General features: G+C 32.8%; 50 protein-coding genes and 1 pseudogene (2 of these 51 cut by a window edge). 13 read left to right on the top strand and 38 right to left on the bottom strand.

Going from position 1 to position 57,671, the window contains the following annotated elements:
• A protein-coding gene (locus RT250_RS11885) for a M42 family metallopeptidase (protein ID WP_313114982.1) crosses the window boundary here: on the top strand, positions 1-994 show its 3' portion. It extends 92 nt beyond the left edge of the window; 994 of the gene's 1,086 nt are visible here — the last part of the coding sequence; its start codon lies off the left edge, out of view; it ends in the stop codon at positions 992-994.
• 109 nt (positions 995-1,103) lie between these two features.
• Here RT250_RS11885 and RT250_RS11880 read toward each other — a convergent pair whose 3' ends face one another.
• On the bottom strand, positions 1,104-2,477 hold the full coding sequence (locus tag RT250_RS11880; RefSeq protein WP_313114980.1) for an alanine/glycine:cation symporter family protein: 1,374 nt from the start codon (positions 2,475-2,477) through the stop codon (positions 1,104-1,106).
• Between the two features lie 78 nt (positions 2,478-2,555).
• Between RT250_RS11880 and RT250_RS11875 the strand changes: the two genes are divergently transcribed.
• The gene (locus tag RT250_RS11875) at positions 2,556-3,824 is read left to right on the top strand and encodes an acyloxyacyl hydrolase (protein ID WP_313114978.1); all 1,269 of its coding nucleotides are present in this window, start codon (positions 2,556-2,558) and stop codon (positions 3,822-3,824) included.
• Between the two features lie 52 nt (positions 3,825-3,876).
• Here the strand turns inward: RT250_RS11875 and RT250_RS11870 are convergent, their stop codons facing one another.
• Positions 3,877-4,827: a phosphoribosylaminoimidazolesuccinocarboxamide synthase gene (locus RT250_RS11870; RefSeq protein WP_313114976.1), complete on the bottom strand. Its 951-nt coding sequence runs from the start codon at positions 4,825-4,827 to the stop codon at positions 3,877-3,879.
• Between the two features lie 72 nt (positions 4,828-4,899).
• Positions 4,900-5,853, bottom strand: a complete 954-nt coding sequence (locus RT250_RS11865) for a PhoH family protein (RefSeq protein ID WP_313114975.1) — start codon at positions 5,851-5,853, stop codon at positions 4,900-4,902.
• Positions 5,854-6,052: 199 nt separating this feature from the next.
• On the opposite strand from RT250_RS11865, the gene RT250_RS11860 reads away from it, so the two are divergent.
• From RT250_RS11860 to RT250_RS11820, 9 genes are all read left to right on the top strand, one after another.
• Positions 6,053-6,892 (top strand): SAM hydrolase/SAM-dependent halogenase family protein, encoded by an 840-nt coding sequence (locus tag RT250_RS11860; protein ID WP_313114973.1) that lies wholly within the window; start codon positions 6,053-6,055, stop codon positions 6,890-6,892.
• 9 nt (positions 6,893-6,901) lie between these two features.
• Positions 6,902-7,195, top strand: a complete 294-nt coding sequence (locus RT250_RS11855; protein WP_313114972.1) for a putative quinol monooxygenase — start codon at positions 6,902-6,904, stop codon at positions 7,193-7,195.
• Between the two features lie 42 nt (positions 7,196-7,237).
• Positions 7,238-7,945 carry a gliding motility-associated ABC transporter permease subunit GldF gene (gene gldF, locus RT250_RS11850; protein WP_313114970.1) on the top strand — a complete coding sequence of 236 codons (708 nt, stop codon included), beginning with the start codon at positions 7,238-7,240 and terminating at the stop codon, positions 7,943-7,945.
• Positions 7,945-9,636: a gliding motility-associated ABC transporter substrate-binding protein GldG gene (gldG, locus tag RT250_RS11845; RefSeq protein ID WP_313114968.1), complete on the top strand. Its 1,692-nt coding sequence runs from the start codon at positions 7,945-7,947 to the stop codon at positions 9,634-9,636. Before gldF ends, gldG begins: the two co-directional genes overlap by 1 nt.
• A gap of 250 nt (positions 9,637-9,886) precedes the next feature.
• Positions 9,887-11,005 carry a DNA polymerase III subunit beta gene (dnaN, locus tag RT250_RS11840; RefSeq protein ID WP_313114967.1) on the top strand — a complete coding sequence of 373 codons (1,119 nt, stop codon included), beginning with the start codon at positions 9,887-9,889 and terminating at the stop codon, positions 11,003-11,005.
• Positions 11,006-11,181: 176 nt separating this feature from the next.
• Positions 11,182-12,000, top strand: a complete 819-nt coding sequence (locus RT250_RS11835; protein ID WP_313114965.1) for an alpha/beta fold hydrolase — start codon at positions 11,182-11,184, stop codon at positions 11,998-12,000.
• Entirely contained in the window at positions 12,000-14,009 is a 2,010-nt protein-coding gene (locus RT250_RS11830; RefSeq protein ID WP_313114963.1) for an ATP-binding protein, read from the top strand. The genes RT250_RS11835 and RT250_RS11830 overlap by 1 nt, the downstream gene beginning before the upstream one ends.
• 140 nt (positions 14,010-14,149) lie before the next feature.
• Positions 14,150-15,565, top strand: a complete 1,416-nt coding sequence (gene mnmE / locus RT250_RS11825; protein ID WP_313114961.1) for a tRNA uridine-5-carboxymethylaminomethyl(34) synthesis GTPase MnmE — start codon at positions 14,150-14,152, stop codon at positions 15,563-15,565.
• Between the two features lie 65 nt (positions 15,566-15,630).
• Positions 15,631-16,848, top strand: a complete 1,218-nt coding sequence (locus RT250_RS11820; RefSeq protein ID WP_313114959.1) for a serine hydrolase domain-containing protein — start codon at positions 15,631-15,633, stop codon at positions 16,846-16,848.
• Positions 16,849-16,873: 25 nt separating this feature from the next.
• Here the strand turns inward: RT250_RS11820 and nagB are convergent, their stop codons facing one another.
• From nagB to RT250_RS11805, 3 genes are all read right to left on the bottom strand, one after another.
• Positions 16,874-17,656, bottom strand: coding sequence for a glucosamine-6-phosphate deaminase (gene nagB, locus RT250_RS11815; protein ID WP_313114957.1), 783 nt, complete (start codon positions 17,654-17,656; stop codon positions 16,874-16,876).
• Positions 17,657-17,815: 159 nt separating this feature from the next.
• Positions 17,816-19,024: a M24 family metallopeptidase gene (locus RT250_RS11810; protein WP_313114955.1), complete on the bottom strand. Its 1,209-nt coding sequence runs from the start codon at positions 19,022-19,024 to the stop codon at positions 17,816-17,818.
• A 637-nt stretch (positions 19,025-19,661) separates the two neighbouring features.
• The gene (locus RT250_RS11805; RefSeq protein ID WP_313114953.1) at positions 19,662-20,159 is read right to left on the bottom strand and encodes a DUF4494 domain-containing protein; all 498 of its coding nucleotides are present in this window, start codon (positions 20,157-20,159) and stop codon (positions 19,662-19,664) included.
• Positions 20,160-20,854: 695 nt separating this feature from the next.
• Here RT250_RS11805 and RT250_RS11800 point away from each other — a divergent pair.
• Entirely contained in the window at positions 20,855-21,283 is a 429-nt protein-coding gene (locus tag RT250_RS11800; RefSeq protein ID WP_139856295.1) for an FKBP-type peptidyl-prolyl cis-trans isomerase, read from the top strand.
• A 250-nt stretch (positions 21,284-21,533) separates the two neighbouring features.
• Here RT250_RS11800 and RT250_RS11795 read toward each other — a convergent pair whose 3' ends face one another.
• From RT250_RS11795 to RT250_RS11690, 22 genes and pseudogenes are all read right to left on the bottom strand, one after another.
• A complete protein-coding gene (locus RT250_RS11795; RefSeq protein WP_313114951.1) occupies positions 21,534-22,562 on the bottom strand; it encodes an acyltransferase family protein in 1,029 nt (342 codons plus the stop codon).
• A 12-nt stretch (positions 22,563-22,574) separates the two neighbouring features.
• Positions 22,575-23,777, bottom strand: coding sequence for a glycosyltransferase (locus RT250_RS11790; RefSeq protein ID WP_313114950.1), 1,203 nt, complete (start codon positions 23,775-23,777; stop codon positions 22,575-22,577).
• A 2-nt stretch (positions 23,778-23,779) separates the two neighbouring features.
• Complete coding sequence (locus RT250_RS11785) at positions 23,780-24,835, bottom strand: polysaccharide pyruvyl transferase family protein (protein ID WP_313114949.1); 1,056 nt, start codon at positions 24,833-24,835, stop codon at positions 23,780-23,782.
• Positions 24,828-25,829 carry a glycosyltransferase family 2 protein gene (locus RT250_RS11780; RefSeq protein WP_313114947.1) on the bottom strand — a complete coding sequence of 334 codons (1,002 nt, stop codon included), beginning with the start codon at positions 25,827-25,829 and terminating at the stop codon, positions 24,828-24,830. The genes RT250_RS11785 and RT250_RS11780 overlap by 8 nt, the downstream gene beginning before the upstream one ends.
• Positions 25,830-25,899: 70 nt before the next feature.
• Complete coding sequence (locus tag RT250_RS11775; protein WP_313114945.1) at positions 25,900-26,823, bottom strand: glycosyltransferase family 2 protein; 924 nt, start codon at positions 26,821-26,823, stop codon at positions 25,900-25,902.
• Positions 26,824-26,935: 112 nt separating this feature from the next.
• Complete coding sequence (locus RT250_RS11770) at positions 26,936-28,066, bottom strand: polysaccharide pyruvyl transferase family protein (protein ID WP_313114943.1); 1,131 nt, start codon at positions 28,064-28,066, stop codon at positions 26,936-26,938.
• A gap of 16 nt (positions 28,067-28,082) precedes the next feature.
• Positions 28,083-28,658 (bottom strand): CatB-related O-acetyltransferase, encoded by a 576-nt coding sequence (locus RT250_RS11765; protein WP_313114941.1) that lies wholly within the window; start codon positions 28,656-28,658, stop codon positions 28,083-28,085.
• 429 nt (positions 28,659-29,087) lie between these two features.
• On the bottom strand, positions 29,088-30,545 hold the full coding sequence (locus tag RT250_RS11760) for a lipopolysaccharide biosynthesis protein (RefSeq protein WP_313114939.1): 1,458 nt from the start codon (positions 30,543-30,545) through the stop codon (positions 29,088-29,090).
• Between the two features lie 287 nt (positions 30,546-30,832).
• Positions 30,833-31,117 (bottom strand): annotated as a pseudogene (locus tag RT250_RS11755) (GDP-mannose 4,6-dehydratase); the annotation flags it as partial.
• A gap of 208 nt (positions 31,118-31,325) precedes the next feature.
• The gene (locus tag RT250_RS11750) at positions 31,326-32,132 is read right to left on the bottom strand and encodes a LicD family protein (protein WP_313114936.1); all 807 of its coding nucleotides are present in this window, start codon (positions 32,130-32,132) and stop codon (positions 31,326-31,328) included.
• A 36-nt stretch (positions 32,133-32,168) separates the two neighbouring features.
• Positions 32,169-33,248 (bottom strand): DegT/DnrJ/EryC1/StrS family aminotransferase, encoded by a 1,080-nt coding sequence (locus RT250_RS11745; protein ID WP_313114935.1) that lies wholly within the window; start codon positions 33,246-33,248, stop codon positions 32,169-32,171.
• Between the two features lie 107 nt (positions 33,249-33,355).
• Positions 33,356-34,252, bottom strand: a complete 897-nt coding sequence (locus RT250_RS11740) for a glycosyltransferase family 2 protein (RefSeq protein ID WP_313114934.1) — start codon at positions 34,250-34,252, stop codon at positions 33,356-33,358.
• Positions 34,253-34,269: 17 nt separating this feature from the next.
• Positions 34,270-35,244: a glycosyltransferase family 2 protein gene (locus tag RT250_RS11735; RefSeq protein ID WP_313114933.1), complete on the bottom strand. Its 975-nt coding sequence runs from the start codon at positions 35,242-35,244 to the stop codon at positions 34,270-34,272.
• On the bottom strand, positions 35,234-36,598 hold the full coding sequence (gene tagD / locus RT250_RS11730) for a glycerol-3-phosphate cytidylyltransferase (RefSeq protein ID WP_313114932.1): 1,365 nt from the start codon (positions 36,596-36,598) through the stop codon (positions 35,234-35,236). Before tagD ends, RT250_RS11735 begins: the two co-directional genes overlap by 11 nt.
• A gap of 68 nt (positions 36,599-36,666) precedes the next feature.
• Positions 36,667-37,497, bottom strand: a complete 831-nt coding sequence (locus RT250_RS11725; RefSeq protein ID WP_313114931.1) for a glycosyltransferase family 2 protein — start codon at positions 37,495-37,497, stop codon at positions 36,667-36,669.
• Between the two features lie 4 nt (positions 37,498-37,501).
• The gene (locus RT250_RS11720; RefSeq protein WP_313114930.1) at positions 37,502-38,395 is read right to left on the bottom strand and encodes a glycosyltransferase family 2 protein; all 894 of its coding nucleotides are present in this window, start codon (positions 38,393-38,395) and stop codon (positions 37,502-37,504) included.
• A gap of 47 nt (positions 38,396-38,442) precedes the next feature.
• Complete coding sequence (locus tag RT250_RS11715; RefSeq protein WP_313114928.1) at positions 38,443-40,239, bottom strand: ABC transporter ATP-binding protein; 1,797 nt, start codon at positions 40,237-40,239, stop codon at positions 38,443-38,445.
• Between the two features lie 57 nt (positions 40,240-40,296).
• Positions 40,297-41,298: a glycosyltransferase family 2 protein gene (locus RT250_RS11710; protein ID WP_313114927.1), complete on the bottom strand. Its 1,002-nt coding sequence runs from the start codon at positions 41,296-41,298 to the stop codon at positions 40,297-40,299.
• Positions 41,295-41,813 carry a GNAT family protein gene (locus RT250_RS11705; RefSeq protein ID WP_313114926.1) on the bottom strand — a complete coding sequence of 173 codons (519 nt, stop codon included), beginning with the start codon at positions 41,811-41,813 and terminating at the stop codon, positions 41,295-41,297. Before RT250_RS11705 ends, RT250_RS11710 begins: the two co-directional genes overlap by 4 nt.
• A complete protein-coding gene (locus tag RT250_RS11700) occupies positions 41,810-42,523 on the bottom strand; it encodes a WbqC family protein (RefSeq protein WP_313114925.1) in 714 nt (237 codons plus the stop codon). Before RT250_RS11700 ends, RT250_RS11705 begins: the two co-directional genes overlap by 4 nt.
• Before the next feature lie 106 nt (positions 42,524-42,629).
• The gene (locus RT250_RS11695) at positions 42,630-43,634 is read right to left on the bottom strand and encodes a hypothetical protein (RefSeq protein ID WP_313114924.1); all 1,005 of its coding nucleotides are present in this window, start codon (positions 43,632-43,634) and stop codon (positions 42,630-42,632) included.
• A gap of 91 nt (positions 43,635-43,725) precedes the next feature.
• Entirely contained in the window at positions 43,726-44,382 is a 657-nt protein-coding gene (locus tag RT250_RS11690; RefSeq protein ID WP_313114923.1) for a PglD-related sugar-binding protein, read from the bottom strand.
• Positions 44,383-44,703: 321 nt separating this feature from the next.
• Here RT250_RS11690 and lplA point away from each other — a divergent pair, with 321 nt between their 5' ends.
• Positions 44,704-45,705 carry a lipoate--protein ligase gene (gene lplA / locus RT250_RS11685; RefSeq protein WP_313114922.1) on the top strand — a complete coding sequence of 334 codons (1,002 nt, stop codon included), beginning with the start codon at positions 44,704-44,706 and terminating at the stop codon, positions 45,703-45,705.
• Between the two features lie 510 nt (positions 45,706-46,215).
• On the opposite strand, the gene azu is transcribed toward lplA, so the two are convergent.
• The 10 genes from azu to RT250_RS11635 form a co-directional block, all read right to left on the bottom strand.
• Positions 46,216-46,734 (bottom strand): azurin, encoded by a 519-nt coding sequence (gene azu / locus RT250_RS11680; protein WP_185099016.1) that lies wholly within the window; start codon positions 46,732-46,734, stop codon positions 46,216-46,218.
• 514 nt (positions 46,735-47,248) lie between these two features.
• Positions 47,249-49,615 carry a GumC family protein gene (locus RT250_RS11675; protein WP_313114920.1) on the bottom strand — a complete coding sequence of 789 codons (2,367 nt, stop codon included), beginning with the start codon at positions 49,613-49,615 and terminating at the stop codon, positions 47,249-47,251.
• A 4-nt stretch (positions 49,616-49,619) separates the two neighbouring features.
• Positions 49,620-50,378 (bottom strand): polysaccharide biosynthesis/export family protein, encoded by a 759-nt coding sequence (locus tag RT250_RS11670; protein WP_313114919.1) that lies wholly within the window; start codon positions 50,376-50,378, stop codon positions 49,620-49,622.
• 64 nt (positions 50,379-50,442) lie between these two features.
• The gene (locus RT250_RS11665; RefSeq protein WP_313114918.1) at positions 50,443-52,410 is read right to left on the bottom strand and encodes a polysaccharide biosynthesis protein; all 1,968 of its coding nucleotides are present in this window, start codon (positions 52,408-52,410) and stop codon (positions 50,443-50,445) included.
• Positions 52,410-53,552, bottom strand: coding sequence for a DegT/DnrJ/EryC1/StrS family aminotransferase (locus RT250_RS11660; RefSeq protein WP_313114917.1), 1,143 nt, complete (start codon positions 53,550-53,552; stop codon positions 52,410-52,412). The genes RT250_RS11665 and RT250_RS11660 overlap by 1 nt, the downstream gene beginning before the upstream one ends.
• Before the next feature lie 383 nt (positions 53,553-53,935).
• Positions 53,936-54,505, bottom strand: a complete 570-nt coding sequence (locus tag RT250_RS11655) for a sugar transferase (protein ID WP_313114915.1) — start codon at positions 54,503-54,505, stop codon at positions 53,936-53,938.
• Positions 54,505-55,146, bottom strand: a complete 642-nt coding sequence (locus tag RT250_RS11650; protein WP_313114914.1) for an acetyltransferase — start codon at positions 55,144-55,146, stop codon at positions 54,505-54,507. The genes RT250_RS11655 and RT250_RS11650 overlap by 1 nt, the downstream gene beginning before the upstream one ends.
• A gap of 2 nt (positions 55,147-55,148) precedes the next feature.
• The gene (locus RT250_RS11645; RefSeq protein WP_313114913.1) at positions 55,149-55,751 is read right to left on the bottom strand and encodes a sugar transferase; all 603 of its coding nucleotides are present in this window, start codon (positions 55,749-55,751) and stop codon (positions 55,149-55,151) included.
• A gap of 107 nt (positions 55,752-55,858) precedes the next feature.
• Positions 55,859-57,016: a glycosyltransferase family 4 protein gene (locus RT250_RS11640; protein WP_313114986.1), complete on the bottom strand. Its 1,158-nt coding sequence runs from the start codon at positions 57,014-57,016 to the stop codon at positions 55,859-55,861.
• Between the two features lie 165 nt (positions 57,017-57,181).
• Positions 57,182-57,671: the 3' portion of a glycosyltransferase family 2 protein gene (locus tag RT250_RS11635; protein WP_313114912.1), read on the bottom strand. The gene runs 500 nt beyond the window's last position; the window shows 490 of its 990 coding nt (coding positions 501-990); its start codon lies beyond the right edge, outside the window — the gene reads right to left on this strand; it ends in the stop codon at positions 57,182-57,184.

Raw genomic sequence — 57,671 nt, 5'->3', positions numbered from 1 at the left:
AAAGTTATGGATGGATTATTTAAAACCTTATGTAGATGAGTTTTTTACTGATACCTACGGTACAGCAGTGGCTGTAATCAATCCAAAAGCAAAGTTTAAGGTGGTTATTGAAGGACACGCCGATGAGATTTCATGGTATGTAAACTTCATTGACGATAACGGACTACTTTATGTGATTAGAAATGGTGGTAGTGATCACCAAATTGCACCTTCTAAAATGGTGAATATTCACACTAAAAATGGAATTGTAAAAGGAGTATTTGGTTGGCCTGCTATTCACACGCGAAATAAAAGCAAGGAAGAAGCTCCAAAACCAGATAATATTTTCATTGATGTAGGAGCTAAAGACAAAGATGAAGTTGAAAAAATGGGAATTCACGTTGGTTGTGTCATTACATATCCCGATGAATTTCACATTTTAAATGAAGACAAATTTGTTTGTCGTGCATTAGATAATAGAATGGGTGGTTTTATGATTGCAGAAGTTGCAAGGTTAATACACGAAAACAAAAAAGAATTGCCATTCGGACTTTATATTACAAACTCTGTACAAGAAGAAATAGGTTTACGCGGGGCACAAATGATTGCTGAACGTATTAAACCCAATGTTGCGATTGTTACAGACGTAACTCACGACACCACTACTCCAATGATTGATAAAAAGAAACAAGGTTTTGCCGAAATTGGATCTGGTCCTGTTATTGCTTACGCTCCAGCGGTTCAACAAAAACTACGTGACTTAATTGTTGAAACAGCAGAAGAAAACAAAATTCCATTCCAACGCGCTGCACTTTCTAGAGCAACAGGAACTGACACTGATGCGTTTGCTTACAGTAACGAAGGAGTAGCAAGTGCATTAATATCGCTACCGCTTCGATATATGCATACCACTGTGGAAATGGTTCATAAAGATGATGTAGAGAATGTAATAAAGCTTATTTACGAATCACTTTTAAAAATTAAAGATGGAGAAACGTTTAGTTATTTTGACTAAATAATTACATCCTCTTAATTTCCAACAAGTATTTTATTTGTTGATACCTAAAAAAACGACCTTTAATAACAGAAACTATTGAAGGTCGTTTTATTCGTTTTAATTTGTTTTAAGCTTTTTTCAATTTCAAAAAGTAAATTTTTGCTTGCTTTATCACCTTTGGAGCCAGTATTATGGTGGCTGTCATTGTAGGGATAGCCATAAGTGCGAAAAAAGTATCGATAAGATTAATCATCATACTTAAAGAAGTTGTTGCCCCTAATAGAATACTGATTATATAAAAATAGTTGTAAATCCCTTTATTTTTAGCGCCGAATATAAAACTCATACACTTGCTTCCATAGTATGAGTATGAAAACAATGAAGAAATACTAAATACTGCGATACAGGCCAAAAGCGCATATTCACCAACATAAGGAATACTTTCACCAAATGCAGAAGCTGTTAAACTTACTCCGTTAGCATCGCTACTCTGCCACACTCCGGTTACTAAAATCGCTAGTGCAGTTAACGTGCATATTACCAAAGTATCTATTGCCGGGCCAAGCATAGCTACCAACCCCTCTCGAATAGGCTCATTTGTTTTAGCTGCTCCGTGAGCCATCGGAGCCGTACCAATACCTGCTTCATTTGAAAATGCACCACGACGGATTCCTAACAAAATTATTCCACCTACCAAACCACCTAAAAATGTATCACCATTATAAAAGTTTGCGGAAAAAGCATCGGTTAAAATCAAACTTAAATATTTTGGAACTACGTCAATATGAACCCCTAAAATTATCAGCACTAGAATAAAGTAAAGCAAAACCATGGCAGGCACCATTTTAGAAGCCGTTTTACTAATACGTGAAAGTCCGCCTAGGATTACTATGGCCGTTATTGTAGCCAGAACTATACCTATAATTAAATCGGTTTTAAAACCGCTATAAAGGCCGGCTGGCTTTAATAGAATATCGTTTATCGCTTGTGTTAGTTGGTTTACATTAAAAACAGGTAATGCCCCAACTAATCCTGCTACACTAAACAACATTGCCATTGGCATCCATTTTTTTCCTAATCCTTCGATTATAAAATACATAGGACCACCTTGAACCTTACCTTCTGAATCTTTTCCGCGGTAGAGAATTGCTAGTGTTGCTGTAAAAAATTTAGTCGACATCCCAATTACAGCACTTACCCACATCCAAAAAACAGCTCCAGGCCCACCTATTGCAATTGCCACCGCAACACCTGCTATATTCCCCATCCCTACTGTTGAAGATAAAGCGGTCATTAAAGCTTGGAAATGTGTGATTTCTCCCTCGTCATTTTCATCATCATATTTTCCACGAAGCACTGAAATTGCGTGGCCTAGGTATCGAAATGGTAAAAATCGAATGCGAATTAGAAGATACAACCCACCTCCTATTAGAATAATTAAAAGTGGTAAACCCCAGGCTATAGAAGCCATGTCTGCAATAATACTATCTAACTTTTCCAAATTGTATAATTATAATTTCAGCTAATTTATGATTAATATTTTTATAATTAATTCGGAAATTGTTACTTGCAATCGCAAATGAGCAGACAACTAACCTTATTATTGCTAATACTATCTTCTTTAAGCTTTGCGCAAACTAAAGGTGATTGGAAAAAAAATGCGTTCGTATTTACTCCTGAAATACTTATAGGAAAAACAATGGAAGCATACGATGGTTTCCCTGAAATAAATCTTCAAAAACAAGTTATTTTAAGTTTTGGTCGAGATCACAGTAACAATCCACAGCAATGGGCACAAAGGTTAAAAGGACCAAAAACTGGGTTGTCAGTTGGTATTACCGACTTTGGAAATGTTGACAGCTTAGGAATAGCCATCATTGGGATGCCATTTATTGAGTTTAATGGTTTTAAAAGTAATCAATTTAAGATTTTAACTGGCTTAGGTGTTTCGTATTTTACAGAAAAATTTAATGAAATTACTAGTCCTAATAATCGTGCGGTAAGTACAAGTGTTACGTGGGCGTTTAGACTATATTTAAATTACCAATTTCTTTCTACCAAAAAAGTAGATTGGCGCGCAGGATTAGGATACTCACATCACTCCAATGGGCATACTCGATTGATGAATAATGGATTTAATTCATTCTTATTAAGTCTTTCTGCAGACATAAAAAAACCATTAAATAAAGCAACAGAGAATAAGATTGTAGATATTCCTAAGTTTAATAATTCGGTTTATGATTACGTTACTATACGAAGTGGAATTGGTCAGAACGTCTTTGCCTTAGCCTTTAACGACAAAAAAAATGTTTACACCATAGCGGGAGAATATGGAAAAGTGTATCACAATACTTTTAAGGTGGGAATCGGATTTTACTATCGTTTTTACCAACATTATTACGACTATATAAAAGGAGAAGAATCCTTAGTTCAACCTGGAAGAGAATTTGATTATTTTAGAAGTAACCCTGTGTATTACGCCAGTAATTTTGGTGTTTTTTTACACGGTGAAGTATTATTAAATCATTTTGGAATCGATTTACAACTAGGTTACAACCTACACAAACCAGCATATAAAGCCGAATGGCGAATTAATGAAGGTTGGGATAAAACTCCTCGGGAAATACCTAAATCGTGGGTTTTAGGCGAACTCAACAGCAAATTCAAGAAAAAATACCGAGTTTCTTCTAGGTTGGGATTAAAATATTATTTTTTAGGAATGGAAAAAGCTCCAAAAAATAACTTCTTTATTGGCGCACACCTCAACTCAAATCTAGGGCAAGCCGATTTTACTGAAATGAGCTTAGGTTATATCCACAGGTTTAGGTCACCAAAAATTTCCAAATAAAAAAGCAACCATATATAATGATTGCCTTTAAAACATTTATAGAAATTGTAATCTATTTCTTTAAATAATCCAATACATTTTTCTCGATGCGTTCTTGGATGTTGGATACATCTGCTTTTACAAACTTTTCGCCAGTAATATTTTCGTAAAGCTCAATATATCTTTCAGAAACAGACTCGATATAGGCATCACTCATCTCAGGTAGTTTTTGACCTTCAAGCCCTTGAAATCCATTTTGGATTAGCCATTGACGCACAAATTCTTTTGAAAGTTGTTTTTGTGGCTCTTCATTTTTTTGTCGTTTTTCATACCCTTCAGCATAAAAATAACGAGATGAATCAGGAGTATGGATTTCGTCTATCAATACAATTTTTCCATCCTTAGTTTTTCCGAATTCATATTTGGTATCTACTAATATCAAACCTCTTTTAGCTGCAATTTCGCTACCGCGGTTAAAAAGTTTACGCGTATAATCTTCTAATTGGATGTAATCTTCTTCTGAAACAATTCCTTTTTTAATGATATCTTCTCTAGAAATATCTTCATCGTGATCTCCCATTTCAGCTTTGGTAGCTGGAGTAATTATAGGTTCTGGAAACTTATCGTTTTCCTTCATTCCTTCAGGCATCTCAACTCCGCAAAGTAATCTTTTTCCTGCTTTATACTCGCGAGCAGCGTGGCCACTCATATATCCTCTAATAACCATTTCAACCTTAAACGGTTTGCAAGCTTCACCAATTGCAACGTTAGGATCTGGGGTCGCTATTAACCAATTAGGAACAAGATCTTCAGTATCGCGCATCATTTTGGTAGCTATCTGATTCAAAATTTGACCTTTGTAAGGAATTCCTTTTGGCATAACCACATCAAAAGCACTAAGTCTATCTGTTGCGACCATTAATAATAAGTTGTTCTCTAAAGTATAAACCTCTCGTACTTTTCCGTGGTAAACACTTTTCTGATTTGGAAAATTGAAGTTTGTTGAAGTTATTGTATTACTCATTGTGAATAAGAATTCGGGATTTGTTATTTCGTTAATTCGTTAATTCGAGGGTTAATTTGTTTGTTTTCTAATTTAATCTACGTTTTCAATTTTTTTGTACGCAGCAATTACTTCTTTTACCAAACGGTGTCTAATCACATCCTTATCATCCAAATGGATCATTCCAACGCCTTCCACATCTTTTAATACAAGTAGTGCCTCTTTTAAACCAGAAGTTATACGTCGTGGAAGGTCAATTTGCCCAGGGTCTCCAGTAATCATAAACTTGGCATTTTTACCCATACGCGTTAAAAACATTTTCATTTGGGCGTGGGTAGAATTTTGTGCTTCATCGAGAATTACAAAAGCATTGTCTAAAGTTCTACCACGCATAAAAGCCAATGGTGCTATTTGTATAATTCCGTTTTCAATATGTGCAGTAAGCTTTTCCATAGGAATCATATCGCGAAGAGCATCGTATAACGGTTGCATATACGGATCTAATTTTTCTTTTAAGTCACCTGGTAAAAAACCGAGATTCTCCCCCGCCTCTACGGCTGGTCTTGTTAAGATAATGCGCTTTACCTCTTTCTCCTTAAGCGCTTTTACAGCTAGTGCAACACCTGTATAGGTTTTCCCCGTTCCTGCAGGACCAACAGCAAAAACCATATCGTTTTTACTCATTAAAGAAACCAATTTACGTTGATTTGCAGTTTGAGCTTTAATAGGTTTTCCATTAACTCCGTGAACAATAGTGCCACCACTACCCTGTGGTGCTTCATATTCTTCTTTATTCTTACTTAAAAGAACACGCTCGATTACGTTTTCGTCAATTTTATTATACTTGACGTATTGCTCTAATAGCATTGCAATGCGGCGATCAAATTCTTCGAGCACCTCTTCATCACCGTAAGCTTTTATCTTATTGCCACGTGCTACAATTTTAAGTTTTGGAAAGTATTTTTTTAATAGACCAATATTAACATCTTCTTGGCCGAAGAAATCCTTTGGGCTAATTTCTGTAAGTTCTATAATGAGTTCGTTCAAAAGGCATTTTTTTTAGTCGTTAGATATATTAAGTTAGAAGTTGTTATATTTTACATCAAACTGTAATAAATCGTTAAAATTTTAGCCATTAAAATTGTAATGGCGCAATATATTTTTATTAATCAAAAATAGTTTTGGTACTAACAAAAGTAACTTATTTTTGTGGTTATTCTTTTAAGAAAATATCAACAATTCATTTATGGCTATAATTACACTAACGACAGACTTTGGGCAGAAGGATCACTTTGTTGGTGCGGTAAAGGGAGCTATTTTTTCGGAAATTAAAAATGTAAATATTGTTGATATCTCCCATTATATTTCGCCGTTCCACTTACACGAGGCTGCTTACATCATTAAAAACGCATACAAAAGTTTCCCAAAAGGAAGTATTCACGTTATTGGTGTCGATTCAGAATTAAATCCTGAAAATAAACATATAGCAGTGTATTTGGATGGGCATTATTTTATTTGTGCAGACAATGGCATTATATCGATGCTAACTTCGGAAGTGCGACCAGAAAAAATTGTTGAAATAAACATACACGACAGATTTACTAGTAACTTTCCTGTATTAGATGTGTTTGTAAAAGTTGCTGGACATATTGCTCGTGGGGGAACGCTGGAAGTAATTGGCAAACCTATTTCTGAAACTAAAGAGTTAACAGGTAATCGCCCAGTTACAAGCAACCAAAGCAGTCAGATAATTGGAAATGTAATTTATATCGACAATTATGGCAATGTAATTACGAATATAGATAGAAAGCTTTTTGAAGATGTAGGAAAAGGAAGAGATTTTATAATACAGGCCCGTACCGTAAAGTTCGACAAAATTCATAGGAATTATAGCGATGCTATAAATTTTGATGCTCCTCCTGAAAAACGAGAAGAAGATGGCAAAAGAATAGCGCTTTGGAATTCATCAAACTGTTTGGAGTTAGCTATTTATAAGAGTAATCTAACAACAGTTGGCGGTGCTTCAAGTTTATTCGGACTTGATTTTAGAGATACAATCACAGTGATTTTCACGCCTAAACTATAACTGGAAAATATGTTTACAAGAATCGTAAAATTAGAGTTAGAAAAAGAAAACGTAGCTCCATTTCTTGCAAATTTTGAAGAAGTAAAGGAAAAAATCAGGAATTTTCCTGGATGTACTTTTCTAGAACTTTACAACGATAAGAACGATGAAACAATCTTTTTTACTTACAGCCGTTGGAAAGATGAATCGGATTTAGAAAACTACCGTAAAAGTGAACTTTTTAAAGGGGTTTGGAGTGTAACAAAACCTATGTTTAGCAAACGAGCTGAGGCTTGGAGTGTAGATACTGTTGTAAGTTTGTAGTTTGAAAAATTAAAAACCTTGGCGAGCATTCGTCTTTAGATAATGATACCAATCATAAAACGCGAAATAAATTCATTTTTTTCTAGTACCATCGGGTATTTGGTGATTGCCATTTTCTTGGTGATTAACGGCTTGTTTTTATGGGTTTTTAGTGGGAATTTTAATATTCCAGATTCAGGCTTTGCCGATCTTTCTCCATTTTTCGAGCTTGCACCATGGGTGTTACTTTTCTTAATTCCCGCAGTGTGTATGCGTGCTTTTAGTGATGAAATGAAAATGGGAACACTGGAACTTCTACTTACCAAACCTATTTCCCTTTTACAAATAATATTAGGCAAATATTTCGGAGCAGTTATACTTATTCTTATAGCACTAATTCCAACAATCCTATATGTATTTGCAATTTCCGAACTTGGAAATCCTCCAGGAAATTGGGATGTAGGTAGCACCCTTGGGTCTTACCTCGGACTCTTATTTTTAGTGCTTGCTTATACTGCTATAGGTGTATTTTCATCAACGCTTTCACAAAATCAAATTGTCGCTTTTATAATTGCTGTTTTTTTATGTTTCACACTTTATTATGGGTTTGAAGGTTTCTCTACCACAACTTTTAATATTTCTCAATTAGGAATGAAAGCACATTTTGACAGCGTAGCGCGAGGCGTGTTAGACACACGAGATTTAATATATTTCTTAAGTGTTACCGTGTTTTTTATTGCTTTAACAGTTTTAAAATTGAAGAAACAATAATGAAAACATCTACAAAAAATACTATCGTTTCCTTAGCGCTTTTAATTGCAGGTGTTGTACTTGTAAATATTCTAGGAGGTTATGTTTACAAACGATTTGACCTTACTCAAGACAAGCGTTTTACTTTAGCTGAAGAAACTAAAGAAATTATCGACCAAGTAGAATCTCCATTAATAATCGATGTGTTTTTAAAGGGAAACTTCCCACCAGAATTTCGACGTTTACAGATAGAAACCGAACAACTTTTAGACGAATTTAAAGCTTACAATCCAAATATCAAATTTGAATTTGTAAACCCAAATGAAGAAGGAAATGAAGCGTTTCAACTTCAATTTGAAAAATTTGGACTTACCGCTGCTCAAGTTTCTGTAACAGAAAGCGGAAAACAAAGTACAGAACTTGTTTATCCCTGGGCATTAGCACACCACAATGGAAAATCGGTTAAAATTGGTTTGTTAAAAAATCAATTAGGAGCCACTTCCGAAGAAAGAGTAAATAGTTCTTTACAAAACCTTCAGTATGCATTTGTAGATGGCTTTAAAAAATTAGCTCAAGATAAGTCTAAAAAAGTAGCCGTACTTAAGGGTAACGGACAATATGACGACCGCTATATTGCAGATTTCTTTTCAACTTTAAGAGATTATTACTTTATAGCTCCTTTCACATTAGATTCTGTTGCTACCAATCCGGAAAAGACTTTAAAAGCATTAAATAACTTCGATTTGGTTATTTCGGCACAACCTACTGAGCCATTTACCGATGCCGAAAAATACATTTTGGACCAATACACAATGAATGGCGGGAAGTCTATTTGGTTAATGGACGCCACCCAAATGCACCTAGATACGGTTTCGGGAAATAACTTCGCTTTTGGAAGGGATTTAAACCTAAACGATTTCTTTTTCAGTTACGGGATTCGTGTAAATCCAAACCTTGTAAAGGATGTTTATTCGGCTCCTATTGTTTTGGCTAGTGGTGAAGAACGCGAATCGCAATTCAACAGATACCCTTGGTTTTTTAGTCCGTTGACAAGTAGTGCAAACAATCATCCTATTGTAACCAATATTGAAGCTGTAAAATTTGATTTTGCGAGTGCTATAGACACGCTTCCAAACTCAATTAAAAAAACCGTTTTACTTTCTACTTCGCCTATATCAAAAATTGTAGGACTCCCCTTTCCCATTGATTTTGACGTTGAAATCCCTAAGAATCTTCAAATAATTAATGAAGGACCAAATATGCAAGAATACAATGGCGGTGAAATTCCTTTGGCTGTCTTGTTGGAAGGAAATTTCAATTCGGTATATAAAAACCGAGTAAAGCCTATAAAACTTTCCAACATTAAAAATATAGACGACGGTAAGCCATCAAAAATGGTTGTAATTAGCGATGGTGACATCATTAAAAACCAAATGCAAGGTAATCGCCCCTTGGAATTAGGCTTTGATAAAATGACGAGTTCTTTCTACGGAAATAAGGAATTTTTGCTGAATACCGTCAATTACCTTCTTGACGACAACGGACTTATAAACATTCGAACAAGGCAAATTGCGGTTCCTTTTCTAGACCCTCAAAAAGTTAGTGAACAGCGTGGAAAGTGGCAAACCCTTAACTTATTGTTACCGTTGGCTTTACTCGCTCTTTTTGGAATTGTATTCCACTACTTCCGCAAACGTCATTACACGCGCTAAATGTTGATAAGTTTGTTTTAACAAACACTTCAATTGAAATATATTTGTGGTTCGACAGGCTCAGCAACCTTAATTGTTTTGGAATAAAAAAATCTAAGAATTTTAAGTCGAGCTCTGTAGAAATGCTCTTTAACTAGAATGAATAGGTTGTAACAGTAATGAGCTTTACTAGCTTAACACCCCTTCATTTTGTTGTTTGTAATTTTAATGAAGAGTATTATTAAAAATTATTTCATAAAAAACACATATAATGAAATTTATCGTATCGAGTTCGTATTTATTAAAACAACTGCAAGTTTTAGGCGGAATTATCAACAGCAACAACACTTTGCCTATTTTAGATAACTTCCTTTTCGATCTAGACAATAAGAGCCTTACGGTTTCTGCATCAGATTTAGAAACTACAGTATCTTCAAAACTTGAAGTTGAAAGCACAGAAAAAGGAATGGTTTGTATTCCTGCGAGACTGTTATTAGATACTTTAAAAACATTTCCAGAGCAGCCGTTAACGTTTACTGTTGAAGACAATAACACTATCGAAATCAGTTCAAATCACGGTAAATATGCTGTGGCTTATGTAGGTGGGGAGGAATTTCCAAACGCAGTAGAACTAAAAGATCCTTCTTCTACAGTAGTTCAAGGAGATGTATTAGCTACAGCAATTAGCAAAACGATTTTTGCTTCAGGAAATGATGATCTTCGTCCAGTTATGAGCGGGGTTTTCTTTCAGTTTTCAACAGAGAGTTTAGTTTTTGTTGCTACCGATGCTCACAAACTAGTAAAATACACTCGCGACGATTTAAGCGCTTCGCAAACTGCCGAGTTTATTATGCCTAAAAAACCTCTGAACCTTCTTAAAAGCATACTTGCAGGTAGTGAGGAAGACGTTATTATTGAATACAACGAGAGCAACGCTAAGTTTATCTTCGAAAACATCGAAATGGTATGCCGTTTAATCGACGGGAAATATCCGAATTACGAAGCGGTAATTCCAAAAGAGAATCCAAACAAACTGGTAATTGATAGAAATCAATTTCTGAATTCGGTTCGAAGAGTTTCTATTTTCTCTAGTAAAACAACCCACCAGATTCGTTTAAAAATTGCGGGGGCAGAGTTAAATATTTCAGCTGAAGATATCGATTACAGCAACAAAGCAGAAGAGCGTTTAACTTGTGATTATCAAGGAGACGATATGCAAATTGGGTTTAACAGCCGTTTCTTAACAGAGATGTTAAACAACCTAACTAGCGACGAAGTTTCCTTAGCTATGAGCCTTCCTAACCGCGCAGGAATCCTTACTCCTGTTGATGGATTGGATGAAGGGGAAACAGTTACTATGTTGGTAATGCCGGTTATGTTAAATAACTAACGCAGCGACGTTGTTTTTATAAAATACGCGCAATAGAATAGTTGCTTTTTTAAAAATAGCAACACTAGCTTCAATGTTTTATGGATAGTTAGCTATTATGAAATTAAAGACTTCATAATAGTTAACTATTATTTTTTTACCTATTTTTAAAGCAACCAAATATTACCCTAACAGCTATGAGCACCTTCCAATTAAAAGACGTTAAAAAAGCATTTAACATTAATGTACTAGGTAAAGGAAATCAACCGATGGTTTTTGCGCATGGCTATGGGTGCGACCAAAATATGTGGCGCTTTGTATACCCCTATTTTGAAGAGAAATACAAAATTGTTTTATTTGATTATATCGGTGCTGGTAATTCGGATATTTCGGAATATTCGAAAGAAAAATACAATTCGCTAGACAGCTATGCCAACGATATAATTACTATTTGTGAGCACTTAAATTTAAAGGATGTAATATATGTTGGACATTCGGTAAGTGCGATGATTGGTCTTTTAGCTTCAATTAAAAAACCCTCAATTTTCTCTAAAATGATTTTAATAGGTCCATCGCCATGTTATATTAACAAAGAAAATTACACTGGCGGTTTCGATAAAGAATCTATTGATGAGCTTTTAGAGGCTTTAGACAGTAATTATTTAGGCTGGTCGCAAAACATGGCGCCTGTAATAATGGGTAACGCAGATAGACCCCAATTAGGAAAAGAATTAAGTAACAGTTTTTGTAATACCGATCCCGAAATTGCCAAAAACTTCGCTCGAGTAACCTTCCTTTCAGATAATCGTGAAGATTTAAAAAACGTTTCTCATCCCTGTTTGGTTTTACAATGTTCGCAAGATGTAATTGCACCAACCGAAGTTGGTCAATACACTGCAGATACTATTAGCAACAGCACTTTAAAAATTTTAAAGGCTACTGGCCACTGTCCCAATTTGAGTGCTCCAGAAGAAACAGCGGAAGCAATTAAAGATTTTCTCGAAACAAACGCTTAGTGGAAAATAGCAACAATATTTCGAAGCAATCAGATTCAATTCGTCTTAAGGCAGCTTTAGACTTATATGAAAACGCGCCATGTGGTTCAGTAATATTTCGTAACGATGGCATTATAGTAACAATCAACGAAACGCTTGCCAACTGGCTGGGATACAGGAAGTCTGAAATTATAAACCTTCGAACCCTTCCCAGTTTATTTAAGGTTGGTGGCCAAATTTATTTTGAAACACACTTTTTTCCATTAATAAAAATGCAAGGCTTTATCCAAGAAGTGTATTTCGATATAGTGCGAAAGGATAAAAGTATATTTCACGCTTTAGTTAACGTAAGAGAAATACCTTCAGACGGCAGTAATGAAGCGACCTATCAGGCTACAATTTTAAATGTTTCAGACCGCAGGAAGTATGAAAAAGAACTTTTAGATGCAAAGCGAAAAGCCGAAGCCGAAAGCAAGGCAAAAGCCGAGTTTTTAGCAACAATTAGCCACGAAATTCGCACTCCGCTAAACGCTATTTTGGGGATAGGGAATTTATTACACGACACCCCATTAAATGAAAATCAAAAAGAATACGCACGCCTTCTTTTAGGCTCTTCAGAACATTTGCTGAGTTTGGTAAACAACCTGTTAGACCTAAGCAAAATTGAAGCAAAAAAGCTAGCGTTAGAATATGTTTCTTTTAACATATACGATCTTATTACAACCTTAAAAGAAATCTATTCGGTAAAAGCTGCCGAAAAAAATGTTGAATTGCGTTTAGAATTGACCGAAGATGTACCCCTAAATATTATTGGCGACCCTGTTAAATTAAATCAAATCCTCACCAATCTCATTGGCAATGCGATAAAATTCACCAAGGAAGGTTCAATTACTGTTGTTATTAGCGTATTAAAAAAAATTAAAAAGCAGGTCACCTTAAAATTTGAAGTTGCCGATACCGGAATAGGGATCCCCGAAGAAAAATTAGAAGCAATATTTCAAGAATTTTCACAGGCCAGCTATGACGTAAGTGTTGAATACGGCGGAACTGGCCTTGGACTTACTATTAGTAAAAAATTACTCGAACTTCAGGGTAGCCAGTTACACGTAAATAGTAAACTCCATGAGGGTTCCACTTTTAGTTTTGAACTAAATTATAAAATAGATAAAAAGAAATCTAAAAAATCTGAAAAAGCTCCCGATATACAAGAAGATATTAATTTTGACGATTATAAAGTTTTAATTGTAGATGATAACGATGTAAATATTTTTATCACCGCACAATATTTAGACCAGTGGCATATACCATACATTACAGCCAAAAGTGGTAGCAAAGCATTATCTATTTTAAACAATGAGTCTGTAGATATTATTTTGCTCGATTTGCAAATGCCAAAGATGGATGGGTACCAAACTGCTGAAAAAATTAGGGCCTTAAAACTACCTAAAAAACCTGTAATCGTTGCATATTCTGCAACTACTAAGGGCGAAGTTCAACCCAAACTTATTGAGGTTGGAATAGACGATCATTTGTCTAAACCCTTTCAACCGGCTCAACTTTTCGACCTTTTAAAAACATATAAAACGCTTACGCAAACAAAGGGAAAAAAACGTAGAAAAAAACTCTTAAAAACTGCCATTCAATCTAAAAAATACGCAAAACAATTAAAACCCGAAGTTGCGGAAACTTCACATGAAAGTTTTAGTTTAGAACGGTACCAGAAGATGGCGAATAACAAGCCAGAGTACTTACAGAAGTTTGTGAGAAGTTCGTTTAAAGCAGTTCAAGATTATAATAAAGAATTTAAAAAAGCAGTAAAAAGTGATGATGCTACCCAATTGGACAAGCTTATTCATCAATCTACTATGACTTTGTATTATTTAAAGGCCGACACATTAACGGCTTTGATGAAAAAATGTTCTGAACTTATTACGACAAATAACGCTGCTTCAGAGTTAGCAGCTGCAACAAAAGAATGTAAAAAAGAGTTTAAAACAATTGTTGAAGGACTGAAAAGAAACCTGAAATAATAAGATATTAACTTAGAGTTTAGGGTTTATTTTCGCCTCCCTCCCTTCTATTAAAATCCACAATTTTATAAAATTTGTCGGGTGTTTAAACCAACTTGCTCTTAGCCTATTTCAACTACATTTTTAGTACTTTTGCAACGATGACACACACAGATACTATTGTTGCAATGGCTACGCCTGCAGGTGCGGGAGCAATTGCTGTTTTAAGGCTTTCAGGACCTGAGGCTATTACTATAGCTTCATCTATTTTTACATCAGTTTCGGGTAAGTCCCTAGCAGGACAAAAAACGCATACTGTACATTTAGGGCATGTTAAGGATGGAGAAAAAATTATAGACGAAGTTCTAGTTTCCATTTTTAAAAATCCAAATAGTTATACAGGAGAAGATGTTATTGAAATATCTTGTCACGGTAGTAATTACATCCAACAAGAAATTATTCAACTATGTCTTCGTAAAGGCTGCCGAATGGCTCAGGCTGGTGAATTTACCTTAAGAGCATTTCTCCACGGAAAAATGGATTTAAGTCAAGCCGAAGCTGTTGCCGATCTTATTGCAAGTGATAGCGCTGCAAGTCATCAATTGGCAATTCAGCAAATGCGTGGCGGTTTCTCTTCTGAAATTAAACGACTTAGAGAAGAACTTCTAAATTTTGCGTCATTGATTGAACTAGAACTCGATTTTGCTGAAGAAGATGTAGAGTTTGCAAATCGTGAAGACTTCCAGAAACTAATTTCTAAAATTACTCATGTTCTAAAGCGATTAATTGATTCGTTCGCCACAGGAAATGTACTTAAAAACGGGATTCCAGTTGCTATTGTTGGAGAACCTAATGTTGGGAAATCAACTTTATTGAATGCATTACTTAACGAGGAAAGAGCTATTGTTAGCGACATTGCAGGCACCACCCGCGATACTATAGAAGATGAAATTGTAATTGGAGGTATCGGTTTCCGATTTATTGATACTGCTGGAATACGTGAAACTACGGATACAATTGAAGGGTTAGGAATCCAAAAAACCTTTCAGAAAATTGAACAAGCGCAGGTAGTTATCTATCTATTCGATTCCGAAAAGTTTAATTCTGAAGTTTCCGGACAAAAATCGAAATTCAAAGTTGAAATAGAGACTATCAAAAACAAATACCCGCAGAAAAACCTAATAATTGTAGCTAACAAAGTTGATAAGTTATCTGAAACGGAAAGACAAAAGCTACAAATTACACTGAGCGAAATTGATAACTCTTCTGCTTTATTACTTTCAGCTAAGTCTAAGCAAGGGGTGGAAGAACTTCAAAACAAACTATTAGATTTTGTGAACACTGGTGCCTTACGCAATAATGAAACTATTGTTACAAACAGCCGTCACTACGACTCAATGCTTAAAGCTTTAGAAGAAATAATTAAAGTGCAACAAGGAATTGACAATAACTTGAGCGGAGATTTATTAGCTATTGATATACGTCAAGCCCTGTACTACTTTGGTGAGATTACTGGAGAAATCTCCAACGATGAGCTTCTAGGTAATATTTTTGCTAATTTTTGCATCGGGAAGTAAAAGACAACTATATTCTTAAGATTTTGAACAAAATCTTATAGTAAACTTACAAACTCACTTTAAAAATGATTCATTACAAAAACTTCATATTATCCACTTGTTTAGCGATTGCTTCGCTAACAGTAGTTGCTCAAGACTGTACAACACTTACAAATCAGCAAGCTAAAGCTGAAATCGCAAAGATTCCTGGCGAAACGATGGGGCAAAAACTTGAAAGTTTGCTCTTTTGGACCCAGGAGGAAAAAGAAAGGCGTTTTCCTATAATGCACGAACTTTATCCTAGCATACTTGTTTCAGGGGCGGCTAAAAGTTCTTCATTAGAAAAAATTGATGATATTACGCCAATTTGGGATGATAAGACAACTTTAACTTCATATATGAGTGACAACCACGTTCAAGGAGTGATTGTAGTTCAAAACAACAAAATTAAACTCGAAGCGTATTCAAATGGAATTGATAAAGAAACCTTATGGACTTCATTTTCTGTTGCAAAATCTGTTTCTTCTATGTTAGTTGGAGTTGCACTAAAAGAAGGTGACATTGAAAGTTTAGACGATCCTTTAAAAAAATATATAAGTGAACTAGACGGATACGATTATGGAGAAGTAAGTGTACGACAATTACTAACAATGACTTCTGGTGTTGCTTGGAACGAAGATTATGAGGATCACAATTCAGATGTGGCCCAAATGTATCTACAACCCTGTAATGGTAACGAGTCGCATATATTGACATATATGAAGCAATTAGAATTTTCAAACAAACCTGGGACTACTTGGAATTACAGTACTGGTGAAACCGATTTAGTTGGGATATTGGTTCAGAAAGCTACCGGAAAAAGTTTGGCTGAATACCTTTCAGAAAGAATTTGGAAGCCTTGGGGAATGGAGCATTGCGCGTACTGGCTGGCAGACGAATGCAGCAATGAAAATATAGGCGGAAGCGGTCTTTCAGCTAGTCTTAGGGATTTTGCACGCCTAGGAACACTTATGCTAAGTGAAAGCAAGTTAAAGGATAATAAAATTCTAGCTGAAGAATGGGTAAAAGATGCCACTTCTATTCTATATAAAACCAATGAGCAAGGTGACGGGTACGGATATTTGTGGTGGCGTTCCAATAGTGGAAGCTACGCTGCTGTGGGAATATTTGGGCAGATGATTTATATCGACCCCAGTAAAGATCTTGTAATCGCGCAAACTGCAGCTTGGCCAAAAGCTAGTTCAAAAGAACTAGTTAAAGGCCGTAAAGAATTTGTAAATGCAGTAATAAAAGCTTTGGAATAGTTCTTATAATAGAGAATAAAGCAAGCTATTTCTGTATTAATGCTGCTGCTTCTCTATCGAGTATGTATTCCACTTGTGGAAGTGTTTGGAGTATAGACGATGGCACATCCGTAGCGATGGTACCGTTAAGTGCTTTCTTAATTATTTCAGATTTCCTTTCTCCTAATGCTAGCAAAAATATTTTTTTAGCCTGAACAATGGTATTAATCCCCATCGTAATAGCCTGATGAGGAACATTATTTAAATCTCCAAAATTTTCAATAGCATCTTCTCTTGTAAGTGGATGTAAATCGATTAATCGCGTAATAGAATCAAATTTAGAACCTGGCTCATTAAAACCAATGTGTCCGTTTCTACCAATACCTAACAATTGTAAGTCTAATCCTCCAAAACTCTTGATTTTATTTTCGTAATCTAAGCAGTACTGACTTATTTGGTTTGAAGAGCAGTTTGTATGTGGGATGTAAATGTTTTCTTTTTTTATGTCAACATGATTAAATAAGTTATTATTCATAAAATACGTATAACTCTGCTCGTCATCTGCACTAATAGGATAGTACTCGTCGAGGTTAAAACTTACCACATTGCTAAAACTCAAGCCTTCGTGTTTATGCATACGAATTAATTCCTCATAAACCATTTTAGGCGTATTCCCCGTAGCCAGACCTAAAACTGCACGTGTACCTTCTTTCTGTTTCTGAAGTATAAGTTCTGCTATTTTCTTTGCTGTATAATTAGAGGCAAACTCAGCATTATCGCATAGTGTTAGCTTATCGTGTTCAGGCTGTATATTAGAGTCTTTAATCATCACAATTCTATCAGATTAAACTGATTATATTTATTCAAGTTCAATTTAAAAAAGTGTGCAAAAATAGCAACTTTTAAAGATTGAACCTTAATCTAATCCCTAAAAGAATGCTAAACTAAAAATTTGAAACTAACTATTGAAAAGTTCCTTGATATTTTCCTAAACCCCAAAAGGATTATCAATACTATGCGCCGGCTCTGTAAACCATTTTGGCCCTGCGTTGGTCATATAGATATGATCTTCTAAGCGAATTCCAAATTCGTTGGGTACAACAATCATAGGTTCTATACTAAACGTCATGCCCGATTGCAACTCAATGTCATTCCCTCTAAGAATAAACGGGTGTTCGTGAATATCGAGTCCGATACCGTGACCTGTTCTATGCGGTAGACCGGGAAGGTCGTAATCAGGACCTAAACCATTTTTTACAAGCTGTGCGCGTACTTCGTCATCAATATACCCACAAGGTTTCCCTAGTTGCGCAGCATTAAAAGCAGCTAGCTGTGCGTCCTTCTCATTTTTCCAGATTTCTTTTTGCCTTGCAGTTGCTTCCCCGTAAATATAAGTTCTAGTAATATCGGAAAGATATCCATTGAATCGCGCACCAGTATCCACCAACACTATATCATTTTCTTCTAGTGGTTTTGGCGATTTCACCCCGTGAGGAAAACTAGAATCCTTTCCAAATAGAACAATACAAAAGTACGATCCACTTGCAATTCCAAGTTTTTTATGTGCTTTATTTATGAAATCTTCTACTTCAGCGGTTGTAATCCCTGGTCTTAATATTTTGGCTGTTGCCTTATGCACTTGCATTGTCAAGTCCATTGCATATTGAAGTTGTGCAATTTCCGCATCACTCTTAAGCATTCGAATATCCCGAATCAGGGTTTCAGCGCTGCTTATTTGAAACACCTTGTGGTTTTGAAAACGAGAAACTAAGGTAAATGGCGTAACATCGTCTAAAGCAAGGCTTATCCCCTGTTCAACACTATCAGCAATTTTTTGTATAGGACACTCGTGTTCAGCCCAAGCAATTATTTCGCCATCGATTCCTTTGTAATCGTTAAAAGTGCCTATTTCAAACTCAGGAACCACGTATTTTAAACTCCCATCAGCAAACAGAACTGCCCCTACTAAGCGTTCAGAAGGATTCCATTTGGTATTTGTAAAGTAATATAAGTTAGTACCTGCATTGATATATAATGCATCTAATCCGTTATTTTTTAATGCTGCACAAGCTTTATCAATTCTATTTTGATATTCCTCTTTACTAATTGGAGACGGTTTTACTGTAGGTTCGGTTAATTTGGATAATTCCACTTCCGCAGTACTCCCACCGATTCCGTATTTTCTATTACTATTCATAATTCATTTAGTTTTAATAAAGATACGTCACACCTTTTTAATATACCAACATACAGTTAAGACCACTTGACTTTAGACGCTAGATATTAGATGCTAGATGCTAGATTCTAGACTCTTGGCTCTTGACTCTTGGTTCCTGGTTCTAGACTCTAGTTACTAGACCCCTATTTCAATTTATCGTTATCCAAGTCTCTCTTTTCTCTGATCTTTTTACTCTATTCTCTGCTCTACTTTCTGCTCTATTCTCTTGAACATTTTGTCTTGGCTCTTGACTCTTGACTCCTGGTTCTAGACTCTAGATACTAGACGCCTATTTCAATTTATCGTTATCCAAGCCTCTCTTTTCTCTGTTCTTTTTTCTCTGTTCTTTTCTCTCTGTTCTATTTTCTCTGTTCTCTTTTCTATGATCTTTTTACTCTATTCTCTGCTCTACTTTCTGCTTTATTCTCTTGAACACTTTGTCTTACCCCTAGCTTCTAGATTCTAGACTCTTGGCTCTTGGCTCTTGACTCTTGGCTCTTGGCTCTTGGCTCTTGATTCTAGACGCCTATTTCAACTAATCATTATCCAAGCCTCTCTTTTCTCTGATCTTTTTTCTCTGTTCTATTTTCTCTTTTCTCTTTCCTTTCTTCTAACCCTAATCTTCTTGTTCAACCAATTCTGGAGAATCGAGTACTTTAAACTTTTCTAACTGTTCTTCTTCTCCTGTAAAATACGGAAAAACATCTACAATTGCAGACTCTGTGATAGCAGGAATATTATAATCCCCCATGGTTTGCTCCATAGCTTTTGTAGTGTTATCAAAAGCTTCCTTTATATTGTTTGCCTGAACTAGCAAGTATATATTTGTCTTTTTCTCTTTCCCACTTTCTTCGTCAAGTGCTACTAAAGAAACTTTAGACTTAAACCAGCGATCAGAATTTTCAAAGGGATGAACTTCTGAAAAGTTGGCTACTTTAATATTCATTATTCTAAAATCTTCCTCAGTAAATGTTTTCATCTCTTCGGTAATTCTAGCTTCTGCTTCTGTATAAGAAACTGCATCAAGCAGATAAGTATCCGTTGTTACTTTTTGCTCTCCTGTTTCGTGTGTTTTTTTGTATTTCACCTTACATTCATACCAAGTTACGCTCATAATATTTTTTTTAAAGGCCCAAAAATATCATTTATAACCCCACTGACTTTAAAAAAATAAAATAGATATTCACAATTGTTAATTCAGAATTATGAATTCAGAATTATGAATTTTTAATAAGCTAGTACAATTTTTTAAAACAAAACCTTGGTACTAGAATCTTGCGTCTTGGTTCTTGCTTCTTGATTCTTTTTTCTCTTCTCTCTTTTCTTTGTTCTCTTTTCTTTGTTCTCTGCTCTCTACTCTTAACCGTTATGTCTTGCGTCTTGGTTCTTGACTCTTGGCTCTTGCCTCTAAACGCTAGATGCTAGATACTAGATGCTAAACGCCTAATTCAAATTATCGTTATCCAAGTTTCTCTTTTCTTTGTTCTCTTCTCTCTGCTCTACTTTCCGTTCTATATTTTTGAACATTTTGTCTAGCGTCTTGGTTCTAGGTTCTTGATTCTAGATACTTGCTCTCTTCTCTCTTCTCTCTGCTCTATTCTCTTGAACATTTTGTCTTGCGTCTTGGTTCTTGGCTCTTGGCTCTTGCTTCTCTTCTCTTTTTTCTCTTCTCTTTTTTCTCTTCTCTCTGTTCTTAATTTTTTTCCTAAAATTTACCTAAAACTTTGAATTATAGGCAATTTTCTGTGGAATTGGCAATTCAAACCTATAGTTTTGTTCACTTATTGAAATAATTGTAAAAACAAATTTATGAGTCAAGTACAAGGAAATGAAACCGTAAAACTTCATTACACAGGAAAATTAAACAACGGACAGGTGTTTGATAGTTCGCTACAGCGTGAGCCTTTAGAGGTTAAGCTTGGGGAAGGCCGTTTAATCCCTGGTTTTGAAAAGGGATTGGTGGATATGAAAGTGAATGAGAAGAAAACCATCACCATCCCAAAAGAGGAAGCTTACGGGGATGTTCAAAAAGAGCTTTTCCAAAAAATACCTAATGAAAATCTACCGCAAGAGATAAAGCCAGAAGTTGGTATGGGGTTAGTATCTAAAAACCCTGATGGATCTGAGCGTCAACTTCGCGTTGCCGATGTAAAAGACGATTTTATTATCGTTGATGCAAACCACCCACTTGCAGGACAAGATCTAACTTTCGAACTAGAATTACTTGAGATAAAGTAATCATTTAGATACTTATATTTTAAAAAAGACTGCCGTGATGGTGGTCTTTTTTTTTGGTATAAACGGAACCAATACTAAGGATAATCACAGTTCAAAGTCTAGTCTGATGGGGAACAAGATTCTGGAAACTAGAATAAAGACTCTAGATGCTAGAAATTTGACCGAAAAAAATAAAAAAATCGATGCAGTGTTGAAAATTAATCTAATCTTATTAAATTATAACTTTTACTGACTATTTAAAAACAGCGATTTATTTTATTATAGAATATATTCGGTTATAAATAAAATTAACAATAACTGATGCCACCAAGCACCATAGGACCAACCATATGAAAATTAATAGAGGATATTGTGGGGCGAAAATTATATCTTTAAAATATGTTATGTAAAAGAACATATGTATTAACCATAAGTTAGTGGCGTGGGGATTAAAGAAATCTAGACTTTTATCTACAGACTTTCCAAACTTCATTTGTAAAAATAGGAAGATAAAACCTAAAGCAGTAAATGGGGCAACAATAAAATTGGGGATTATGCCATGAAATACTATTAAAATAATTATCCCTAAAATAGCAACTAAATTTGGCCATTTAATTTTATTAAAAACATCTGAAACTTTTTTATGCCATTGATATTTTAAGGCAAAACTTCCTAACATAAATTGGAAAAGCGTACAAAAGTATAAGGCTGATTGAGTATGCGTCCAATGAAGAATGGGATTTTGAAAAATGTTAGCATTATATATTCTGAAATAAAATGCCACGACGTAAATAACGAAAAGAAAACTTAAATAAAGATATGGATTTACTTTATCAATCACTATAAACCAAAATTTTGAAGTAAAAACGAATAGTATATAAATTGTAAAAAACCACCAAGCTCCATTATAGCTACCTTTTAGGCCTGTAAAGTTTAATGCGAATTTTTGAAAACTTCCTGGATAGCCGTCTGTTCCCATTATCCACCCTAGCAATACTGCAAAGAGCAAAAGTATTATCCAATACCTAGTGTAAAGTTTTTTTGTCCTTTCCACATTTTTCTTAGCATATAAATCTTTTTTATTTACATAACTATAGTACAAACCATATCCAGATACAAAGGCGAAAATAGGCACACAAGCATCGGAGAATAAGGAAATATAATAACTTAATGGTTGGTCCCCAATAAATATTAAAGGTTGAAACAATCCTTTGTAATCAGTATTAAATAAATGCAAACACAGCATCATTAAGATAGCTATGGATTTTAGCTGATTGGATTTTTGGATGCTAATTTGCATTAAATAAACGTTTTAATTATTTGAAATGAAGTTCTTAATCATTGCATTGAAACGCTTAATTGTTTCTGTATTTACCTTAGGTTCATTTTTTAGATATTCAACAATAGAATTATATAATTCATTATCATCTATTATTTTAATTATAGCTTCTGCAACTGCTTCTGCATTCATATCAGCTACTAAACCATTTTTACCATCCACCATCTGCATAAAAACAGTATCAAAACGAGTGGTTACCACTGGAGTATTTAACAATCGTGCTTCTGCAATAGAAATTCCAAAACTTTCAGATCTAGACGTCTGTACATACAAGTCAGCAGCTTTAAAGTAGGGATATGGATTAGCTGAAGTTCCTAGTAATGTTAGATGTTTTTCTAACTTGTTAATTTTGATATAATTTTCTATTTCCGGCCTAAAACTTCCCTTGCCCAATATATACCAATGAAAATCTATTTCTTTATCTCTTAATATTCGGCAAGTCTCGATAGTTATATCTAAGCCCTTCATTCCTTTCTCCAAACGCGACACCGTTAGTAAATTAAATGTGTCTTTCTTGAATTCAGGTTTAAACAAATTAGCCATTTCACCTATATTAACGTAATCAATCATGTCTTGAATTAACCATAGTTTTTTCGATAAATCAGGAAAAATATTTGTGAAGTGTTCTTGATTTACTTTTGAAACGGGAACGATATAATTATAGCGATCATAATAAGATTTTTGAAATGACTTATTATAATTTGTAAATTGAACATTTGCATTTACCCATGTTACTTTCTTTGTTGCTTTAATTTTATCCATGACATAGAAGGTAGGAACACCTTGGGCATATGCAATAGCTACATCATATTTCATATCTTGAACCTCAAATGCATGTTTCACAGATTTCCAGTAAAGTTTCGCGATTTCAGTATGATTTCTTTTTTGTAAACGTAAACCTAGTGAATAAGTAATTTTTGCCTTGATAAACTTTATATTAAATGACTTTAAATTTCTCGCAAAAGATTTTCTAGCAAACAAAGTGTAGGGTAATGGAGATAACAAATTGACATATTTCGGTAGAAACCTCTCTAATTCTCCACCGTATTTAAACAATTGTAAATCAATATCATACAAATCTGAATCTAAGTTTGTCAACAATGCAATTAAACTTTTTTCACTGCCGGCTAAAGTCAATGATTCTATAACAAATAGCAATTTTTTCTTTTTTACCATACTTAGAATTCTATATCAAAATGTTTTTCACTTTTATGTTCTAAAATATTAATTTGATTGTCTTTAAGTGACAGAAAATCAGAATCACTTAAACTAGTTATAGAATCTAAAAAAACAAAAGGTGGTCTGAACTTTAAATCTATCAAAAGATTTTCGGTTTTGTCTCCGTAAATTACGGGAATCACAGGAATTTCAAATTTAAATGCCAATATAACAGCATGGAAACGTGCTGCAATAAAAAGGTTACACTCCCCTATTTCTTCTAAGTACGAAGAAATTTGAAGATTATAGTTAAAAATTTTCATGTCAGGAAAATCTTCGGCAATCTTAATTGCTATGTCTAAATCTCCTTCTGATTCACAAAATGAGAATAACTTTATTTCATACCCTTGTTTTAAATATGATTCACAAATTTTTTTATGTTTGGATATATATTCTTCATATGTATGTTTGTATTGTTCTTTATGTCTTGGATCTATAACTGAAATACCCAAAACATTCTTTTTTTTATTTACTTTAGGAAGCTTATAAGACCACAGTAAATCTGGCGCATAAAACGTAGTCTGTAGTTTGGAAAAAAAATTGTAAGAAGCCATATCTCTGAAGGTGATTTTATCTATCTTTTTATATAGCTTGGTATGCGCCTTCAAAAATTCTGGACTATTGAAAGGACCAAAGTTACATCCACTAAAAAAAACCTTTTTATCGCGGTTTTTGAATGCTTTAGTTATTTTTAAACGATAGTCATATAATTCATGCCAATAAGATTCTTCTCTGAAGATACCGCCACCTAAAAACAATAAGCCGTCGTACTTTTTGCTTAAGTGATGGTAATCTATCAACTTATTTTTACCCAAACGCGCAGCAATTTTATCTATAATGGTATAAGGAAATTGTTTAATATTTTTATAATTTTCGAAAAATAAAGTATAGTTTTTTCCTGGGTGGAAAGGCACAAAATCCAGATCAGGAAAAGAATGCGATAAATGGTCTAAAAAAAGATCATCCCCTAAGTTATGTGCTAAATATATATCTACTAAAATTGTTTTTTTAGCCATTTTTAATCCGATTTAAAAATTTATAAATGTTTACTATTGTAAAAGAGATAAGATAATTACCATTAAAAATATTCTTCAGAATTAGGTTATTGACCTTATTATGCAGTAAAACTCTTGAATCAATAGAAAAATTCTTTTCAACTAAAAAATCTGCAATTTTATAAAATTCTTTTTTTGAATAAGAGTTATCTTTTAAAAGTTGAACCATAAAAGAATACTTCCTTTTACTTTTAATAGCTTCCAAATCCAAAAAATCTAGATCTTCACTATAGTTATCTATTTCTTGAAATAAAGTTTCAAGATTAGCGTATTTTTCAATATTCAACTTTCCACTTAGTCCGCCATCATCTAAACGATTGTAATAATAAATAGAATCAGGAATAATAAAAACTTTATCGATATATCGAGAATATTCTAATACCGCTAATAGATCTTCTGAAAGCCTTAATTCAGTGTGGAGATTGATGTTATGATCATGAAATATTGTTTTTTTAAATAATTTACCCCATAACACCCCACTTACACCATTGAAAAGATTAGATTGATACATCTGCTTACTGAGCTTTTTATTGAAGAACTCTTCTTCAAAATCATGCAGTTTTAAGCCTTTAGGAGATTTTGGATTGACTTCATAATAACCCGCACAAACCAAATCAGTATTATGTGTGAGCATCGGGTCTAACATTTTTTTTAAATACTCAGGGTGAACCCAGTCATCAGCATCTATAAACGACAAGTAGTTACCTTTAGCCCCTTGAATGCCTAAGTTACGAGCTACGGAGGGCCCAGAATTAGATTGTAAGAAAGACAAAAATCGTTTATCACAATTAACGTATTTTTGGATAATTTCAGCAGAACCATCTGTTGAACCATCATTGATTAATAATACTTCAAAGTTTTTATAAGTTTGATTTCTTATGGAAGACAAGCAATCATCAAGATTAGCACTTGCATTATAAATAGGAATAATTATGGAAATTAATGGTTCCAGCATAGGTTTATATTATCATGATTTAATTAGTAATCCTTCTAATTAAGCAATATCCTCATTACTTAAAGCTTGATTAACCGTAAATCCTATAAAGTATTAACTTAATAATATCCTTAATCGGTAATCCGCTTTTTAACACACTACCTAAATTAACATGCTTTCTAAAACTATAGAAATTAGCGTTCTTATAATGTAAACCAAAATTAACTTTTAAGGATTTAGTTACATTGATCAATCGAATGAGGAACTTGTAAAAGGTATTGCATTCCTTTTTTGGATTTAAAAAACTCAAAATCAGGTACAGCACTTCTAATGTACTTCTTTCTTTTAGTTCACTAAGCTTAGATGTTGTGGTTGAATCCGCCCTAAAATAATAATAGTAAAGTCCCTTGTCAGAGGAATAAAAAGTCTTGATATTTTGCACGTATTCCATCATAAAAAAATTGTCCTCAAACTTAATATCTTCTCTGAATTTCAAACTCTTAACGCTATCTCTTTTAAATATTTTATCACAGACAATCCATGAAATCACATTGTCTTCAAGTATTAATTTTTTAAATTCATTAGATTCCAGTTGATATTTTTTCTCAATGTTTTTTCTGATATAAGCATCCTCAGTACCATATTTCATGAATATAGGGAACTGCAAACATTCAATTGAAGTATCTTTTTCTAATATTTGATAATTTAACTCTAAAGTATTCTTAGCTAATGCATCATCTGAGTCCACAAATATAATATAAGTGCCATTTGCGTGTTTTAAGCCCAAGTTTCTTGCACTACCTTGACCTTTATTTTCTTGATGAAAGACACGTATTCTTCTATCATTTAATGCATAATCATCACAAATATGACCACTTGAATCAGTAGAACCATCATTTATTAAGATCAATTCTAAATTATTGAACTTTTGATTAAGGATACTATTTACACAATTCTGAATGTATAGTTCAGCATTAAATACTGGAATGATAAAAGAAAACATGATTTGTTTCATGATGAAATTTCGATTAACAGTTAAAAGCGATAGACAATGCTAGATTTAATTTTTAAAATCTTAGATTAATTAAATCATACTATATATAATATAACATTCACAATAAATGTCCTTATTTAATACTTGAGTATAAAAACTCACGAGATTTGAATTTTAATAAATCTAAAATTGGAATAACTTTATCGTAATCAATATTCCTTGATATATAAGTAACATCAACTTTATTTACGTCATAAATCATTCTATCTTCTAACCCCACTTGTTTCAAAAAGGATTCAAAGCGCGACGCACCTCTTTCACGATTAACAATAGTATAAAAAGGTTTTCTATTAATTATTGAAAAAACTGTACCATGAAATGAGTCGGTAATCACAAATTCAGCATCCCTGAATCCTTGTAGCCATCCTTCAATTGGAGGTATTATGTAATCTTCAAGCTCATAAGTCTGCGTATCCAATGGTCGACTTCTAGCTTGATTTTTATGTATCGATAAATCCATTTTATCAGCAATTTCACGTATAAAGTCGAGTTTCTCTTTTGTTTCATCTAAAACATACGTAAATAAACCTTTATTCTCTATAGGTTGTCCAATTAGTTCACTATAATCTTCTGCTTCTAAAAGAAGAGTAGGATCCAATACATGGACAGCATCTTCCCTATTTAAATTTGTAGAACACAATTTAACTCCAGAGTCTTCTCTTACAGAAACTGAATCAAATTTCCCCACCAAATTCGAACATAATTCAGTTTGTTCATCTGTATATTCCCATTCATCTGTTCCAAACGAAGCAGCATACGAAGTCTTTATTAAATTTAAAGATGTTGGCAAGAAATCCAAATAGAAATTGTAAATATTAGGCGAATACTTAGGCCGCCAAACTTGATCACTTCCAACAAGTACAACATTAAATTTTTTAATTTTAAAATAATTTACTAATTCTGCAGTAGAAACTATTTTAGGTGAAAGTTTGATATATTTATTTATGAATTCGCGATTATTCACTGAAAGCTTCTTATAATCTAAATAAGTTGGTTTTTTTGAGCATAAAATATATTTACTAAAAAGTTCCTTATATCTACTCGCTAAAATTTTTAGTTTAGGATTAGGGTTCTTAGCTACTCTATTTATGGTTTCAACTTGACAGCCATTATCTAATAAGCATTTTTGCAATGCATAATTCTGAATTATTCCCCCATAATTATTAGCTAATGGCTGCGTTAATATTGCTATTTTAGTTTTCATGCTATTTTTAATATAATTATTTATGATTTTTAAAGAAGAATTCTTCATTTCTTTTAATAGTCTCTGTATCCCATTCCCACCATTTCATATCTAACAACTCTTGAATTTTGTTGTCTGAAAATCGTTTTTTAATTAATTTGGCTGGATTCCCCCCTACAATTGAGTATGGATCAACATCTTTTGTAACTATCGCATTCGCTGCCAGTATTGCCCCAGTACCAATTTTTACCCCTGGTAAAATAACAACATTATCACCTATCCAAACATCATTACCAATAGTAGTGATCATTTTATTGTTAGAGAAAGGATTTTTTCCAAAGTATTTAGCATAAAAGGTATATTGCATAGAAGGAAAACCCTGGTCATGATTGGATAAAATTACTTTTACATCAGCTCCAATTGCACAAAAACTCCCAATTTCTAAAACGCCCCCTTTGCCTTTAACAATAAAATTTCCATTATGATAAGAGTGTTTCCCTTTTGATACAATTTGATTCTCAGATTTAATTAAAAATGGAGGGGATTCTTTTTCTTTTGAGTTTGCTTTAAGAAATGATAATAATATCTTTATTCGTTTGAAAAATTTAAACATATTGATTTTTAAATAAATTTCTAATTAGTTTATATTAATTGATTTAATTTTATTACAGACAATGGATAGTATATTTTTATTACTAATTAAGTCACAAAACTATCAAATGTATCATGAATCACAACTACAATATATATTTAAAGGATTTTCAAAATTATTTTTTCGTTTTTTTATATAAACCAATATACTACCCACTCCTGAATGATTTTTAATAGTAAAAAAAAAAAAAAATTAAACTTATTAAGATTAATGACTCGTAAGTTTTTATTCTTAGGATCTATAAATTTAGTTGGATACAAAGAGAACATTGAAATTTATTAAAGTTCATCCTCAACTTAAGATTAAATTTTATCAATTATTAAATTTTAAAAATTCATATATTCCAAATGGAAGTATTTGTATTTTAAAAATTGTGACAGATAAAGAACTTCATGTTTTATTTTTAAAATTTCCGCGTTCTTTTATCAATAATATCATTTCTTCGAGAGATTCATTATTTATAACTTTATTAATCACAAGATAAATTGAAAAAAACAGAAACCCACCAATCAAAACGATTAATATATCATTAAAATCACTTAGAAAATATTTTTTTATAAAGTATAAAGCTCCACCTACACTTGCAGATATAAATATAGATGGCATCAACATTTTCAACTGTTTAATTAAATCTAGATTGATGAATTTACCAGAATAATAACTATTAATCAAGAGAGAAATAACGGACGTCATAACTTGCCCCCAAAGCAAACCAATCACCCCAAAGTTTATTGTGGTCAAAATAGCGATTACAATTACGACCTTCTTTATAATATCTAATCTCAGGTATAAATCGCTTCTACCTTTCACTGATAATATATTTAAATTATAGAACTGAATTGGATATAAAATTGCTGACAAGGAAAGAATTTGTAAATATGGCGCAACTTCCAACCATTTCTCTGTTAAAAGCAACAGAATAATAGGTTCCGCAAATACAATAATAAAAAACATAATTGGTGCCACTATAAAAACGACCATTTTCATTAATTTTATATAAGCTCGTCTTAAAGTAATATTATCATCTTTTATTTTAGCAAAAAGAGGAAATGAAACTTTATTTAATGCATTTGATATATTGTTGACAGGAAGGTCTTTAATACTATTCGCCCGATTATAATATCCTAACTCACTAAATGAATACATTTTTCCAATAATTAAAGTATATCCATTTTGAAATACAATATTTATTAATGCAGCCACAAGCATATTAGAACCAAACGCAAAATGTTCTTTTAACTTTCCGTAATCAAAAATAATTTTCGGTTTCCATTCAGAAAAATACCAAAATTGCACTGTTTTTACAATTTGAAGTGTCAATGATGAGCCAATCAATGACCAGACTCCATAACCACTGTACGCCATTAACACACCAACAACACCACTCATCAGAAGGCTAGGTATTGATATTTGCATTAATTTTTTAAATTCCATTGCCTTAGTTAAGACAGTAGCCTGAACTGTAGAAAATGCACCTATAATAAATGACAAACAATAAACACGAGTTAAAGGTACTAAAATGGGTAAGTCATAAAAATCAGCTAGATAAGGCGCTAATATATACGTTATAGCATAAATAACCACACTGGCAATTAAATTGAAGTAGAAAACTGTTGAATAGTCCCTATCATCAGCATCTTTAGTTCTAATTAAGGAATTTGTTAATCCACTACTAACAATAACAGAACCCACCCCCATAATGATATCCATCAATGCAATAGTTCCAAAATCTTTTGGCAAAAGTAATCTAGCTAAAACAATGGAGACTCCGAAGTTAATTATCTGAGATCCAAACTGCTGAAGAAAAGTCCAAAACACACCTCCTACCGCAACGTTTTTTAAAGACATAGTTATTTTATTTATTATGAATATATAACCTCGAAACTGCTAAAACCCCAAACAAGATAGCTTTTAAATTTCTTCGAAAATTTTATCAATATCATCAAATAATCAATCATCGAATAATATGAAAATATTTCAATTTTTTTAATAAACATTAAATTTTTGAAGCTCACAAGTCTAGAATCAGATAATCTGCTAATTTAAATATGACCCTATTTCAGTCTTCCCAATAAATCATTCTTTAAAAAATTTTAATGCTTAGACAATTTATCAGCAAATTAACTTGTCTTATTGTCAACAAGTTGATGACCAACATGCGATTCGGCAGCTAAGTGAATTACGCCATCAAACTTATGTTCTGAAAACGCCTTATTAATAAAAGCCTCATCCGTTATATCTCCGTGCAGAAAAGTATAATTTGGTTTATCTTCAATATCTCTGAGATTTTCTAAATTTCCCGCATAGGTTAATGCGTCTAAATTATAGATATGATAATCCGGATATTCATTAACAAATCGTCTAACAACATGACTTCCTATAAATCCCGCGCCACCCGTTATTAATATGTTTCGTTCCATAATGTTTTAGCGTTTATTTTATAACTATAAATTGAAAATCGAGTTTAGGGAGATAATTCCCATTATTTCAGTTTAAATAATTTTGCAAATATACCACTCTTAATTCGTCTTTTTCCAAACTTTCAAATGCTTATTAAATGTTCTGATCTATATTTAATATAGGTTTAAATCTTCAATTTAAACGCAAAACGGTCTATTTTATATAAAATTAATTGACCTGTGAAAAATATTTCGATTTTGAGATATGATAATAATCTTTTATTTGTCGTTCTTTTTTCGGAGGTAACTGTTTATAATTTCCATAAAAATGCTCTAGATATTCTTTATAATTTTCGGGAACTTTTACAGTAATTCCGTCAAACTCAGCAATTGCGCCTTGCCCATAAAGTTTTTTAGATATAAACTCTTTCTCTCCGTACCCTCCAGTAATATTAACTGTTATTTCAGAAGTCTCAAATGGATATAAAGCACATAAATCTTCAATTTTTCTTAGCAACTTTTTCTTTGGCACGAATATCATGAAAAATGCTCTTATATAAATCACTAGCTTTTCTTTTAAACTAATTTTATTAAAGGCAAAATACCCTTCTTTTAAATTTTTATAGTGTAGAATATAGGACAAGTATTTTGCCTTCTTTTTAAATTCCTGTTGCTCTTTTTTTTCCTGAGGTGCACCTACAATACGATAAACATCAATATGTAAGAGTTTAGTTGAATATCCTTTTAACCCTATACGAGGATAAATATTTACGTAACTCTTATTTTCGTCATAAAAATTTAAATAAAATTTATCTGATAGCTCTGCTCTTACAACCTCTATGAAGTTTGGAAGCTGACTTTCGGGTACTGCAATATCAACATCCGTATCCCAAGGAATTGGACCCTGGTGCCGTACAGCTCCCAATAAACTCCCATACGCTAAGTAATAATCTATATTATTGCGTTCGCAGATTTCAGCAACCTCTTTTAGCATCTCCGTTTCCAATGCCTGTAGTTCTTGTATGGTTAACTTCATATTTTATTGTTTATTAACGCTCTAATCATATAGAAATTAAACACCTTCTATTATTAAATCACAAACTGTATTAACATCTTCTATAGTAAGGTCAAAATATATTGGTAGACATAAGCATCTTTTAGATATATCTTCTGTAATTGGTAAAAACACCGATTTTAAATATGGCAATGAGGAGGATAAAGGAGGATAAAAATAGCGCCTGGTATAAATATCGTTCTGTTCTAATTTATCTTTAACCTTTAATAATTGTTCTTGAGAATCAAATATTACAGGGAAATAGCAATAATTTTTAGTTGCATATTTATTCCACATTTGAAATTCAACGACACCTTGAAGCCTTTTTTCATACATGACAGCAATTTCTTCACGCTTTTTTAATATATCGCCCACATATTTAAGATTAACTAATCCTAAAGCAGCGTGAAATTCTGAGTTTTTAGCATTTGTTCCAATGGACGCAAATCCTTCTGTTTCTAGAAGTCCATGATTGCGGATATATCCTAGTTTTTTTAGCAACTCTTTATCTTGAGTAATAACTAATCCACCTTCACCAGTATGATAAAATTTAGTGGCGTGTAAACTGCAAGTTGAAATATCCCCATAATCAAAAATAGATTTATTATGCAATTTCACTTCAAATGAATGAGCAGCATCATATATAACTTGGATGTTATGTTTATCTGCGATTTTTTGAATTGCTTCTACATCACAAGGGTTACCAAATATATGAGTTGCCATTATAGCCGAAGTCTTTTCGGTAATCGCTTCTTCAATTCTCCTTGGATCTATATTTAAGCTATCTTTTTCGATATCGACAAAAACAGGGGTGCAGCCTTCCCAATAAATAGTATTTGCTGTAGCCACAAAAGAAAATGGTGATGTGATAATTTCACCTTTAAGATTTAAGGCTTTTATTGCCATTTGTAAAGCAATAGTCCCATTAGATACAAAGATCAAATTTTGCACATTTAGATGCTGCTTAAGGTTTTCCTCCAACTCTACTGCAAGAGGCCCCATATTTGTTAGCCACTGATTATCCCATATTTTAGAAATATAAGCATCGTATTCTTCGCGCGGTGCCAAAAATGGCTTTGTAACTAATATTTTATTCATTATTTCAGTTTATATGAGATAGATTTTTTAAAGTTGGATTTGTAACGAATAGGAAATAAGGGCATTAATTTTTATCGAAAATACTTATCTGATTAAACATAAGAGTTTTATACTTTATAAATCCTAATCAATAAAGACAACTTTTCCTTCCAATTCAAAAACTTAGCTCTTACAATATCTATCATCTGCATTTTTAAAGCTTTTTGAGCTTGTGCATTATTATAATTATTGAAAAGATTAATTCTATAATACAATATACTTTTCTCAACCTTTCTTACATACGCAGCTTCGTTTTTTTCTAAAAAAAACTTTTTTTCTAATGTAAAAGCCTCCAGCTTGGCCAATAAATTTTCTTCCGATTTATTGTCGGAAGTCCTGTTACCTTCTCTATCTCTCCTATAATAATATAATTTATTTTCTGTAAAAGCTAATTTGCGGTTATAAAAAAGTTTAAAATAAACATACATATCTTCATGCAATGTATGGGGTATAAACCGAACATTATCCCATACTTCTCTTTTATAAACTTTATTCCAAGGAACTACTTTAGTTAAAAAATCTTCAAAATTAAGATAAAAATGTTCGAAATCCATTGTTTTCCAAGGAACATCTTTATAATCGAATGCTTCTCGGGTAAAGTTGCAGAAACTCACTTCAATACTAGAGTCGCGAAAACCACTCATTAAAATCTCGATAAACTGGTAATGATACAAGTCGTCACTATCTATAAATGCAAAATACTTTCCTTTCGCCTTGTCTAAACCTAAATTTCTAGCAACCGAGGGTCCGGAATTTTGTTGATGAAAAACAACAACTCTATCATCACGCACTGCATATTCATCACAAATCTTTCCTGAAGCATCAGTAGAGCCATCGTTTATTAAAATAATCTCTATATTGCTGTAGGATTGATTTATAATAGAGTTTAAACAATCTCTTAAATATGTTTCAGTATTATAAACAGGAACTATTATGGAGACTAAGAATTGCTTTGATTCTTTCATTTTTGAATTTGAGTAAATCATTTCGTTTTTCCAATAATAAATTTACTTAGAAGTGCTGTATTTCCTATTTTTCTTGTCAGTAATAAGAGGTATTTAATTTTGGAATCTTTATAGAAATTCATCATTAAATTGAAATTACTATTTATAATAGTTTTCAATTCCCTTTCTTTTAGTTCAGTTTTAAGATTTTTATCCTTGTACAATGAACTTATTAGTTGATAAAAAGGAAACTTAATATTATTCTCTAAAAAGGCTGTAGAAAAACATTTTAATTCTTCATTTATTAGTTGATAATATTTCTTTATTGCGGAGTAATCTTGCGTTTGTTTACTTAGGCTTCCAGTGACATCTCTATAAAAATACACCGAACGATTAGATAATTCTATGTTTTTGCAATGCGCTAAATATTTAAGGTTAAACAAGGTATCTTCCCCATAATTTAAATTAGAATGAAAACTAAGATTGTTATTTTTAATAATTGAAAGCTTCATAAATTTAGCTCCCAATTCGGCATAGTTAGGGTAAACTTTATAAGTCTGTAAAAACTCATTTAAATTTAAAACTTCATTTTTAAATTGTAATTTTCTCTCAATTCCATTGTTTTTAACACGGTCTATATTAACAATAATAAAATCTCGATCTTGAGTTTTTAATACAATATTTAGATAGTCTTTAGAAATATAATCATCGCTATCTACAAAGGTCACCCACTCCCCCTTCGCAATTTGCAATCCTTTGTTGCGAGCAGAACTAACCCCGCCATTTTCTGTATGTACGAGGATTATTTGATCGTATTTGGCTGCGTACTCCTCGCAAATTATTTTTGACCCGTCCGTTGAACCGTCATTAACGACAATGAGTTCAAAATTTTGATAATCTTGATTTATTATAGAATCTAGACACTCTCTTAAAAAGTTCTCTTTATTGAATACTGGAACTATTATAGAGATTAAAGGTTGATTTTTAAAACTATCCAAATCTTTATTTATCATTTAAAATAGTCTTAATCTTTGTCGTAGAAATACCTTCAGTTCGCGGTAAGTAAAGCACTTCACAATAATCTTTTAAGAAGTCGAATTTTCCTTTCCAATCATCCCCCATAACAAATAAATCTACATCATAATTTTTAACATCGTTAATTTTTTGATCCCAATTTTTTTCTGGAATTACTAAATCTACATAGCGTAAAACTTCTAACAAATGCTTTCTTTTCTCATAAGGCATTATACAGTCTTTTTCCTTAATTATATTAAAATCATCGGTGGACAAGCCTACAATAATCTTATCTCCTAAGTTTCTTACACGTCTTAATAATTCTAAATGACCATAATGTAACAAATCGAAGGTTCCGTACGTTAAAACCGTTTTATAATTTCGGCTAAAAACTTTTTGAAAATCAAACTCCCTGCTATCATTGTTTGGATTAACTAAAAGAGTATTTACAAAGTTGAAAAGCGGTAGTTTACTTTTGATATTGTCAGATAGTGATTTATCAAGTATATTTAATGTATTAATACCTTCCAATACCACAGAATTGTATAATAAAGATTGATTGTAAAATCCTTTTCCTATTAATAAGCCTAGCGTACGGTTTCTACTTAAATCACTCAAACCAGTAAGCGCTATATCACCTACACCACAACTTAAGAATATCGTTTCCTCTAATCCGCCCATAGAGCGCATTATAATTTTAATTTCTTCAATGACTTTGGTTAAAATTAAGAATCTTGTATTTAATGAATTGAATTGAGCATCCATATTACCAAGGGCTATTGCATAAATATTCTTTAGCGCACTTAATAATTCCACTCCACGAATATCATTGGTATAATCTAAAAAGATATTTGTTTCCTCAAGAACTTTAAGCATAATATCTAATTGCTTTCTTCGTTCAAAACCAATGGTAAAAAGCGTCGGCATACTATTCATCATTTCAGCACTAAACGAGGCTCCCTTCATAGTGACGGTATTGGAATGAATTAATTCGTACTTAATACGTTCCACAACAGTTTCACCGCTTGGAAGTAAACCTTTTGCCATGTTAACAACAAGACATTTTTGAGATAAGTTATTTTTTAAGTCTTCAATTACATTGGGAATTTGATTTGTAGGAATTGCAATAAATAAAATATCAGCATCGTTCAATATTCTTTTATTGGTGGTAGCACTTATTCTTGACGATAGAATACGGTTGGCAAAATAATTGGAATTAACGTTATTCGAGTTAATTTCAAATTCTGCTTTCTTGTTTCGCAACAATAACGTAATATTATTTTTTGGATTTAGTGCTAATTGATTAGCTAATGCTGTTCCAAAAGAGCCTGCACCGAGTATAACTATTTTCATCAATGTTGTTTTTCAATTAATAACTTAAAAAGTGAGGTGTTATTTGTTCCAAGCCTATCAATTATATTTTAAATTTTAAACACACCTAACTTCCTTAATACCTTAAAGATAACCGATTTATTATAAGTAAGTAATTCTGCTTCCAAAAGTTTTTCCCTAGCTGTATATGCCTCATAGTTTTCAAATAGATGTTCTAAATTCACACCTCTGCGTCGTCCAGCTTCAGCAATTACTACCCAATGCCAATATTTGGCTTTTCTTTTATTATTGTACGTAGATATTCCTTTTTCATGTACACGATAGTTATAAAGGTCTTTATCTAAATAATAAACTTTTCCTACTTCATAAAGTTTTACATATAAATCTTGATCTACCGCTCTTTGCAAATAATCATCTATTCCAGATGTTTTGTCATAATATGATTTTTTAAAAGTTGTAAAATGTGATATGTAATAATCTAAGTTGGAAAAATCTGACCTAAAATTTATCACCTGTTTACTCTTTTTTACTTTACGAGGTTCTAAGATGTCATTGCAATAAATTGTGTTGGAGTAAACCAAGCCAACATCCGTAAAGTTATCATGTGCCTTCATCATTTCGGCTACCGCAGTATCTACTACAGCATCATCAGGGTCTAAAAAACCACAAACTTCTCCGCTTGCATACTTAACACATTCTCTTTTAGCAAATCCACAACCTTGGTTGCTAGAAATCTTATGAATTTTAAAGCGAGTATCATCTCCTATAATTTCATCTATTATTTCTAAAGAATTATCTGTTGACCCATCATCTACTATAATTACTTCCCAATTAGTATATGTTTGGGCTATTATGCTCTTATAGCAATCTTTAAAATACTTACCATTGTTGTATTGCGCAACGAGAAAAGAAAATAGCATTGTTTTAAACTTTAAATAAATTAACTTTTTCTCTAAGGAATCTTTTTACCAGTAATCTTTTAAAATAAAATGACTTTGTTTTTAAAAGTAAAATTTTATAAGTCGAAAATTTAGGCTTTTCTAAAATCCTATTTAAAATCCGTAAAACAAAATTTTTAACAACCTCGTCTTCAGGGTTATAATAATATATTTCTTCTATTGTAATATACGAAATCAAATCTCTTTCTTTTTCTTCCTTTAAAGACCAAACTCCTGTTTTATGTAACCGATAAACCCCGCCAACAAAGTTTAGACACATTGCATTATTTATTTTTAACAATTCATAAAAGAGGCTTGTATCTCTAGGATTTTGATATTTTGAAATATCTATTTGATGTAAACTTTCCGACCTTAACAAGACTGTTAGCGTTTTTGTATACCATTTTTTAAAAAAATTAGTTGTTGTTACAACAAAATCATCTTTAATGGCTGGAAGTATTTCATTCCTAATTGTGGACTCCTCTATTTCTTGGTATTTGTGAAAACAAGCCACGTATGATAAATTACTTTCCATAAAATCTACTTGTTTCTGTAGTTTCAGGGGATCTGTCCAATAATCATCTCCTTCACAAAAAGCAATATATTTTCCACTAACAACTTGCAGCGTTTCTTTATAATTTTTTAAAAGGCCTAAATTCTTTTTATTAAAAATTGGTTTAATTTGTTCAGGGTATCTTATAGAATATTCTTCCACAATTTTTCTTGTACCATCAATACTACAGTCCTCACCAATAATAAGCTCAATAGGGAATTCAGTTTTTTGCTTTAAAACCCCCTCAATTGCTTCAGCGATAAAAGGATGATGATTATAGGTAGTCATCACGACACTAACCATTGGTTTTATTTGATTTTTAGACATCCTTATTTTCTTATTAGCTTAAATGACCTGCTATGCATTAATGAGTTCTACAATTCTTGTAATGCTACCATTTTTCGAAACCTATCCTGTTTCTGTATTAAATTATCAAAAGAATCAACATCAATAATTACACCTTTATCCATAAACACTATTCTGTCGGTATTCCTTATCGTTGAAAGACGGTGGGCAACAATTAATAAAGTATACTTTCCTTGTAGGGCTTCAATACTAGTTTGAATTGCCTGTTCAGTTTCCGAATCTAATGCGGAAGTTGCTTCATCTAAAATTAATAAATCAATATCTTTATAAAGTTCTCTAGCAATAGAAACCCTTTGCCGCTGTCCTCCACTCAAATTAATTCCGTTATTTCCCAAAATAGTGTTCTCCCTTTCATCCAATTCACTAATAAAATTATCCAAAGATGCCTTTTGAACACTGTCATTAAATCTAAGAATATTTTCAGGTGTTTTTGGCGCCCAAAATGTAATATTGTTAAAAAGGCTGTCATCAAAAATCACTGGATCTTGACTTACATAACCAATGCGTTTTTGGTAGGATTTAGAATCGAATTCCGAGAGAGAAACACCTTCTATGGTGATGCTGCCTTTGTCTGGGTGAAGAAGCCCAGTTATTAAACTTATTAGTGTAGTTTTACCACTACCGCTTTCTCCTACAAAAGCAACGCTTTCATTTCGTGAAATCTGAAGATTTATATTTTTTAATATTAGTTTTGAACCGTATGAAAAATTTAGATTCTCAATAGAAATTCCCTTTTCAAAAGAGTTAAAAGGAATTTTGCCGTCTTCGAATTGATGCTGCTTAAGAGATTCGGAAAAGGAATCTATATTTTCTAAGGAACCTGAAACTTTGAGAAATGTATTCCACTGCGCTTGTAAATTAATTAAGGAGGTTAATGCCCTAAAGAAAAATAGCAAACTGACCATTGCAGTGCTCAATGTACCTCCAAAAAAATGAAATTGTACCCACATAACAATTGCCAGAATTATAATAATTGAAGGTTCAACAACTGCGCTACCAATACTTGATAGCATTCCTAAGCGTTTTCGAGAATCTTCAATAGCCACAATAGTTTCTTCTAATTTTTTAGAGAATTTGTCAACCATACCTGTAGAACGTAAATATTTGAAATGCGCTACATGCTGAATAATTTGCCCTTGAAAAATGTGATTCTGACTAGTTAAATTTCGCGAAGCCTTTCGTGTGCGACTATAGACTAATTTGAATAAAAAGTGTGAAACAACCCCAAAGACGATTACTAAAAGAGCAAATCCTGAATTTATAAGAAATGCAAAGCCAAGATAAACCAAGGCCATTAAAGCATTTCGTAGCGTTCCAAAATAGGTGGTAAAGGCATTTGAAACCCTATCAACCTCTCCGCTTAATGTGTTTTGAATTCGACCAGAATCAGATAACATGAATTGCTTGAAACTAATTCGATTTAAGCCCCTAAGTAAATAAAATCGAATTTTTCTAATAAAAGACTGCTGCAGAATAATAAAGTAGATACTGCTGAAGTATTTTGCAATTCCCTTTAAAATAAAGAAAACCAGCATTACAAGAATAATCTTTGTAAGGCTTAAATTAATACCTATATTTTGAATGGTTTCTACAATAAAACCTATTTTGCCCATTGACGACGAATCAACTCCACCTTCCTGATTAAGCACTTGCAATAAGGGAATAAACATGGAAAGTCCTAAAGCATCCAAAAGACTAATAACAACACTTAGTAATAAAATTAAATAAATTTTATTACCAAGATGATTGTAGAAAAAGGAAAAAACTGACGAGTATTCCTTAAATAATCCTTTAGATTTACTCATATCTATCGAGAATAAATTGATTTTAAAATAATAGTTCTGTTATTGAATTCCATTGTTTTATTTATTATAAATTAATCTATTAGCTTTATCTTTAAGAATTTTTAATTGAAGCGGAATTAGGCTTATATACAACCTTTTACGCTCAATTTTAGTTTTAAGAATAGGTTTAATATCTCTATATACTTTTCTAGCTGTTACAATTTTTGCTTTAAGTTCGGGGGTTTGAATTTTTGATGAAGACATCAAACCAGAAATCCTGAGATTGATAAGCTTATACGACAACTCTATATATTGTTCTCTTATAAATTTATTTTTATCCTTTTCATAGATTTCTTTAAAGATATAATAATGTGCTAATAACAATTCCTGAGGTGACCTTCCGCTATATACTCCGCGATTATGCCGATTATACCCTGCTAGTATTTCTTTACTGTAATACCCCTTTTTAGTTTTTAAGATATGATAAAAGAGATGAACGTCAAATGGGGAATCGTAATCTTCTAGAACCTTAGCTTTATCCGACAAGTTTTTAATAAGAGCTGTAGAAGGTCTTACAAACCAATGTTTTATTAAGTCTCCTAAATCAAAATAAAAACCTTTACCATCCTCTTTTTCTACAGAAACTATACCCTTTTTCACAATCGGTTGTACACTTTCTTCAGTAACTATGTTATAGGCGCTACAAATCATGGAATAATCAGGATTATTTTCTAAAAAGGTTACTTGTTTTTGAAGTTTATCCTCGCCAATCCAGTAATCATCTCCCTCACAAAGTGCTATATATTTTCCTTTAGCTCGAGGATAATTGAACCTCAAATTGATACCACTTGGCTTTCTAGACCATTGATTTTCAGTTTGTAAAATAGGTTTTACAATTTTTGGATACCTCAGTTGAAACTCTTTAATTATAGCCTGCGTACCATCGGTAGAGGCATCATCGTGAATTAGAATCTCAAAATCAAAGTCACATTTTTGATTTGTCAAGCTTTCAAGACATTTTCCTATAAACTGTTGGTGATTATAGGTGATGCACAATATGGAAACTAAAGGTTTCTTCATATTTCTCTTATCAAATAAGTTGAGGTTTCTCCTACATTTTTTACATAAAAGCCAATTTTTTTATATACATATATTAGAACCTGGTTATCGTTACGAACTTCTGTATGTATACTCTTAATAGGTATTTTATTGGCTTCAACATTGATACCAAGTGCTTTTGCAAAATCCTTGCTAAGTTTAATTGTTTTAATCGAAATCTCTGAAAATCGACCTTCTAAAAACTTTATAAATTCAATTATTAAATTCACTCCTTGACCACGATATTCCTTTTCAATACTGAAGTTCGTTATAAAAAGAAACTTATTTTCCGAATTGAAATAACTTGCCATAAGTCCTATTAATAGGTTTTCATTATAATATTCTAAGCGAATAGCACTATCTACTAATTTCTTTGAATATTCATCTATATCGACATAGGTATGTAAAGCAGGTTTAAAGTCGTTATCTACTCGCCAAAGATGTTCTTTTATTTGCTGCTCAGTAGATTTGTTAAAGGTATATGTAAGCGATATCATGGATTAATTATTTCGTAATGTTTTAAAAACTCACTTACTTGAGAAACATCGTTAAACATACAAACATCCATTATTGAAAGAAAAGGTATAAAATTATTCTCAAACTGTGAATACTCTATTTGACTAGTTCTAAAAAAGAGTAATTCCAAATTTTCTTGTTCAAAGCTTTCTGAGTCATATAAGTGCTTCCCTCCAAAGGAATTTATATAGTGAGTTGCCTGTAATGCTTTACAAACTCCTATAACCTTATCCTGTGCCCTCAATAAGTGGACATCCTTCCCCAATTTCGAAAATACTTTAATAGGAGTTTCAATTTTTAAGTAATCTTTTATACAATATACACTATTGAGTATGTAATCGAATAGATTGCGTTCTTCATAACATATAATTTTCTCAACTACTGGAAAAAAATCATTAAAATAAGGAGCTTTTGAATAATTAGCTTTTATACGCCTCAATAACCTACCTGCTTCTTTATCGAAATTTTCGACTAAATAACGCTGATCTACATCTAAAAAATCGGAATCTTTCTTTAATGGCAATGTAAAAAATGCATCTTTTCCATTTTGAAGCATTCGATTTCGACGAATCCAACTAGCTTTAGAAAACTCTATGTTATCGTAAATTACAAATTCATCCACCATTTCCATCAATTGAAAATATCCTATATAAGGTAAGAAATAGGGTTGCATGATTCCAATTTTCTTCATTTATATTTTACTTATAGTTTTAATAGACTAATTTTCTTAATTAATTTAATTAGAACGGCATTTATAAAATAAACCTTACGAATAATTAAATTTCGTTTAAATTATATTATGAGAGATAAACCTTAGGGATAGTTCCTAATTTATCCAATAATCGCTGATTGATTATTTTCCACTCCTGTTGCATTTTTTTTAAAATATCATCAGACGGAGCACGGAGTTTATAAAAATCATCAAATGGTTGTTGTGGTAAGCGTCTCATCTTATTTAACGCCAAACGCTTTGTCAATATATTTTCAAATACTTCTTCATTATTATAGCCCGATTCCAAGCGTTCTAAACTAATTCTATTAAGATGATTTAAATAGGGAAATAACACGTGCTCCCCCATTCCCCTGCGAAATTGTTGATTGACATATAATAAATTAGCCTGTTCTTCTTTCTTTAAAGATGGATTATCATTCCAAATTGGTAAATTTTTATTTGTAATCCCCAAAAGCTGTGAAACACTCGCATTAATTTCAATTTCAGGATTACGTTTCCAAGTTTCAAAAAACTGTAAATGAATATTCGTATCGCCAAAACTTTGTTTTAAAAAACCATACACTTGAGGATAGTTTAGAAGCTCCCAAAAATTTCGATCTCGGTAGCTCCAAACCCACTGAATAAAATTGGAAAAAGTCTCTGGATATCCCATTCTAAGAAATTCACCATATAAAGACTTTAAAAATCCAAGCTGTTCTCGAATCACTACTAAAACATTAATCTCATAGCCCTCAAATAATAATTTGATTCGCTCTGTAATTGTTTCAAATTCTAAAGATGAAAATGGAAAAACCAAGGTTTCTAATGAAAAAACAGTGGTCTGGCTCGTACTGTTAACAAATTCATCAACTATCTTCTTAGCTTCTTTAAAATTGCGGTTGAAATACGGTTTATTGGCATGCTGTAGCAAGCTTTGAAAAACAAATTCTAAACCATCATTAGCATAGCTAAGATGATCTCCCACACCCATACCTGCAAAATCAATTTCTGGATGTTTCTCAAAGAATGCCTTTTGAAGACTAGTGGAAAAACACTTCGGGTATCCCATATGAATCCATACTTTTCTCATAATTAATTTTTGAATTTTTGTAAATATGTAGGTTATAGAATAATATATCTAACTAGAGAGTCTTAATAGAGTCACTTCTCAAACGTATACTTTATAAAAGTTTTATCTTCGAGGAATCATAACTTTGCTTTTCAGTAGCTTTGTTTAAGTACACTGAGGCAGGAGCTGTACTCTTAGAAATTGTACATCCCATACCAATAACTGTATATTCTTCTAGTGTTATATTTGGACCAATTATAGAACCTAATCCTATAAAAACATTATTTTTCACATATACATTACCAGCTAAAATACTGGCAGATATAAAACTATTGCTGCTCACTTTGCAATGATGCCCAATTTTTGATCCAATTAAAGTGGTATTATTTCCTATTTCAACAAAACTCGAAATCCAACAAAACTGATCAATAAAGACATTCTCTCCAATCTTAACAGTTTTATCAATGAATGGCGATGGACAAACACAGTTTACAAAGCTATATCCATTCTTTTTACACTCTTGAAAAATTTCTTCTCTTGCTCGATTTACCCGTTGTGGACCAACAGCAATAAACAACTTAAATTCGTTATTGGGGTAAATGTCTTTTATATCCTCGTAAGAAATAACGGGATAACCATTTAATTCTGGTGTGTTAAGAAATTCTCTTTTAACTGTAAAAGCAACAACTTCATGTAAGTTATACTTTGTCATTAAATTCGCTGTAAGTTCAGCATGTCGGCCAGCGCCATATATTACAACTTTATCCATAGGGATCCTCACTTATTAAAAATTAACAAGAATTATTGGGGAGAAAGTCAGTTTTGCTATCGGCAAATATAAGATAAAAGCATCTAATATAAGCTTTCAAGTAATTTTTAAGAAATATTTAATTTAAGTACAATGCGAAACAAATATTTAGAGCCAAAAGTACAATTATTAATTCAATTAGATTAAATTTTCGCAAACACTTAATTTATTCCGCGACTTATACTCATTGCTCCTAAATTAAATAAAGACTTTTCAAACCGCTCAATAAAATAAACGATTGATAAATCCTATCTTTGAGGTTTAAATCACAAATAAAGAACTATGATTTTTATAGAAAATGAGGATGTCACCAATCCACGGCTAAACCTAGCTTTAGAAGAGTATATTTTGCGAAATTTTAGTGCAGAAAACGATTATTTATTGTTTTATATAAACGAGCCTTCTATAATTATAGGACGTAATCAGAACACTTTAGAAGAAATTAATCACGAATATGTCGAGGATAATAATATACATGTAGTGAGAAGAGTTTCTGGCGGGGGAGCGGTTTACCACGACTTTGGAAATCTTAACTTTAGTTTTATTACCGACCACGATGTAAAGAGCTTAAACAACTTCAAAAAATTTACTGCACCCGTAATTAGGGTATTAAACAATTTAGGGCTTGATGCTGAATTAAAAGGCCGAAATGATATTTTAATAGACGAGAAAAAGATTTCGGGTACAGCCCAGTTTTCTACAGGAAAGAGAATGTTTAGCCACGGTACGCTACTCTTTAATACTGACTTAGGTGAAGTTGTAAATGCACTAAATGTAAAAATGAGTAAAATCGAATCTAAAGGCCACAAATCTGTGAGAAGTCGCGTTGCGAATATTTCAGAGTTCTTAAATGACCCACTTACTATAGAAGCATTTAGAACTTTACTTCTTGAAGGACTTTATGAAGAAAGTGAGCCTTTTGAAACCTACCGCCTCACAGCAGACGAATGGAAAGCTGTTCACCAATTGAAAGAAGAAAAATATGACACTTGGGACTGGAATTATGGTAAATCTCCAAAATTCAACATTCAACGCAGCAAACGCTTCCCTATCGGAGAAATAGATTTGCGAATTTTTGTCGACAAAGGGCTAATTAAGGAGTTTAAAGTATATGGCGATTTCTTTGGAAAAGAACCTGTAGCAACCCTAGAAAACCTATTAGTAGAAACCCGATACGAAAAAGAAAACATCACAGAAATCCTTCGAGATATTAACCTAAAAGAATATTTTGGAGATATAGATGAGGAAGAATTTATAAACTTGGTTTATGGGGATGATGAGTAGTTTTACAGTTATGAGTTCAGAGTTATGAGTTAGGAGTTAGGTGTTTAAAATTCAGAATGCAGTATTAACAATTATGAATTCAGATTGCGGAATTCAGAATTATGAGGATAGTTTGCTAGTTAGGAGTTCAGAGTTAGGAGTTAGGAGGTATGAATTATGAGTTAAAGGTTTAAGATGCAGAAATCAGAATGCAGATTTAATAATTCAGAATGCAGAATTCAGAATTTAGTGTGAGTATTTAAATATCATAAGGAAAAATCGTGATTCTTGACTCGTATTTCCTTTGCCCTAGGTCCTACGTCTTAAGTCCTATATCCTAGGTCTCGCCTATTTTGTCTTAATTCTAGATTCTTGGCTCTTATGCCTACATCCTTTGTCTTACGTCCTATGTCCTACAGTCCTACGTCTCGCGTCTCACATCTCAAATCTCAAATCTAAAATTCAAATCTGTCCCAAAAAAAAAGCCACATTTAAAATGCAGCTTTTTTTAATAACTATAGGTGCTAAAGTTTATTCAACAATAAACTTCCCTTGCATAAGCGCGTAATGCCCAGGAAAGGTACATAGAAAGGTATAGGTGCCTGCAGCAGGAGCGTCAAACTCTATAGTAGTTGTTTCTCCTCCGCCAATCATTTCGGTATGGACAATAAACTTATCTTTCATATCTGCAGGGATATAGTCAGTTTCCTTTGCTAAGGCTGCAGCTTGTCCCACTGTGGCCATATCGGCGTCTGCAGTAAGTAATGCCCAGTTATGTCCCATTACATCTTCAGACATTTTACCTACGTGCTTAAGTGTAAGTTTTACTTTTTGCCCAGCTTTAACGCGAATTTCACTCTTGTTAAATTTCATTTGGTCGTTTCCTTCTATAGTAACAACAGCTAAATTAGGATCTGCATTAATATCTTCAGTAACTTCTTTCTCTACTGTTTTCTGAGTACCAATTTTCATCTCAGTTTTTTCTTCTTTTTTATTATCCCCGCAACTCATAACTAATGCAGCAGCAAAAACTAATAATAACTTTTTCATGGTTTAAAAATTTTATGGTTATACCTAAACAAAGCTAACTGCTATAATCAGCATTTCAAAATTAACACATCAATTCTTTAAATTATTGTGAAAAATATAACAAATTTATAGTTTTAAAATAAAGTTGTTTTAATAGTTATGAGTGTAGAGTTCAGGGTTAGGAGTCTAAAATTCAGAATTAAGAATTTGGGATTTACTAGTTAAGATTTATGAGTTATGAGTTATAAGTTAAGAGTTATGTTAAATGCAAGTTGAAGGACGATGGGTGGTAATCGTAATTATTTGAGAAAAGTCTAGATTCTAGATTCTTGGCTCTTACACCATACGTCCTATGTCCTACGTCTTAAGTCCTACCGTCCTATGTCCTACGTCTTAGACCCTAATATCCTAAGTCCTACGTCCTATCGTCCCAAGTCTTATAACTTGTCTCTAAAAACATCTATCCATCAAAAAAAATCCGAAACAAGCCTAGGCCTATTTCGGAAATTTTTATAGTTGACATTATAGTGTTGGATTACTTCCCAAACATCTTTTGCCAAAATGTCTTTTTAGTCTGTCCATAAGTATATCCATATTTATTACCATAGCCAAAATTATCCATGGAAACGTTATTTAGTACGAATGCTAGATTTTTTAACTTCCCATTCTTTCTGTTATCTAAAGGAAAATTAAGTAGATTTTTATAAGTAAACCCAGCTCTTACTGTATAAATTGTTATATCAGCAAATTTATTTATCAAAATAGTATCAGTCACGAGCATCGAAGGTGCTGTATCGACCACAACATAATCAAATTTAGCAGCCAACTCATCGAACATTTTTGCGGTGCGATCTTGCATCAATAATTCAGCAGGATTAGGAGGTACAGCACCGGCTGGCATCAGCCATAAATTTTTCTGTATTGACGCGGGTTGTAAATAGTCTTCTGTAGAAGTTTCTGGATAGACCAAATACTCAACTACTCCTCTATCATTTTCACCATTAATATAGCGATGTAATTGAGGGTTTCTAATGTCGGCACCCACCACTACTACTTTAGAACCACCATTTGCTAGCGTAACCGCTAAATTTGCAGAAACAAAAGTTTTCCCTTCTCCTTTTACTGTAGAGGTAACAAAAATGATTTTCCCTCTAGATTTATCATCAAGTTTATCAAGGAATAAATATTTTAAATTAGTACTCAGTATTCTAAATGACTCGGCTAAAATAGAGGTATCATTCTCTGTAATTAAATCTTCTTCCTTTCTTCCTAATTCTGGTAGTTCTCCAACTATTCCGATTTCTCCAGCATGACGTTCTAAATATCCCCGATTCCTAATTTTGTTGTCTAAAAGTTGTTTTAGATAAATAACTGCAAATGGTATTAATAGCCCAAGCACTATTGCTCCAAGAATATAAATCTGCCTTCTAACAGGTATTGTTTCGCTGTACGCTTGATCAACAACTTTGGCTCTAGGAGAGGTAACGGCCATGGTAATGGCATTCTCCTCTCTTTTTTGAAGCAGATATAAGTACAATGACTCTTTTACTTCTTGTTGTCTTACAATACTTCTAAAGGTTTTTTCTTTATCTGGAAATTGACGAATATTAGAGCCTACGGTTCCTTTTTCTTTATAAATTTCTCTTAAACTTACTTGCAACGACTGTTTTGCATTTAGCATGCTTTCCATTACGTTAGCACGCACTTCACTGATTTGTTCATCGAGACCGACAACCAACGGATTTTTAGTAGTGCTACTTTGCAACAAACGATTTCGCTCCATAATTAATTCGTTGTATTCCTCAACAACAGGGGAAAAACCTTCTTCGCTTCCAGCTAGATTTGCTGGTAATAAATCAGTATCAGAACTGTTTTTTAGATAATCCATCATGGTATTAACTAAAGCAATTTGAGTCTCAACGGCAATTTCTTTTTGTTTTGCAGCATCTGAATTTTGAAGATACATCCCTCCTTCTGCTTCAATATTTGTAAGCAGGTTATCTTTCTTAAACTCAACTTTTCCTGTTTCAACACTGTCTAGTTCGTTGGTGATTATTTCCAACCTGCCCTCAATAAAATCGGCTGTATTTTGCGCTATTCTATTTCGATCATTCATAGATTCAATATTGTATTGATCTATTAATTCACTAAGAGTTGCCTTAGCCTTTTCTGGAGAATCAGACACTAAAGTAAGTAATATAACCGTACTGTAATCGTTTAATGGACCAACGGTAATAGAGGATCGAATACCTGCAGCTACAGATTCTTTACTTCTAATTACTACACGAATTTCATCGAATTCACCTTTATTTTCTGCGTTTTTTAATCCTCCGACGTTGGGAGTTACTAAAATGGAAGTCCATCCCAAATTTACAACATCACCAAAATTATAAATGCCAACCTCTTCTTTAGCATTATTTTTTAAACTGAATTCTACACTTGATAAAGGCAGAATATAAAAAGAGCCACTAGATGTATTTTCTTTGTCAGATTCGGATATTACTTTGACTTCGAAGGCTGGGTTTTTAAAAATAACGGCATCCCTTATATTCCCCTCTTTATAATAAGTTACGGAAAGATTTAGTTTATCAACTACCCGTTCAGCTAAATCTTTTGAACGCAAGATTATCATCTCATTTTCAAAATCAGAATAATTCATCATATTAGCTAATCCCATATCTTGAAAGGCAGCTAACTCTGACTTCTCTTCGTTTTTAATTAATACTGTTGCTTTGGCGCTATAAGTTGGAGTAGTGTAGCGCAAATAAATTAAAGCAGCAGTCAATGCTATAAGAACACATCCTAAAAACCAAGGCCAATTTCTTAAGTACACATCTATCTGCTCTCTAATCGAAACTCCTTGTTGTTGCTGTTCATTAGTATTTTGAGGAAGATCTTGCATATTTCTATTTAATGAAAACGACTACTAAAGTTGTAATGAAAGTAGCTATAGATATTAGGTATGTTGCAATAGGGTTAATTCCAGATTGTTGAACGACTACATTGTTTGGTTCAACGTATACAACATCGTTTTGTTGTAGATAATAGAATTCGCTCTCCATAATATTTACATCTCGCAAGTCTAAATAGGCGTAATCTTTTTTCCCGTTATTTTCACGCAGAACCAAAATATTATCGCGCTTACCATAAACGCTTAGGTCCCCCGCAAGACTTATTGCCTCTGTAAGCGTAAGGCGTTCTCCTTGTACAGAGTACGTCCCTGGACTATTAACACCTCCAAGTATACTCACTTTAAAGTTTAAAACATTAATAATCACTATAGGGTCTAAGATATATTCGGATATTTGTTCGGTGAGTTTATCACTTAATTCTACTCTCGTAAGTCCTGCAGCTTTTATTTTCCCTAAAACAGGGAAATTTATACTTCCATCTGCACCAACTAAATACCCTTGTCGTTCTGCTAATAATCCTCCACTAGATTCCAAAACCAAATTAAAAGGTTTTACTGCAATAGGATCATAAGCTGTAACAGTGATATTTAAAATATCGTTAGGCTTTATCTTAAAATCACTCTGTACGCTATCCAGTTGCGCTAGTTGTTCAGGTAAATTCTGAAAATAAACTATTTCCTTTTTGGAGGTGCAAGAAGCTATCAGTAAAAGGACAAATACTGAGAAAAGTATTTTAGTTACGAATTGTTTCATTTAAAATTATTTATTGCAAATATAATTTTTTATTGATAGCGTTAAAATTGTAATCCAAATAGAATTATTCAATTTGTTTATCCAAAGTTGAATATTCCGAATTTTGGCTTACAAATTCAGGCACTAATATTTTAAGCTTTTTGATAATATCCTTCTTTTTCCCCACACTATCCGCCATAAGTTCTAACTCATCAATTGCATTACAAATAACCGTATATTCATGAGGCACTGTACTGCAAACCATAATTTTAGGATGATATGTTGGCAGTGTATTTTCCCCGTCTATCAAAAGTTCCTCATACAATTTTTCCCCTTGCCTCAATCCTACTATTTCTATAGGAATATCTTTATAGGGTTTAAAGCCACTAAGTTTAATCATTCGTTCGGCCAAATCTAATATTTTAACAGGTTTCCCCATATCAAAAACAAATATCTCTCCTCCTTTTCCCATGGTTCCCGCTTGTAATACTAGCTGACAAGCTTCTTTAATAGTCATAAAATAACGAATAATATCCTTATGCGTTACCGTTACTGGGCCACCATTTTTAATTTGCTCTCTAAAAAAAGGGATTACCGAGCCATTACTCCCCAAAACATTTCCAAATCGCGTAGTGATAAATTTAGTTTTTATCCCCGGGGTACGCTGTAAGGACTGTACAAACATTTCAGCAGCCCGTTTTGACGCCCCCATCACGTTACTCGGGTTTACTGCTTTATCTGTAGAAACCATTACAAAACGTTCACATTCGTACTTTACAGAAAGCTCTGCCAAGGTGCGTGTTCCTACTATATTTGTTCTAATAGCCTCCCTAGGATGACGCTCCATCATAGGTACGTGTTTATATGCCGCTGCGTGATACACTACGTCAAACTTAAACTTTTTAAAGATACCCTCCATTCTCCCTTTCTTGGTTACATCGGCAAGGAAAATGCTGTAATTAAGATGCGGGAAGTTGTTTTTTAAATATATCTCTACCCCGTGTAACGGACTTTCGCCATTGTCTAAAACCACTAATAATCTAGGATTTAGTTCAGCTATTTGTCGAACTAATTCACTTCCTATACTTCCTGCTCCTCCAGTAATTAGAATCGTTTTATCTTTAAGATCTTTTGATATTAGCTCTATATCTGTTTCAATTACACTGCGCTCCAAAAGGTCCTCGATTCTAAGAGGGTCAATCTTTAATGGTTTTTTTGAAATATCACTCCATTGCTCTGGCAATGATAAATTATAAACTTCAAGCCCTACAGAAAAACACGCTTCGGCTATAGCGTTTCGTTCGTCAACAGAAAGTAAATCTCCAACAAATAATACGCCATCGGCATTTTGCTTAGACTTGGTATTTTCTAAGTTTGTTTCAAGATCATCATCTGTATAGCAAACTGGAAGGTTCAAGATTTTAAATCTCTTTCGCTTTTCTTTAGTGGTTAAAAATGCTACCGGTCTATAAATAGAAGCAGAATCGGATAAAATAGCATGTGACAACGAAATTGTTTTATCGTCAATTCCCAATACAATAACGCGCTTTTTTAAACGGCCCGCAGTAGCTGCAGCGCGAAGAAAGCGATACATTTCCTTTATGGTAATTCTAAAGGCAAGTAATAAGGTTAACGATAAGAAGGTGTAAAGTAATATGGTAGTTGTAAGGAATAGCTTCGTACCATTAAAATAATAAAACACCATATTTCCTGCCATAGTAATAGCTAGAAATGCCAAGGTAGATTTCACAAAACGATACACATCGGCAAAGGTGCTATGCCTAATAATCCCAGAATAAGTTCGGAATACAATAAAGCACAAAAAGTGTAGGCCTATTAGCACTAAAGCTTTTTGTGGAATTGATAAAAATTGATTGAAAAATACTGGAGTTTCACTTAAGATAAGCCAAGTAAGCAAAAAGGAGACGCCACAAATAGAAAGGTCTATTAATGCCACTATCCAACGCGGTAAATAGCGTTGTCCTAAAATAAAGTCTCTAAACCTACTGTAAAGTCTAAAGGCAAGAAAAGTAAATTTTCCTGGCATTTTCATTATACGCTATTTTTTAAATAGTTAATAACGGTCTCAGTAATCCTTGATCTATCTGCATCATTTAAATTACTTCCTGAAGGCAAACACAAACCAGTTTCAAAAAGTCGTTTCCCTACCCCATTTGCATAGGAAGGTGCATCCTTAAATACAGGCTGTAAATGCATTGGTTTCCATAAAGGTCTTGCCTCGATGTTTTCAGTTAATAAAAATGTGCGTAGGGCTTCAGGATTTAATTTTGCTGTGGTATGTGTAAATGTAATACAACTCAACCAATGATTGCTGTAAACTTTTTCATTTGTTTCTTTAAAAACCTCTATTTCGTTTACATCTTTAAAAAGATCTTGATAAAATAAATTCATATCCCGTCGTAAAGACACGTGTTTATCGAGAACTTCCATTTGCCCGCAGCCAATACCTGCACTAACATTGCTAAGTCTGTAATTATATCCAACTTCAGAATGTTGATAATGTGGTGCGTCATCTCTGGCTTGAGTTGCTAAAAATATGGCTTTATTTTTATCGTCAAGATTGTTTGAAACTAAAGCTCCTCCACCTGAAGTGGTTATTATTTTATTTCCATTAAAAGACAAGATTGAAATATCGCCAAAAGTTCCACATTTTTTGCCGTTATAACTACTCCCCAGAGCTTCAGCACTATCTTCCACAATAGGAATTTCATATTTATCAGCAACTGCTCTTAAAGCTGTTACCTTATACGGCATACCATACAAATGAACCGCCACTATTGCTTTAGGCTTTTTCCCTTTTGCTATTCGGTCTTTAATAGCGGTTTCCAATAATTCAGGACACATATTCCAGGTTTCCGTTTCGCTATCTACAAACACAGGAGTTGCGCCTTGGTAAAGAATTGGATTGGCAGAAGCTGAAAACGTCATACTTTGACACAGAACTTCATCTCCATTCCCTACGCCTAAAATTATTAATGCTAAATGAATTGCCGAAGTTCCAGAACTAAGGGCCGCTACATGACTTTCTGACTGTAAATACTGTTCCAATAACGATTCAAATTGGGAAACGTTTGGCCCTAAAGGTGCTATCCAATTTGTGTGAAATGCTTCTTTTACAAAGTCTAATTCACTACCGCCCATGTGGGGTGAGGAGAGGTAAATCTTATCTTTCATTAATTATAGAATAATTGAAAACTACTTCTTGTGAAGTTACATTAATTTTTGTTAAACACCTCACGTATAATAAGTTTCAGTTAGATGACTCTTTTGCTTAAATAAACAGGAATCAGGGAGGTTGCAAAGATATAAATTATTTACCCAAATACACCAACAACATTCTAGTACTCGATGAATAGTTTATAAGCAAATAAAAAATATCAGCAGTTTAAAATTATAAATCTTAGGTTCTATCAAACTAAAGAGAACTACATTTAACCCTAAATTAACTTAGTTTATTGATTGAAAACTCAAGTTTAACCTAAAAAATCAACCAAAAATAAACTCCAAATTATTAAGAATTATTTCTAGATTTTTCGCCCTACGTCTTACGTCCTATGCTATAAAGAAAGTAAACTGGAAATTATTATTTTTGTAGACGCCTTTAAAATTTTAAAATCCTCCTTCATTGACCGCTGGTAGTAATACTCCAAATTCATCGACACTTTATCTGGAAATATAATATTGTCGTTATAATATTGGGGATTGTCTTGAGATTTTAATAAACTTTCTTCATTGTAATATTTTATGGCTGCCCTACTAAATAAGCCAGGTTTTAATGCTAAAATTTTTCTAGCTTTACCTTCTAAGGCATCATAATATCCCGGAACATCGGGACGTGGACCTACAAAGCTCATTTGCCCTAAAAGAATATTCACTAATTGGGGAAGTTCGTCTAATTTATATTTCCGTAAGAAATTTCCAAAAGTGGAAATATCTCCATCTTTTGAAAAAGTCTGTATTTTAAATATTGTAAAGCTTTTCCCGAATTGACCTATTCGCTTTTGTAAGAATACACCTTGACATTTTGTATCAATGGAAGCAATTATCACTAAAAGTAAAATTATTAAACCAAAAATTAGCAGTCCAGTAACTGACAAGACTAAATCAAAAAATCTTTTAAAAAACATTAGGTTTTTTTAATAATCCTAGCAGGAACCCCAACTGCTGTACAGTTCGCCGGAATTGACTTAGACACTACGGCTCCAGCTCCAATAATGGTGTTCTCTCCAATTTCTAACTGATTAATAATCTTTGCTCCAGTACCAACATACACAGCTTTATGGATAAGAACCTCCCCTGAAATATTTACTGAAGGCATAAAAGAAGAGTATTTATTTATAGTTGTGTCATGACCTATTGTACACATTAGATTCAAAATTACAAAGTCTTGAATAGTAATATTACATGTCAAAATATTACCTGCACAAATAATACAGCCTTTTCCAATATCAACAAAATTATCACTATTAATAACAGATGGATGAATTAAAGTAGGGAATTCTAAATAAGGATTAATAAGTTGTTTGACAATTTTTTGCTTAACATCAGGAGCACCAATTGCTACAACAACCATAACGGGAGTAGAAATATTATTCAAATTTTTTAATCCCCCCAAGACCTCATAACCATTAATTTTAGTTCCAACTTCAAATCCATCATCATAAAATCCTTTAAACCTATACGTTGGATGAACTTTATTAATATCATCGATTAACGTCTTAACTTCTCTTCCAAAACCTCCAGCACCAATTATAACTAAATCTTTCATAATTAATTTCCTTTAAATGATTCGGCAGTAACTTGCCCTTCTTGACTAATCCCTTCTTTTATAAATACTTTCTTAATCGTCATAATAAATATTTTAACATCAAGTAAGAACGTTTGATTGTTGACATACCAAACATCATATTCAAACTTTTTTTCCCAAGACACAGTGTTTCTCCCATTTACTTGTGCCCAACCTGTTATCCCTGGCTTTACATCGTGACGATGGCGTTGAATCTCATTATATAAAGGCAAGTACTCTGGTAATAACGGTCTTGGCCCGATAAAACTCATATCGCCCTTAAGCACATTAATAAGTTGTGGAATTTCGTCTAATGAAGTTTTTCTTACAAAGCTCCCAATTCTAGTTAAGCGCTCGGAATCGGGCAACAGATTGCCTTTAGAATCTTTTTTGTCGTTCATGCTTTTAAACTTAACTATTTTAAAAATTTTCTCATTCTTCCCAGGTCTACGCTGAAAAAAGAAAGGCTTACCATTATTTGCAATTCCCAAACCAACTGTAACCACTAAAAATATAGGGGATAAAACGATCAACCCTATTAGAGCTGTCAAAAAATCAAACAATGGTTTTACTATGTTTCTATACATGAATTAGATTCTTAAGGCGTAAAATTACTTAAAAGAAATGAGGTATAAACAACACAATTTAAATAGAGAATTAACCTTAACTTTAATAAATTAGAGAAAATTTAAAATTAATTGTTTAAACAATTTTTATACTCTTTCAACAGAGCTTCCCATATTTCCTTTCTGCTATAATTTGTAACTATATTCTGTCTTGCAGCAGATTTTAATCTCGCATATAATTCATCTTCTGTAATAATTTGTTTCATTGCCAAAAATAGTTCTTCTGCATTTTTAGGAGGTACTATTAATCCATTAACATCTTGATCTACAATTTCATTACAACCATTGATATCCGAAACAATACTCGGTAACCCCATGGCACCGGCTTGCATAACCACATTTGGGAATCCTTCACGATAACTCGGGAAAGCTAAAGCATTAGCTATCGCTAAATAAGGACGTACATCAGGTTGATATCCAACCGAAACAATTTGAGATGTATTTTCTATAGCATTTAATGTTTCGGAGCTTAAGGGATCCAAATCACTTTCTAAGGGACCTACTAGCAGCAGGGAGATATTGCTATTTGTTTTTAAAAGTTTTGAAAATGCCTCCACTAACTCATTAATACCCTTATCTTTTACCAGTCGGCCTACGAATATATATATAAAATTATCTTGGGGAATCTCTAACTGATTTCGTAAATCAATTTTGTCTTTTTCGGAATAATGATTTGGATTAAAATATTCAGTATCTATTCCGTTACTACTACCATTTCCAATAATTGCAAGTTTAGAAGGATTAGCAAGCTTTTCATTTACAATGAAATCGTATAGCCCCTTAGAATTAGGATAAATTTTGGTAGCAAATAGATAGGTTAATTTCTCAACTATATTTAGAACTATACGCTTTGCTCCTTTAGCTTCCATTAATGGAAGACCAGCTACGGTATGCAATCTGTTAGGCACTCCCGCAAGCCAAGCTGCGAGCATTCCTACGATACCTGCTTTAGGAGTATGGGTATGCACAATTGCAGGCGATTCTTTTTTCAGGTATTTATACAGTTTAACCACCGCCTTTAAATCTTGCCAAGGGGTGATTTTTCGCGTCATTTCTATATAATAGGTATGGTAGTTGTTTTTCTCACCTAATGCATAGAGTTTTTCTTTATCTGCTGAAATAGCTGTAACCTCAAAATAATCTTGCATAAACTCCAACTGCCCTTCTAAAAGTTTTTCTAGGGAAATTGGGACGGTTGCGATGCGAATGAGTTTTGGTTTTAACATCATTTAAATAATTATGTATTCAGCAACTCTCTTTCGAATAAAAATAACAAGAGTGATTATTATAATTCCTTTTAATATTTAATTTTAAGATTATATGTAAGTCATTAAAGTGTAAAAGGACAATCAATTTTAAATGTCAATATCAATAGTAAGGGTAAAAGTTTATTAGGTACTTAAAACATTTTTAGTTTTTAACAGAAAAAAATATATTAGAAAACCACGGTCTAAAAACAGTCTAAAATAATTTCTTTTAGTCTCAAGACCTGAATAGCTTAAACAATAAAGGTTTTCTTTTTTCAAATCATCTTTTAAACTGATTGCTCTGGAAGCCTCAATATTATATTTCCAAAGTAAGTAAAAAATATTAACCGTACTTAATGTATATTTCTTTTCGAAATATTTAATTTCTAGTGGACTAAACGCACTATTATTCTTCTCAAAACTTTTAAAAGATCGTAAAATCATCAAACTATCCTGAAGTAATTTATTTTTTACCTTACTATCATTATTTCGTGTTATTGAACCCTTAGTCTGAACGAAATTTGCCATTAGTATATCTATTGAGCAGACATTTTTAAAATAGAAAAACGCACGAGTATTAAATTCGGAATCTTCACTATAGATTCTCTCTTTAAACCTTAATTTAGAAATTGAT

The organism is Aequorivita sediminis, from assembly GCF_032080575.2.
GTDB classification, from domain to species: Bacteria; Bacteroidota; Bacteroidia; order Flavobacteriales; family Flavobacteriaceae; genus Aequorivita; species Aequorivita sediminis.
This window is presented reverse-complemented; position numbering and strand designations above follow the sequence as displayed.

Coding starts and splice junctions, on each gene's coding strand:
- azu (WP_185099016.1), bottom strand. CDS start 46,734: ATGAAAAAGTTATTATTAGTTTTTGCTGCTGCATTAGTTATGAGTTGC.
- RT250_RS11655 (WP_313114915.1), bottom strand. CDS start 54,505: ATGTTTTTTAAAAGATTTTTTGATTTAGTCTTGTCAGTTACTGGACTG.
- RT250_RS11665 (WP_313114918.1), bottom strand. CDS start 52,410: ATGAAAATGCCAGGAAAATTTACTTTTCTTGCCTTTAGACTTTACAGT.
- RT250_RS11790 (WP_313114950.1), bottom strand. CDS start 23,777: ATGGTAAAAAAGAAAAAATTGCTATTTGTTATAGAATCATTGACTTTA.
- RT250_RS11750 (WP_313114936.1), bottom strand. CDS start 32,132: ATGAAGTTAACCATACAAGAACTACAGGCATTGGAAACGGAGATGCTA.
- RT250_RS11710 (WP_313114927.1), bottom strand. CDS start 41,298: ATGAAGAAACCTTTAGTTTCCATATTGTGCATCACCTATAATCACCAA.
- RT250_RS11805 (WP_313114953.1), bottom strand. CDS start 20,159: ATGAGCGTAACTTGGTATGAATGTAAGGTGAAATACAAAAAAACACAC.
- gldG (WP_313114968.1), top strand. CDS start 7,945: ATGAAAACATCTACAAAAAATACTATCGTTTCCTTAGCGCTTTTAATT.
- mnmE (WP_313114961.1), top strand. CDS start 14,150: ATGACACACACAGATACTATTGTTGCAATGGCTACGCCTGCAGGTGCG.
- RT250_RS11695 (WP_313114924.1), bottom strand. CDS start 43,634: ATGAGAAAAGTATGGATTCATATGGGATACCCGAAGTGTTTTTCCACT.
- RT250_RS11725 (WP_313114931.1), bottom strand. CDS start 37,497: ATGCTATTTTCTTTTCTCGTTGCGCAATACAACAATGGTAAGTATTTT.
- RT250_RS11720 (WP_313114930.1), bottom strand. CDS start 38,395: ATGTCTAAAAATCAAATAAAACCAATGGTTAGTGTCGTGATGACTACC.
- RT250_RS11690 (WP_313114923.1), bottom strand. CDS start 44,382: ATGGATAAAGTTGTAATATATGGCGCTGGCCGACATGCTGAACTTACA.
- RT250_RS11735 (WP_313114933.1), bottom strand. CDS start 35,244: ATGATAAATAAAGATTTGGATAGTTTTAAAAATCAACCTTTAATCTCT.
- RT250_RS11675 (WP_313114920.1), bottom strand. CDS start 49,615: ATGCAAGATCTTCCTCAAAATACTAATGAACAGCAACAACAAGGAGTT.
- lplA (WP_313114922.1), top strand. CDS start 44,704: ATGATTTTTATAGAAAATGAGGATGTCACCAATCCACGGCTAAACCTA.
- RT250_RS11820 (WP_313114959.1), top strand. CDS start 15,631: ATGATTCATTACAAAAACTTCATATTATCCACTTGTTTAGCGATTGCT.
- RT250_RS11700 (WP_313114925.1), bottom strand. CDS start 42,523: ATGAAGAAAATTGGAATCATGCAACCCTATTTCTTACCTTATATAGGA.
- RT250_RS11650 (WP_313114914.1), bottom strand. CDS start 55,146: ATGAAAGATTTAGTTATAATTGGTGCTGGAGGTTTTGGAAGAGAAGTT.
- RT250_RS11870 (WP_313114976.1), bottom strand. CDS start 4,827: ATGAGTAATACAATAACTTCAACAAACTTCAATTTTCCAAATCAGAAA.
- RT250_RS11705 (WP_313114926.1), bottom strand. CDS start 41,813: ATGATATCGCTTACATATACCTTTAACAAATCTACTGAGCAGCAAATA.
- RT250_RS11765 (WP_313114941.1), bottom strand. CDS start 28,658: ATGTTTAAATTTTTCAAACGAATAAAGATATTATTATCATTTCTTAAA.
- RT250_RS11645 (WP_313114913.1), bottom strand. CDS start 55,751: ATGTATAGAAACATAGTAAAACCATTGTTTGATTTTTTGACAGCTCTA.
- RT250_RS11855 (WP_313114972.1), top strand. CDS start 6,902: ATGTTTACAAGAATCGTAAAATTAGAGTTAGAAAAAGAAAACGTAGCT.
- dnaN (WP_313114967.1), top strand. CDS start 9,887: ATGAAATTTATCGTATCGAGTTCGTATTTATTAAAACAACTGCAAGTT.
- RT250_RS11740 (WP_313114934.1), bottom strand. CDS start 34,252: ATGAAAGAATCAAAGCAATTCTTAGTCTCCATAATAGTTCCTGTTTAT.
- RT250_RS11860 (WP_313114973.1), top strand. CDS start 6,053: ATGGCTATAATTACACTAACGACAGACTTTGGGCAGAAGGATCACTTT.
- RT250_RS11835 (WP_313114965.1), top strand. CDS start 11,182: ATGAGCACCTTCCAATTAAAAGACGTTAAAAAAGCATTTAACATTAAT.
- RT250_RS11640 (WP_313114986.1), bottom strand. CDS start 57,016: ATGTTAAAACCAAAACTCATTCGCATCGCAACCGTCCCAATTTCCCTA.
- RT250_RS11760 (WP_313114939.1), bottom strand. CDS start 30,545: ATGTCTTTAAAAAACGTTGCGGTAGGAGGTGTGTTTTGGACTTTTCTT.
- RT250_RS11670 (WP_313114919.1), bottom strand. CDS start 50,378: ATGAAACAATTCGTAACTAAAATACTTTTCTCAGTATTTGTCCTTTTA.
- gldF (WP_313114970.1), top strand. CDS start 7,238: ATGATACCAATCATAAAACGCGAAATAAATTCATTTTTTTCTAGTACC.
- RT250_RS11715 (WP_313114928.1), bottom strand. CDS start 40,239: ATGAGTAAATCTAAAGGATTATTTAAGGAATACTCGTCAGTTTTTTCC.
- RT250_RS11795 (WP_313114951.1), bottom strand. CDS start 22,562: ATGCAAATTAGCATCCAAAAATCCAATCAGCTAAAATCCATAGCTATC.
- RT250_RS11660 (WP_313114917.1), bottom strand. CDS start 53,552: ATGAAAGATAAGATTTACCTCTCCTCACCCCACATGGGCGGTAGTGAA.
- RT250_RS11745 (WP_313114935.1), bottom strand. CDS start 33,248: ATGAATAAAATATTAGTTACAAAGCCATTTTTGGCACCGCGCGAAGAA.
- RT250_RS11780 (WP_313114947.1), bottom strand. CDS start 25,829: ATGCTGGAACCATTAATTTCCATAATTATTCCTATTTATAATGCAAGT.
- nagB (WP_313114957.1), bottom strand. CDS start 17,656: ATGATTAAAGACTCTAATATACAGCCTGAACACGATAAGCTAACACTA.
- RT250_RS11800 (WP_139856295.1), top strand. CDS start 20,855: ATGAGTCAAGTACAAGGAAATGAAACCGTAAAACTTCATTACACAGGA.
- RT250_RS11770 (WP_313114943.1), bottom strand. CDS start 28,066: ATGAAAACTAAAATAGCAATATTAACGCAGCCATTAGCTAATAATTAT.
- RT250_RS11785 (WP_313114949.1), bottom strand. CDS start 24,835: ATGGCTAAAAAAACAATTTTAGTAGATATATATTTAGCACATAACTTA.
- RT250_RS11810 (WP_313114955.1), bottom strand. CDS start 19,024: ATGAATAGTAATAGAAAATACGGAATCGGTGGGAGTACTGCGGAAGTG.
- RT250_RS11775 (WP_313114945.1), bottom strand. CDS start 26,823: ATGAAACAAATCATGTTTTCTTTTATCATTCCAGTATTTAATGCTGAA.
- tagD (WP_313114932.1), bottom strand. CDS start 36,598: ATGAAAATAGTTATACTCGGTGCAGGCTCTTTTGGAACAGCATTAGCT.
- RT250_RS11875 (WP_313114978.1), top strand. CDS start 2,556: ATGAGCAGACAACTAACCTTATTATTGCTAATACTATCTTCTTTAAGC.